This is a genomic window from Pannonibacter phragmitetus DSM 14782 (assembly GCF_000382365.1).
In the GTDB taxonomy this organism is placed as follows: Bacteria; Pseudomonadota; Alphaproteobacteria; order Rhizobiales; family Stappiaceae; genus Pannonibacter; species Pannonibacter phragmitetus.
This window is the reverse complement of the sequence record NZ_KB908230.1, coordinates 1-56,695: the sequence shown is the minus strand read 5'-3', so window position 1 is coordinate 56,695 and position 56,695 is coordinate 1. Positions and strand designations below refer to the sequence as shown.

Here is a 56,695-nt window from a genome sequence, read left to right as displayed (position 1 = left end):
CCGCAGTCGGACGGCCCCATCCAGAAGCCCCATTCGGCCCCGGCCTGATAGGCGCCAAGCCCGGCCCCATAGACAAAGACCACCGCCACGAGAAGCAGCAGCACCGTGGCAATGCCGGTACGGCGGGTCAGGAGAGCCAGCAGCGCCAGAACACCCAGCGGCAGCCCCACATAATAGGGCACGCGCTGCTCGAGGCACAGCTTGCAGGGCAGATATCCGCCGATCAGTTGGAAGCCCCAGGCCGCAGCAATGGCAGCCGTGCCCCCCAGAAGCAGAAGCAGATTGGCCGCCCTGGCCCGCTGAAGCGACGTCATTTCAGATCCTCACGCGATATCACAGCAGCTTGATAGCAGCGAAGCCGCCAACAAGCAGAATCACAAATACCGTGAACACGAGGCCAAGGCGCTTCTCGATGAAGTTGCGGATCGGTTCCCCGAAGAAATAGAGCAGCGCAGCAACCGCAAAGAAGCGCATGCCGCGTGACACGATGCTGGCGATGACAAAGACCGGCATGGATAGGCCCGTAACACCGGCAGCAATGGTGATGACCTTGTAGGGGAAGGGTGTCAGGCCTGCGATGAACACGAACCACCAGCCCCAAGCGTTGAAGATCTCGCTGAAGCGGTCAAACTTGTCCATGTAGCCGTAGAAGGACAGGATGGGCGCTGCAACCTGATGAAACAGGAAAGCACCGATCAGGTAGCCGAAGATGCCGCCCAGCACCGACATGACCGTGGCCAAGGCCGCGTAGAACCAGGCCTTGCGCCGGTTCGCGACCACCATGGGGATCAGCAGCAGATCCGGGGGAATCGGAAAGAACGAGCTTTCAATGAATGAGACCGCTCCCAGCGCGTGCGGTGCGCGCGGGCCAGAAGCGAGGGACAGTGTCCAGTCGTAAAGTTTTCTCAGCATAATGGCATTCTGCATAGCCGCCGCCGGAGCTTTTGTCATCGGGGGAACGGGGTGCCGCAGCGGATATTTTTGCGCTGCAGCAGGCAATTGCCAATTGGAGCGGGGAAAGCCCCGGACAGTGGATTGACGGCAAAGCCAGTCTGGATATAGTCGCGGCTCCAAGGACGCTGCCCCTGTGGCGGAACTGGTAGACGCGACGGATTCAAAATCCGTTTCCCGTGAGGGAGTGCCCGTTCGATTCGGGCCAGGGGCACCACACTTTCCAGCGCCATTTGCAGGCACGCTGCACCAGTTCAGCGCCCCCTTCGGCGCCCCCGCTTCAGTGCGTTGCCTTGCGCCCTTCCCCCTCATTTGCATCACCGGCCTTGAGCTTCAGGGATAAGTCTTTAATCTGCCGCTCGATTTACAGCCTGAAGCGAGAGGGAGACGCCGCGTGGGGCAGGCAAAACGCAAGAAGGACGCTGGCGCCCGCATATCCTGGTGCCGCACCTGCACCTATTGCTGCGAGCTTCCCGAAATCGGTCCACTGGACAAGCCGATGTACCGGCCCTGCGCCAGCATCAAGGACCATGGCTGCGCCATCTTCGGCCAGCCGGAGCGGCCCGCCGCCTGCCTTGCCTATCAATGCGCCTATCTCTCCGCCCGGCTGACGAACAGCCCGGACCGCAACCGCATTCCTCATCCGCTGGATGCCGGTGCCTATTTCCACCGCGACCCGATCGAGCGCATCTATGTGATGTTCGTCGATCCGGCGCGCCCGCTCGCCTGGAAAACCAGCGATATCGTGCCCTATCTGCGTACCCGCCTGCAGGAGGGCTTCGAGCTGCTGATCCTTGACCGGGGCAGACGGATGGCTGTCACCTCGGTTCTGCTCTTCGATGCCATCCTCGCCCGTGATATGGTCGCCTTTGCCGATCAGGAAGGCCGCCCGCATGATATTGAAAGCTGGCCCGGTGAGGCAGCCCGCTACCAGGCCAAGGCCTGATCAGCCGGTCACCGGCGGTTAACCGCATTTGCAAATTCCAGATGGCGCAGATCCGCGGTTAAACCACGATGCAATATGGCCGGTGGCATAAGATCAGCAACCGCAGGTGCCCGCAGACAAAGAGGCACCGCCGGGCAGGAGAAGGCTGGGCATCATGGCACTTATTGAAAACGGCAACATCGGCAAGCCGCAGGACGGGGAATCATCACCCCAGATGACGCAGACGGGCAGCTCGACGCCCGCCTTCCGCTATGCTGCCCTCAACACCGCCACCATGCGCAGCGCACCGATCCGCCCGGAGTGGATCATCGAGGGTACGCCGCAGGCCCGGCTCGCCAGCCTGTCGACCGGCACCAACGGCTGGTCCTCGACAGACCATTGGGAGTGCACCGCCGGCACGTTCCATTGGCACTTCTTCTGGGACGAAACGGTGCTGTTCCTTGAAGGCGAGGTGCACATCACAGACGAGGCCGGCAACACCTATGAAGGCCGCCCCGGCGTCAGCATGCTGTTTCCGGCAGGCACGCGCGCGGTCTGGCATGTGCCGGTCTATGTGCGCAAGATCGCCTTCAACCGGCGCCCCATGCCGTGGACTGTTTCCCTCCTGATGAAGGTGAGCGCCCGCATCGGCCGCCTGTTCGGGCGCGGCTGACCACGAAAGTCTCCGGAAATCATTCGACTCCAAACTGGCGGCAGGTTAGTAGTTTTGCCATGAGCACGCCGGACAGAGAAGTCGAACTCAAGCTGGAGCTTGAACCTTGCGCAGCGGAGGACCTGATGTTCTCCGGGGCCCTCACAGGTTTTTTCTCCGGCAAAACTTCAACGAAGCAACTCACGTCGATCTATTTCGACACGGCGGATCTCAGGCTGCACAAGGCCAGGATCGCCGCACGGGTGCGCAAGTCCGGGCGGCGCTGGATCCAGACCGTCAAGCTCGGCAAGCCGCTTTCCGGCGGCCTGTCCTCTCCGATCGAGATCGAGACAGATGTCAGCGGCCCGCAATTCCAGCTGGATCAGGTCGCCGATGAAGATATCCGCCGTCAGATTGCGGACTGCACCGGCGGTGCCGGACTCGTTCCCTGTTTCGAGACGGTGATGCAGCGCACCCAGCGCGACCTGACGCGGGAAGATGGAACCGTCATCGAGGCCGCGCTGGACATCGGCGAGATTGTTGCGGGAGACAAACGCCTGCCCCTGTGCGAGTTGGAGCTGGAGCTGAAGTCCGGAGGCATCGCGCCGCTTTATGAGGCAGCACTGGCACTGACGGGCGCCAATGCCTTCCGCTTTTCGCCGATGAGCAAGGCCGAGCGCGGCTACCGGCTGTTTCTCGGGCAGGATGAAGCCCCGTGCAACGCCGGCACCATCAGCCTCGACGCCACGATGCGCGTGGAAGACGCCTATCAGCACATCCTGCGCTCCTGCATCGATCAGATTTCCGCCGCCCGCATGGTCTGCCTCACCAGTGCGGACAATGAAGGCCCGCATCAGCTGCGCATCGGCTTCCGGCGGCTGCGCACAGCGTTCAAGCTGTTCCGCCCGGTTCTTGACCCGCGCCGCACCGGCACGCTGGACCAGCAGGCCAGCCGCTATGCCGCTGCAGCCGGAGCGCTGCGGGATCTCGATGTGCTGAGCGATGAAATCACCGCGCCTCTTGCATCCCACGCGCCGGAGGGCATCAACATTCCGCTGCTGCTGGAACAGCTCGGCAAGGACCGGCAGGCAGCACGGCAGGGCCTGAAGGGGGAACTGGCAAGCGCGGCCTTCAACGGCTTCCTGCTGGATCTTGCCGGCTACTGCGAGACTTCAGGCTGGCGCAAGGAAGAGGACGCGCGTCAGGCAGACCAGCTCGGCGAAGCCGTAACTTCCTTTGCCAGCGAAGCAATCGGCAAACGCTGGCGCAAGGTGCAGAGCTATGGCAGGCGGCTCGACACCCTGTCGCGGACCGAGCGCCACGACATGCGCAAGGCCCTGAAGAAATTCCGCTACGGGCTGGAGTTCTTCGCCAGCCTGTTCCCCGGCGAAGCGCGCAAGACCTTCCTCAAGCAGCTCAAGACTCTGCAGGATGTCTTTGGCTACCTCAATGACGTGGCCATGGCGGAAAGGCTGGCCACCCTGTCGCCTGGCCCAGTAAAGACGGCGGGCAAGACGATTCGGGCCGCCTCTCTTGCCGCGGCGTCCGGCTTCGTCCTGGGATGGCATGAAGCACAGGCCCGGACGGCCTGGCCGGAAGCCCGCAGCGGCTGGAAGGAAGCCAGCAAGGCAAAGCCCTGCTGGACCCGCAAGAAGAGCTGATCAGCTGCGCACCACCAGTTCCATCCGGTCTGCCGCAACGCGGCTGCGGGCGTATTGCACCGGACGGCCATCCGGGTCCTCGTTGATCACTTCCATCACCATCACAGGCGAGCCGAATTCAACTCCCAGCAACCGGGCATCCTCAACCGTGGCACGTTCAGCATAGATCCGCGTTTCGCGGCGGACATATCCTCCAAGCCCTGCCCTGGTGAAACACTGGGTGAAGGAGCCAGTTTCGGCAAAATCAGCGGCAAAGCCCGGAAAACGGATCAGCTCACACCAGCTTGTTCCAGCCAGAACCGGCGTGTCCCCTGACATCCGCAAAGTCTCTATCCGCTGCAGCGGTGTTCCGGCCGGCACCTCCAGCCGGGCGGCAAGGACTTCATTCGCCCCCTCGACGCCAGCTCCCGTCAGGCGCCCGCCTGGCGCATGGCCCTGCCCGGCCAGAATTTCAGAGAAGCGTGTCTGCCGCGAGATCGGATAGCTGACGGAACGCCCCGCAAAAAAGGTTCCCCGCCCCTGATCCGCACGCAGCAGCCCCTCGTGCGTCAGCACCGAGATAGCGCGGCGGACCGTATGCCGGTTCACGCCGAAGCGGGCCGCAAGCTCCATTTCCGGTGGCAGCTGCATGCCAGGCACGAACCGGCCGGCAGCTGCCTCGGAGCGGATCCACTCGGCTATCTGACGCCAGACGGCAATCCCTGTCCCCCGGTCCAGCGGTCCAAACCCGGTCATTCAGCGCCCCCTTGCCGCGGCGTTGCTTTGCCGCTCAGCTCAATGTATACAAGTAGACAAATTTAAGAAACACTCAGCAGCCCTCACCTCTCCGGCAGGGCATCGCAGTAATTACCTATGCCGCCATGAAAAGCAAGTTGATCCAAGACAACCATTGGAGCGATATTGTGAATATCTACGCGCATTGGCTGCAGACTCAAACAGGGAATTAATCCATGCCGATTCACGGCCTTTCCCACATGACTTTCATCTGCCGTGACATCACGCGAATGGCCAGAATTCTCACGGAGGTTCTTGGCCTCAATGAGGTTTACTGCAGCCGCGGTGCCGGATTTTCGTTATCTCCGGAGAAATTCTTTGTATCTGGAGATATCTGGATCGCCGTCATGCAGGGCGAAAGCCTGCCCGAGCGCAGCTACAATCACATCGCCTTCAAGGTGGATGATGCGGAGATCGAGCCTGCAATGGAGCGCATCCGCAGCCTTGGCCTGGAGGTAAGGCCGCCCCGGCCCCGCATTGCCGGTGAGGGCCGGTCGGTGTACTTCTACGACGAAGACAACCATCTGTTCGAGCTCCACTCCGGCACATTGGAGGAGCGCCTTGCCGCCTATGCCCGCCACACCGGAGCTGAGGACGGAAACATCTCTGTCACATAGCCTACATGCGCCAGCCTTAGTTCTGGCCATTGCTTCTTTTATTCAGCCTTACGATTCTTGAGACAAGACGGCCTCCTCCGATGCGTTACGCTATCTATTACACCGCCCCCGCAGACAGTCCTCTGACCCGGCTCGGAGCCTCGTGGCTGGGACGCGACGCGGTGGACGGCGCAGCTCTGCCCCAGCCAAATGTACCGGGCCTTGCCGCTGAGGACATCGCCACCCTGACAACGGACCCGCGCCGCTATGGCTTCCACGGCACATTGAAAGCGCCGTTTTCCCTTGCAGGCGGACTTGATGAACGGGCGCTGCGCAATGCCTTCCGTGTCTTTTGCAGCCATGCAGCCCCCTTCACCATTCCCGGCCTCTCCGTCACCCGGCTTGGCCGCTTTCTGGCGCTGACCCCGCAGCCGGAAAGCGGGGATCTGAACGCCTTCGCAGGTGCCTGCGTCGAGGCCCTGGAGCCCTTCCGCGCGCCGCTGAGCGAAGCCGACATGGCCCGCCGCCTTGCCGCGAACCTCTCTCCCCGCCAGCAGGACCTCTTGCGGGCCTGGGGTTATCCTTATGTCTTCGAGGAATTCCGCTTCCACATGACCCTCTCGGTGAAGCTGGAAGACGACAGCACAATGGCCGCCCTTGAGGCGGCCGCCATGGCCCATTTTGCGCAAGTGACGGACCGTGCGCATCAGATCGCCAGCCTCGGCCTTTTTGCCGAGCCGGAACGCGGCGCGCCGTTCCGCGCCGTCGACATCCTGCCCCTCACGGGATCCACCGGCCCGCAGGACCCTGCCCTGCGCCTGATCCCCGTTTCTGCCGAAAGCCAGAGCCAATGACCCACATGACGCACAGCTTCACCAACGCCCGCCTCGTCCTGCCGGAAAATGTCTTCACCGGCAGTCTGGAGGTGAAGGGCGGCACGATCAGCGCCATCGATGAAGGCGGCATTCCGGCCCATGGCCATGATTGCGAGGGCGACTTCCTGATTCCGGGACTGGTCGAACTGCATACCGACCATCTGGAAATCCATTACTCCCCGCGCCCGAAGGTGCGCTGGAACCCGGTCTCCGCCGTGCAGGCCCATGACGCGCAGATCGCCTGCGCCGGCATCACCACCGTCTTTGATGCGCTGCGCGTCGGCATGGATGCGGAAGCGGAACTGAATGTGGACGACATGCGCGCGCTCGCCGGCGCCATCGAAAGCGCACAGGCCGAAAAGCGGCTGCGCGCCGAGCATTTCATCCATCTGCGCTGCGAGGTTTCCGCCCCGGACGTCATGAGCGCCTACGAGCATTTCAAGAACGATGCCCATGTGCGCCTGATGTCGCTGATGGATCACACGCCCGGCCAGCGCCAGTTTGTCTCCATTGAGATGTACCGGGTCTATTACCAGACCAAGAAGAATTTCACCGACGAGCAGATGGAAGCCTACATCGCCATGCGGCAGGCTGTTGCCGACAGCAATGCGCCGCAGCACCGCAAGCTGCTGGCCGAATCAGCCCGCGAGCGCGGCATTCTTCTGGCCAGCCATGACGATGCAACCGTGGCCCATGTGGACGAGGCGATCAGTCTCGGCACCGGCATTGCCGAATTCCCGACGACGCTGGAAGCGGCCCGCGCCTCGCATGCGGCCGGCATGGGGGTGCTGATGGGCGGGCCGAATGTGGTGCGCGGCGGCTCCCACTCCGGCAACATTTCCGCAAAGGCACTGGCCGAGGACGGCTGCCTCGACATCATCTCCTCCGACTATGTGCCGGTGTCCATGCTGCAGGCCGCGTTCCATCTCGCCGGTGACGTCGAGGGCGTTTCCCTGCCCAAGGCCATGGCGATGGTGACGGCCACCCCGGCGAAGATGGCAGGCCTTGCCGACCGCGGCCGTCTGGAGACAGGCCTCAGGGCCGATCTGGTGCAGGTGCGGCTGGTGGGCAATGTGCCGGTCGTGCGCGGTGTCTGGCGCGAGGGACGGCGCGTCGCGTGAACGGGCACATCACATACAGGCGGCACCTGTCACGGAGAGTGCAATGAACGGCGGGATTGAGGAACGCCAGACAAGCAGCGGCGCGGCCCTGCTCGGGCCTGGCAGGCTGGTGCTGGTGGTTGGCCCCAGCGGAGCGGGCAAGGACACGCTGATGAATGCCCTGCGTGACAGCCTTGAGGGCGATCCGGCCTATATCTTTGCCCGCCGCCTCATCACCCGGACAACGGACGGGGCGACGGAAGACCATGATGCCATCGGCCGGGCCGAATTTGACGGGCTCTGCAGCGAGGGCCGCGTGGCCCTTGCCTGGGAGGCGCATGGCCTTGGCTACATCCTGCCGGAGAGCATCGATGACGGCATCCGCGCCGGTCACACGGTGATCGCCAATGGCTCACGCCAGATCCTCAATCAGGCACGGCAGAAATATGCCTCACTGATCATCCTGCTGGTGACCGCACCCATTGATGTGCTGGCCGGACGGCTGGCAGCGCGTGGACGCGAAAGCCGGGAAGAGATCAGCCGGCGCCTCAGCCGGGCCGACATCGATATGCCCGACGTGCCCGGCGTCATCCGCATCGACAATTCCGGCAAGCTGGATGACAGCCTTGCCCGCATGCGCAAGGCCCTGGGCCTGCCTGCTGCCGCAAGCTGACGCCGGTTTCACCTCAAGGCTGGGGCTGGGATTCCGAACCCGGCTCCTCGGGCAGAACCTCCCGCCCCTCCGGCACACCCGGTCCGGATGAGCCCAGGAAGCCGGACGGCAGGCCAAAGCCCTGCTCCAGCGCCTTCAGCACGCTCTGGTCGCTGACTTCGCCGTCGAGAACCTTCTGCACATCGATCTGCACCTTGCCGCCGGTGGTCTGGCTGATCAGATCATTGGCCACGGCCCCGAGCGCCTCATCGGGCTTGACCTTGAGAAGCTGCACCAGTTCGCCGCCCACCTGCTGCAGCTGTTCATAAGCTGCCTGCGGGTTTTCCAGAATGCCCTGAATATCGGGATAGATCTGCGGCCGGTCCCAGGAGCCCCGGATGACGACCGGCACGCCGAGGGCCGCCATCGTCTTGGATTCGCCCTTGGCCCGCGGCGTCGGCGCAATGCCCTGCAGGCTGGGTACGATCTGCGGCTCCACCCGCCAGTCCAGCGTCCGGCCCGGCATGTCGGTGGTGCCGCTGCCCGTCATGCGGATCAGCGGACCGGCCAGCGCCAGATCCTGGTTGAGGGCAACACCATTGCTGATCTGGAAGGATGCACTCAAGGTGGTGAAATCCGTCCGCGCCTCGCTGGACTGCTGCCAGCCCAGCAGTGTGCGGGCCGCAACATTGCGCACCATATCCGGCAGGTTGACCCCGAGAATGGCGCCGTTGAGGACCTCAAGCTTCGCTTCGCCGCCGAGATTGCCGATCAGCTCCGCTTCACTGCTGCCACGCGTATTGACGTCATAGGAGAGCGAGCCCACGCCATCGAGCCAGGAAATGCCCGTGGCATCGCGCAAGAGATCCCGGGCCCCGACTTTGGCCAGGGTGAAGGCCGAGCGGATCTGCGGCTGGCGGTTGCCGCCTTCCACCGTCAGCGTGCCTTTGCCCTCGCCGCCATAAAGCGAGACCTGCTGCAGATCTGCGGTCAGAACCCCATCGGCAATCGCCACCTTGAGCGCGCTGTTGCCAAGCTTGATCCTGTCCCAGTTGATCGACTTGGCCGTCAGGGTCAGGTCCGCATCAAAAGCCGCAAGGCCGCCGAAATCGACCGGGGCATTGCTCCAGCCCTTCGCAGCTCTGGCGCCGCCAGAGGGGGCCGCAGCACCTGCGGCGGGCTTGGCACCGGCAGGCGCCCGCGCAGGGCCCGTGCCAAGATAGGGATCCAGCGGCAGGCTTTCGAGCACGAGCGACGCCGTCAGCTTCGGCACCCCGCCAAAAGCAAGCCTGCCCTCGCCGCTGCCGCTGATGCCATCCAGTGTGAAGGCCGTGTTGCGGAAGGAGACCGCATTGTCCCCGGCGGCAAACACACCCGCCACCCGGAACGGGCCAAGACCGGCGCCAGGCGCAAGCGGGCGGCCCAGCCAGGACAGCAGATTGCGCAGGCTCTTCGTCTCCACGAAGACCGAGCCATCCACCCCGCCGGACAAGGAGGCAGAGCCTTCAAACCCGGCGGCACCCTTGGCACCTTCAAGGCGGATATCGACGGGTGCCGGAAGACCAGCCAGCAGGATGGCCGGGGTAGCCGTTCCCTTCAGGGCGAAGGCTTCACCGCGCCAGCTCAGCCCGCCGGAGACGGTGACCGGCTTGTCCAGCCCGTCGAAACTCACCTTGGCATTGATGCCGCTGATCTGGTTGGCGCTTTCATCGCCGCCGGTGGCTGCGGCCAGGTCAAGGCCTGTCACCGTGCCGCCGGAGACCGAGACAAGGCCGGAGAGTTCCAGCGAGCCCAGCAGCGAGGGCGTATCCGCTCCTGCCGCCGCAAAGCGCAGATCCGTGCCAAACTCACCCGTGGCCGGGAAGGACAGGTTTGCCAGCCTCAGCGCATCCTGCAAGCTGCCGCCCGACGACTGGACACGGCCTTCAAGCTGCGGCGCCTTGCCAGTCAGGTCCGCATTGAGGGACAGCGCCAGCTTGAGCGCACCAAGGGCAGCCGTTCCATCCTGCAGGACAATCTGGCGCGCATCGCCGGCAATCCGGCCGGCAAGGGAGACTTCTCCGCTGTCCTGCGCGCCGTCAGCTCCCGCAAGCGCCATGATGGCAGCCAGAGACGCGGCCTTGCCGTCCACAGCCAGATCCACAGCCAGCGGCGACAGGCCAAGCCCACCCTCAACATTGACGGTGGCACCACCTGCTATGACCATCAGGTCGATGGCTGCCGTCTCTCCGGCGGCAAGTTTCAAGAGGCTCGTCACCTCCGCGTCAAACACAACGGACTGGCCCTTCCACACGGCACTGGCGTCAAGATCCGCCGTGCGGTCCAGTGCGGGCACAGTGAAGCGGCCATTGATATCGCTCAGTTCCTGCCGGGAACCGCTGCGCGCATCCGCAAAGGTGATGCGGCCACCGCGAACCTGGACATCATCAAAGCCGATCCGGGTCAGGGCGGACAGATCACGCGCTTCCTGCGGTGCCTCGGCCGGCAGCGTCTGTGCCGGCGATCCGGCCGCTGCAGGCTGCGCGTTGCCTTTGCCATCGAACTGGGTGAAAACGCCCTCAATCCGCTTCATCGGCTTGCGCGGCGCCCAGGAAGTGCGGCCTTCCGCGTCGATGAGCAGATCGAATTCCGGCTTGTCGAGGCCGATCCCCGTTACCTGAATGGCACCACCGAAAAGGGCGCCCCAGGCAAGCTCGAAAGAAATGGTGCCGGCACGGGCAAATTCGACACCCTGCGCCCCGGCCTCGCCCGACAGGCCCACATCCGTCGCACTGAGCTGAAATTGGGGGAGAAGAGAGATGGAAACAGGCCCGTCGATCCGCAGCCGCCAGCCGGTGGCCGCTTCCACTTCCTGCACGACGCGCGCCTTGATGGCGTCCTTCGGCAGCACCATGGGCACGATGACCACAGCAGAGGCCACGAGCACAGCCACAATGCCTGCCCCGATCACAAGCCGCTTCATCCCAGTCTCCCCGAATACCGAATCGGACCGAGTTTAGGACAAAGCGTGTCAACAGCGTGACCTTGAAACGCAGAACAGCGTAATTCTTACGATCCTCTGCGCATTCGGGCGCCCGCAGGCCACCCCCGGCTCCGGTACGCGCAGGCTCAGACCGTCAGATGGCGGCGGACTTCCGTTTCATCCAGCTCCGTCCGGAGCCCGGCCATCACCATCTCGCCCCGGTCCATCACGGCGAAGCGGTCGGCGAGATCGCGGGCGAATTCGAAATACTGCTCCACAAGAATGATCGCCATGGTGCCCTGATCGCGCAGCCACTCGATGGCCCGGCCAATGTCCTTGATGATCGACGGCTGAATGCCTTCCGTCGGCTCGTCCAGCACCAGAAGCTTCGGCCGCATGACGAGGGCACGGGCGATGGCAAGCTGCTGCTGCTGCCCGCCGGACAGATCACCGCCCCGGCGTGAGAGCATGTCCTTCAGCACCGGGAACAACTCGAAGATCGTGTCCGGAATGGTCCGGTCACGGCGGGCGAGCGGAGCATAGCCGGTTTCAAGATTCTCTTTCACGCTCAGAAGCGGAAAGATCTCGCGGCCCTGGGGCACGACGGCAATGCCAAGCCGTGCCCGGGCATGGGGCGCAAGGCGCGAGATATCCTGTCCCTGCCACAGGATGCGCCCACCGCTGACCGGCTGCTGGCCCGCGATGGCACGCAAGGTCGAGGTCTTGCCCACGCCGTTGCGGCCCATCAGGCACGTCACCTTGCCCGCCTCCGCCTCAATGGACACGCCCTTGAGCGCCTGAGCCGCGCCGTAGTGAAGATCGATCTTTTCAACGCTCAGCATGGTCTGCTCCATTTCACCCGGCACAAGGTGCCGGACTTTCATCGGGCTCAAGTTCCTCTCCCCTCGAGGAGAAGGAACGCACTCTCCTTTTGCCGCAGTGCCCCTCTCCCCCCTCGAGGGGGAGATGTCAGCGCAAGCTGACAGAGGGGGGTAGCAGCCCCTAGACACGGCATTGCCTCTCGTATGACTGGACAGTCCGTTACCCCCCTCTGCCCCCTGCCGGGGGCATCTCCCCCTCAAGGGGGGAGAGGAGTTGGAGCCTTGGTCAGGCCGGAGGAAACACAGCCCCCTCACCGCCCCAGATAAACTTCCACCACCCGCTCGTTCGAGGACACGTGGTCGATCGAGCCTTCGGCCAGAACGGAGCCTTCGTGCAGCACCGTCACCTTGACGCCCAGCGCACGGATGAAGCTCATGTCGTGCTCCACCACCACCACGGAACGGGTCTTGTTGATGTCCTTCAGCAGCTCTGCCGTTTCCGCCGTCTCGGCGTCGGTCATGCCGGCGGCAGGCTCATCGACCAGGAGAAGCTGCGGCTCCTGCGCCAGCAACATGCCGATTTCCAGCCACTGCTTCTGGCCATGGCTGAGATTGGCCGCCAGCTCGTTGCGGCGGCTGCCCAGCCGGATCAGTTCCAGCAGCTCTTCGATCCGGGCCTTTTCCTTGCGCGACAGCACGTGGAACAGCGTCGAGAACGGTCCGCGCGGAGCCTTCAGCGCCAGTTCCAGATTGTCCTGCACCGTATGGCTCTCGAAGACCGTCGGCTTCTGGAATTTCCGGCCGATGCCAAGCTCGGCGATGTCGGCCTCGTCCAGCTGGGTGAGGTCGGTCTCACCGCCAAAGAACACCTCGCCCGTATCGGGCCGGGTCTTGCCGGTGATCACATCCATCATTGTGGTCTTGCCCGCACCGTTGGGGCCAATGATGGCGCGCATCTCGCCCGGCGCGATGACGAAGGACAGGGAATTGAGGGCGCGGAAGCCATCGAAAGAGACGCTGACGCCATCCAGATAGAGAAGGCTCGACTGAAGGGTCATGGCTTCACTCCGCCGGTTGCGGCGCTTTGGCGCCAGAGGGTTGAGAGCCGGATGCGGGCATGTCCTGCGGCTTGCGGCGGCGGGCCGCCTTTTCCCGGATCTGCGCGGCAAGGCCGGTGATGCCCTTGGGCAGGAACAGCGTCACCACCACGAACAGCGCGCCGAGGGCAAAGAGCCAGATTTCCGGCAGAACGGCGGTGAACCAGGTCTTGCCGTAGTTGACCAGCACCGCGCCGATGATCGGCCCATAGAGCGTGCCGCGCCCGCCGACCGCCACCCAGATCACCACCTCGATGGAATTGGCCGGGGCAAATTCGCCCGGATTGATGATGCCCACCTGCGGCACGTAGAGCGCCCCGGCAAGGCCCGCCATCATGGCCGAAACAGTCCAGACGAAGAGCTTGTAGCGCTCCACCTTGTAGCCGAGGAAACGGGTGCGGCTTTCCGCATCGCGCACCGCCACCAGCACCTTGCCGAGCTTGGAGCGGGTGATGGAACGGGCGAGCAGGAAGGACACGAGCAGTGCCAGACCGGAAGCGAGGAACAGCCCGGCGCGGGTGGCATCGGCCTGCACGGAGAAGCCGAGGATGTCCTTGAAATCGGTCAGCCCGTTGTTGCCGCCAAAGCCCATGTCATTGCGGAAGAAGGCGAGCAGCAGCGCATAGGTGAGCGCCTGCGTGATGATCGACAGATAGACCCCAGATACCCGCGAGCGGAAGGCAAACCAGCCGAAGACAAAGGCGAGCACACCCGGCACCAGCAGCACCATCAGCATGGCAAAGGGAAAGCTGTCGAAGCCGTACCAGTACCAGGGCAGTTCCTTCCAGTTGAGGAACACCATGAAGTCCGGCAGCACCGGGTCGCCATAGACGCCGCGCGGACCGATCTGGCGCATCAGATACATGCCCATGGCATAGCCGCCGAGGGCGAAGAAGGCGCCATGACCCAGCGAGAGAATGCCGCAATAGCCCCAGACCAGATCCACCGACAGCGCCAGCAGCGCATAGGTGAGATACTTGCCCATCAGGCTTACCGCATAGGTGGGCACATGCAGCGGATGATCCGGCGGCAGCAGCAGGTTGAGCGCAGGCACTGCCAGAATGATGCCGCCTGCAATGAGGAGGAACAGCGTGGCCTGCCGGTCGAAGGCGCGGAGAAGGAAATGGGTGATCATGCGTCAACTGCCCGGCCCTTGAGGGCGAACAGCCCCCGTGGACGCTTCTGGATGAAGAGGATGATGAAGACGAGCACGAGGATCTTGCCAAGCACGGCCCCGGCATAGGGCTCCAGGAACTTGTTGACGACACCGAGCGTCAGCGCACCCACCAGCGTGCCCCACAGGTTGCCCACCCCGCCGAAGACGACGACCATGAAGCTGTCGATGATGTAGCCCTGCCCGAGGTTGGGTGACACATTGTCGATCTGCGACAGGGCGACACCGGCGATCCCGGCAATGCCGGAGCCAAGACCGAAGGTCAGCGCGTCGATCCAGGGCGTGCGGATGCCCATCGAGGCGGCCATGCGGCGGTTCTGCGTGACGGCGCGGGTGTAGAGGCCGAAGGGCGTCTTCTTCAGCACCAGCATCAGCCCGGCAAAGACCAGCATGGCGAAGACGACGATCCAGAGCCGGTTATAGGTGATGGTCATCTCACCCAGCTGGAAGGCGCCGGACATCCAGTCCGGATTGCCCACTTCCCGGTTGGTCGGCCCGAAGATCGAGCGCACCGCCTGCTGCAGCATCAGCGACAGGCCCCAGGTAGCCAGCAGCGTTTCCAGCGGCCGCCCGTAGAGGAAACGGATGATGCCGCGCTCGATGGCCATGCCGATCAGCCCCGTCACCAGAAAGGCGAGCGGCAGCGCAATGAAAAGCGACGCGCCGAACAGGCCGGGGAAACTGGTGCGGATCACCTCCTGCACCATGAAGGTGACATAGGCGCCGATCATCACCATTTCACCATGGGCCATGTTGATGACGCCCATGACGCCGAAGGTGATGGCAAGGCCGATGGCGGCCAGCAGCAGCACCGAGCCCAGCGACAGGCCGTACCAGATGTTCTGCGCGCCATCCCAGAGCGCCAGCGACTTTTCAATGCGGGTGAGGCCGGTCTGCGCCGCATCGCGCAGGGCCTGCGGCGCCCTGGCATCGCTGGCAATCGACGTCAGCACGGACAGGGCATCGCGCCCGCCCGCCGAGGCGATCAGATCCACAGCCGCCAGCTTGTCCGCCTCCGGCGCGTCACCGGCCAGCACAGTGGCCGCCCGGGCACGCTCCATCGCAGTCTTCACCCCCGCATCCGTCTCCCTGGCGATGGCTGCCTCGAGCTGAGGCAGCGTTTCCACATCGCGGGAGCGGAACATGGAATTGGCCGCAGCCAGACGAACGCGGGCATCAGCAGAGCCCAGCGTCAGGCTGCCCAGCGCGGCGCGGATCGACCGGCGCAATCCGTTGTTGACCTTGATCTTGGTCACTTCGCCCGTCGTGACCGTGCCCAGCGCCTCACCGGTGAGCGGATCGCTCAGCGCAAGGCCGGAGCCCGCCTTCGTGCCGATGACGGCCATGGCGTCGCTCTTGCGCACGTAGAGATCGCCGGACGACAAGGCCTCCAGCGCCGGAGCCACGGCGGGATCTCCGGTTGCCGCCAGCGCACCCACCTGCGCCTCGGTTTCCTTAAACCCGCCCTCGCCCAGCTTGTTCACCAAGGGGCGCAGCGCATCCGCGTCCTGCGCAAGGGCATGCTGCTGCACGGCAACGGACATCACCAGCATCAGCAGACAGATCATGAGGCGTTTCAGAGACATGGGCGTCACCTGGCTGGAAGCAATCATGGCAGCGGGAGGCTGTAGCTCCCGCAGCTACCCCCTCCCCCAAAGAGGGAGAGGAGCGTTAGCATCTTTTGAAACATGCGGACCTTGCTGCGTGAGAGCCGGTTTCCGGGGGCGTTTCAGCCCTCTCCTTTTGCCGCAGCGCCCCTCTCCCCCCTTGAGGGGGAGATGTCAGCGCAAGCTGACAGAGGGGGGTGGCAACGCTTCAGCACGGCGGAACCTCTCTTCAAAACGGAGAGTCAGTTACCCCCCTCTGCCCCCTGCCGGGGGCATCTCCCCCTCAAGGGGGGAGAGGAGTTGGAGCCTGACAGGCAGTCCGTTGCAAATGCTGTCCCACGCAGTGAGGGGTGAGGGGCGGCCCCGCCCCTCATTGAAAGCCGTCTCACATCAGCTGCCGGAGCCGCCGCACTTGCCGGTCTTCACGTTGAAGTTTCCGCAGGAGAGCGGGGCGCGCCAGTCGGCGATCAGGTCCATGGAGCCCTCCAGATAATCGGACCACTCGTCACCCACCACGAGGCCGGGGGTTTCCCACACGGTCTCAAACTGGCCATCGGCCTGGATTTCGCCGATGAGCACCGGCTTGGTGATGTGGTGGTTCGGCATCATGGCCGAATAGCCGCCGGAGAGGTTCGGCACGGAGACGCCGATCAGCGCGTCGATGACTGCATCCGTGTCGGTGGTGCCGGCCTTCTCGACGGCCTTCACCCACATGTTGAAGCCGATGTAATGGGCTTCCATCGGATCGTTGGTCACGCGCTTTTCGTTGCCGATGAAGGCGCGCCAGCTTTCGATGAACTCGGCATTGGCCGGGGTGTCGACGGACTGGAAATAGTTCCAGGCAGCCAGATGGCCGACGAGCGGGGCGGTGTCGAGACCGGCGAGCTCTTCCTCACCCACGGAGAAGGCGACGACCGGAATGTCTTCGGCCTTGATGCCGGCGTTGCCGAGTTCCTTGTAGAAGGGCACGTTGGCATCGCCGTTGATGGTGGAGACCACGGCAGTCTTCTTGCCGGTGGAGCCGAAGGCCTTGATGTCGGACACGATCGTCTGCCAGTCGGAATGACCGAACGGCGTGTAGTTGATCATGATGTCCTCTTCCTTGACGCCCTTGGACTTCAGGTAGGCTTCAAGGATCTTGTTCGTCGTGCGCGGATAGACATAGTCGGTGCCTGCCAGCACCCAGCGCTCCACGCCTTCCTCGTTCATGAGGTAGTCCACCGCCGGAATGGCCTGCTGGTTGGGGGCAGCGCCGGTGTAGAACACGTTGCGCTGGCTTTCCTCACCCTCGTACTGAACGGGGTAGAACAGGATCGAGTTCAGCTCCTCGAACACCGGCAGCACGGACTTGCGCGACACGGAGGTCCAGCAGCCGAAGACGGCCGAAACCTTGTTGACCGCGACAAGCTCGCGGGCCTTTTCGGCAAAGAGCGGCCAGTCGGATGCAGGGTCAACAACGACGGCTTCCAGCTTCTTGCCCAGCACGCCGCCCTTCTTGTTCTGCTCCTCGATGAGGAACAGCATGGTGTCCTTCAGCGTCGTTTCGGAAATCGCCATCGTGCCCGACAGCGAATGCAGGATGCCGATCTTGATCGTCTCCTCGGCCAGCGCGCCGCCGATCATGGTCGATGTCATCAGGCCCGCCACCACGAACCCTGCCATGCGGGAAGTCATCCTGGTCATCATCTGCTGTTCCCCTTGATTTTTGCCCGTCCCGGTCCGTTGCCGGGATCACCCCATCTGGAAGCGGTGCGCCGTCCGGATTGTCTCCGCTCATCCGGCTTGCCGCCCGCGGCCGCCGCTGGCTGCCGTCTGAAGGGGATCGTGCGGCCTCATGCGGCAGCGCAACATACGTCGATTGACGTAGCCCCCTGCGTCAGCCTTGCAGCCTGCCTTCCCGCTGGGCAGCGCCACGGGGAAAACCGGCATGATCCCTGCTAGGAACAAGTGAACTTGCAAGAAACGGGGCGGCATCCGGAGCTTTTTCGGGAATGCGGGACGGCAAACTGCCCAATGAATGGGCAGACGCCTAAATAGGGGGCGCCTGAATGACAGCGCGTCAGCGCATCCTGCCGGTGCGCCGGCATTACAATCAATGGGTCAACAACCAGACCCTGGAAGACTATGCGCTGCGCTTCACGGCCAAGAGCGCCCGGCGCTTTTCCAGCCGCGCCATTGCCCATACGGCAAGCGGAGCCATCTCGTTTCTGGCGCTGGAGGCAATCGGCGGTGCCATCACCCTGTCCTATGGCACAGCCAATGCCTTTGCCGCGATTCTGGCAGGCTGCGCGGTGCTGCTTTTCGTCGGCCTGCCTATCGCCCGCTATGCCACGCGTCACGGGGTGGATATCGACCTGCTGACGCGCGGTGCCGGTTTCGGCTACATCGGCTCAACCCTGACCTCGCTGATCTATGCCAGCTTCACCTTCATTCTCTTCGCCATCGAAGCCTCGATCATGTCGAGCGCCCTCGAATATGCCTTCGGCATACCGCTCTGGATCGGCTATATCCTCAGCGCCGTGGCAGTGATCCCGCTGGTCACCCATGGCATCACCCTGATCAGCCGCTTCCAGCTTCTGACCCAGCCCTTCTGGATCATCCTCAACATCCTGCCTTTCATTTTCATTGCGCTGACGGACTGGCAGGCGGTGGGCGTCTGGCTCGGCTTTGCCGGCATTGATCCCGCCTCCGGCGCGCCCCGGGAAGCCTATTCCAATCCGGTGGACCTGCTGCAATTCGGTGCCGCCGCTGCCGTGGTGCTGGCGCTGATGGCGCAGATCGGCGAGCAGGTGGACTTCCTGCGCTTCCTGCCGGCGAAGGAAAACCTGTCGCCGCTGCGCCGCTTTGCGCTGTTTCTGGCGGGTCCCGGCTGGGTGGTCATCGGCCTGCCGAAGCTGCTGGCCGGCTCTTTCCTTGCCGTGCTGGTGCTCTCGTCCGGCATTCCGGCAAGCGAGGCCGATCAGCCGTCACGCATGTATGCAGTCGCCTTCGGCTACATGCTGCCTTCCGAACAGGCCGCCATCATGCTGATGGCCGCCTTCGTGGTGGTGGCGCAGCTCAAGATCAACGTGATGAATGCCTATGCCGGGTCGCTGGCTTGGTCCAACTTCTTCTCCCGCCTCACCCACAGCCATCCGGGCCGGGTGGTTTGGGTTGTGTTCAATGTCGGAATCGCCCTGCTGCTGATGGAACTTGGCATCTACGAGCTTCTGGAGGAGACGCTGGGCGTCTTCTCCATCATCGCCATGGCCTGGCTTTCCTCGATTTCCGCCGATCTCTTCATCAACAAGCCGCTGGGCCTTGCCCCGCCGGGCATCGAGTTCAAACGTGCCCATCTCTATGACATCAACCCCGTGGGCACCGGCGCCATGGGCGGGGCGGCGCTGATTGCGCTGCTGGCGCATTACGGCATTTTCGGCGTCACGGCGGCAGCTCTCGCCACCTTCATCGCCTTCGTGCTGCCTTACGTCTTTGCCCCGCTCATCGCCTGGGGCACGAAGGGCAAATATTATCTGGCCCGCAAGCCGCGCCGCCACTGGCAATCCCGCACCACTATCACCTGCTCGGTCTGCGAAAACCCGTTCGAGCCGGAAGACATGGCCTATTGCCCGGCCTATCAGGTGCCGATCTGCTCGCTCTGCTGCACGCTGGATGCCCGTTGCGGCGACAGCTGCAAGCCGAAGGCGCGGCTCGCCTATCAAACGAAGACGGTCGCAGCTGCCGCCCTGCCCGCCTGGGCGATGGAAAAGCTCGGCACCCGGCTTGGCCGCTATCTCACCACCTCGGCGCTGGTGATCACCGGCATCGGCCTCATCCTCACCATCATCTACAACCAGTCCATGGTGCACAGCGTGGAGGAGAGCCTTGCACCGGGACAGATCATCGCGCTCATCTTCGTCGTCTTTGCCATCGCCGCTGGGATTGGCGTCTGGTTCCTCGTGCTCGCCCATGACACGCGCCGGGTAGCGGAAGAAGAGTCCGCCCGCCAGAACACGCTGCTGCTGCAGGAAATCGAAGCGCACCGCAAGACGGACGCCGCACTGCAACGGGCGAAGGAAGCGGCGGAAGCGGCCAACCACGCCAAGAGCCGCTATGTCATCGGCCTCAGCCACGAATTGCGCACCCCGCTCAATGCGGTTCTCGGCTATGCGCAAGTGCTGGAGCGGGACGAGGCCATCCCGCGTGAGCGCAAGGCCAGCATTCAGGTCATCCGCCGCAGCGCGGAGCATCTTTCCGGCCTGATCGACGGCCTTCTCGACATTTCCCGCATTGAGGCTGGCCGGCTTCAGGTCAGCACGGACACGGTCAACATCCACGAATTCCTCGACCAGATCGTCGCCATGGTGCGGCTGCAGGCGCAGGCGACGGGGCTCGGCTTCGAGTTTTCCCGTGCGCCGAACCTGCCCGCACTGGTGCGCACCGATGAAAAGCGCCTGCGCCAGATCCTCGTCAATCTCCTGTCCAATGCCATCAAGTTCACGGACAAGGGCCGGATCACGCTGGACGTTGCCTACCGCTCGCAGGTCGCCACCTTCCGCATCACCGATACGGGCCGCGGCATTGCGCCGGAAGATCTGGAGCGCATCTTCGAACCCTTCGGACGGGGCAGCAGTGAAGCTGTACACCGCACGCCGGGGCTTGGCCTCGGGCTGACCATCACCAAGCTTCTGGCACAGACGCTGGGCGGCTCCATTGACGTCACCAGCGAACAAGGCAAGGGCAGCACCTTCACCGTGCGGCTGATGCTGGCGGCGCTCAACGGCCCGGCTCCGGCCCTTGCCGCGGACCGGCTGGTGCGCGGCTATGAAGGGCCGCGCCGCTCCATCCTCGTCATCGACGACAATGGCGACCACCGCGCCCTCATGCGCGAGATGCTGGCGCCACTCGGCTTCATCGTGCTGACGGCGGAAAACGGGCAGGAAGGCATAGATCTCACGCTGGAGCTTGCGCCGAATCTGGTGCTGGCCGATATTTCCATGCCCGGCCTCAACGGCTGGGAAGTGGCAGCCGCCCTGCGCCATCGCGGCTACAAGGGCCGCATCGTCATGCTCTCAGCCAATATCGGCGACACGGCCCTGCGCCCCACCGGCGAGCCTGCCCATGACGACACGCTGGCCAAGCCCGTGGACATGGCCCAGCTTCTCGACCGTCTCGGCCGCCTGCCCGGCCTCGTCTGGCGTTATGGCGCACCGGCCGCACCTGCACCGGAGCCGCAGGCCGCCCCTTCCCTGCCGATCATCCTGCTTCAGGCAGAGCCGCAGCGGGAGACGCCGCACGCAATTTACGCCAATCCCGGCCCCGGTCACTTGCGTGACCTGATGGATCTTGGAGATATCGGCTATGTGCATGGCATCGAGGCAAAGCTGAGCGAGCTGGACCGGGAAGCGGGCAACGGCCCTCTTGTTACGGCCCTGCGCGAGCGGCTGGAGCAGTTCGATTTTGCCGGTTACAGGACAATCCTGGAAGAGGTCCAGCCCCATGACTGAGAGCATGACTGAAGCACCCGGCCAGCGCGACATCGTCCTTGTGGTGGATGACTCCCCCGAAACCCTCGGCTTCCTGACGAAGGCGCTGGAGGCCTCGGGCGTGACTGTTCTGGTCGCCACCTCCGGCACGGCAGCGCTCACCATTGCCGGGCGCATCACACCCGACATGGTGCTGATGGACGCGGTGATGCCGCAACCGGACGGCTTCGAGACCTGCCGCCAGCTGAAGGCCATGCCGGAGCTGGCGCATGTGCCGGTGATCTTCATGACCGGCCTCAGCGAGACCGAGCATGTGGTGCATGCGCTGGAGAGCGGCGGCGTCGATTTTCTGACCAAACCGATCAATCTCGATGAGCTGCAGGCCCGCATCCGCGTGCATCTGGCCAATGCCCGTCAGGTGCAAAGTGCCCGCATCGCGCTGGATGCCGCCGGGCGGCACCTGATGGCGGTCACTTCCACCGGCAGCGTGAAATGGGCCACGCCGCAGGCCCGCACGGCGCTGAGCCATTTCGCCGGCCGTGTTGGCAGCGATGTACTCCCGCTCATCAGCCAGCACCTGGGCGCCTGGCTTGGAAGCCCCAGTCAGATGGCAGGTCAGGTTGGCGGCAGCCGCACCACCTCCTTCATGGGGGCGCCGGGGCAGAAGCTTGATTTCACCTATCTGGGCGCCGTCGGCCCGGATGAATATCTCTTCCGCCTGACGGGCGGGGACGAGGCAGGCCAGACCGACGGCCTGCGCACCCGCTTCGGCCTCACCGCCCGCGAGGCGGAGGTGCTGCTGTGGATCGCCCGTGGCAAGGCGAACAAGGACATCGGCGAAATCCTCGGCCTGTCACCGCGCACGGTCAACAAGCATCTGGAGCAGATCTATGTGAAGCTCGGCGTCGAAAACCGTGCCTCCGCCGCCGTGAAGGCCGCCGAAGCGATGAGCGAGCTGTAGCGGCGCGATTGCACCCGGGGACCGATCTGGACTAGAGAAGCTTCGATTGCAGGCGGCTTTTCGTCCCGGCAAGAAGAAGGTAACCGGCTCATGATGTTCGACAAGGCCCCCGAAACGCTGCTCAACGTGCTGATGGTGCTCGATTATGTGGGCGTTGCCGTCTTTGCCGTGACCGGCGCCATCGTCGCCTCGCGCAAGGGCATGGACTTCATCGCCTTCCTGTTTTTCGCCACCATGACCGGTGTCGGCGGCGGCACCCTGCGCGATCTCATCCTCGGCGTGCCCGTGTTCTGGACCAAGTCGGAAGGCTATCTGCTGGTCTGCTTTGGCGTCAGCGTGCTGATGTGGTTCGGCGCGCATATCGTCGAAGGCTGGGGCAAGCCGCTGCGCTGGGCCGATGCCATCGGCCTTGCCGCCTATTGCGTGATGGGTGCAGCCAAGTCCATGGCGGTCGATCACATGCCGGTCGTGGCCGTTCTGCTGGGTGCTTCAACCGCCACTTTCGGCGGCATCCTGCGCGATGTGGTGGCCGGAGATCCGACAGCAATCGCCAAGCCGGAGATCTACGTCACCGCCGCCTTCACGGGCGCAGCCGTCTTCGTGGTGCTGACGCTCGTCGGCTTCTCGCTGTGGCCCGCCGCCCTCATCGGCGCACTGGCGGCCTTCATCATCCGGGGCGGCGCCATTCTCAGGGGCTGGACGCTGCCGGGCTACTCCGCACCGAAATCCTGACCTTTTGCGCAGGCCTCAGGCGGCGCGGCTGTCCGGACCGGGAAGAGCGCGGGACGGAGAGGACTGCTCAACCTCGGCCCGCAGCTTGTCGGCTTCCTTGTGCCACTTGTCAGCCTCGGAGCGCTTGACGCGTGCCTCGCGGCGCCAGCGGCCCTGCTTTGCCCAGGCCCCGAGCCCGCCGATGACGATGCCCACCAGAATGGCGGCAAAAATCACCCAGAACAGCGGCACGCCGGTCAGCGTCAGGCGCGGGTCCTGCGGATCAAAGGGATTGAGCGAAAGATCGACCCCGTGCCGGTTGGCCACCGACAGCGGCACCACCACAAGGGCGATGGCAACGAGGATCAGGTTCTTGAAAAACCGGGTCACGGTCCCTGCCTTCTTCGGGAGCATCTGCGGCGCAAACGGCTTTGCCTGCAACGCTCCAGATGTTCAACTTCATGCTGTACCCGCTTAAGGCCTTGCATCCGGCCTCACTGGAGCCGCCTGCGCGGCGGAGCGGTCAGTCTTCGTCGTCGTCACCGTCTTCGCCGTGATCGACACCGTCATTCAGGCGCTCACGCATTTCCTTGCCGGTCTTGAAGAAGGGGACGTATTTCTCGTCCACCTCGACCTTCTGCCCCGTGCGCGGATTGCGGCCGACGCGGGCCGGGCGGTTCTTGACGGAAAAGGCGCCGAAGCCGCGCAATTCCACACGGTCACCGCGCATCAGCGCTTCGGTGATCTCGTCAAGGATCGCGTTGACGATGTTCTCGACGTCGCGCTGATAGAGATGCGGGTTCTGCTCCGCGATGCGCTGCACTAGCTCGGATTTGATCATTCCCCGCTCCCTTGTTCCTGACCACCCGGCACACCCCCGGGAGCGTGCCAAACAGAGACGAGCCCGTCAAGCGTAAGGCTCGGAGAAATCAATCCCTTAGCCTCTGAAACGCCCTCAATCAGCGCCTTGGCGGCTCCTTCACCAATCCCCTGAGACATCCGTGCCGCAAACGGCAGGCGGTTGCGCTCATCCGGCACCTTCCAGGTGACGACCGGAAGATCCTTTGCAACACCCTTTTCCTTCTCCAGCCAGGCAATGGCCGCATCTTCGCCGCCGATCGCATCCACCAGCTTGCGCTCCTGCGCGCGGAAGCCTGTGACAATGCTGCCGTCGGCGACGGCGCGAGCCTCTTCCGGGCTCAGCTTGCGCCGCTCAGCCACCAGCTTGACGAACCAGTCGTAGCTGTCGCCCACCAGAAGCGCCAGCATGTCACGGGTCTCGGGCGAGGGATCGGAATAGAAATCGGGCTCGGCCTTCATCGGCGCGCTTTTCACCGCATCCATCTTCACGCCGACCATGTCCATCAGCTTTTCGGCATTGCCGAACTGGAAGAGAACACCGATGGAGCCGGTGATGGAATTGTAGCGGGCGACGATGTGGTCGCTCGACAGCGCCACCATGTAGCCTGCAGAGGCACCGACGGTGCGTATCTCCGCGACAACGGGCTTCTTTGCAGAAAGCTCGCGCAGGGCCTGATACAGCGCCTCACCGCCCGTGGTGCTGCCGCCGGGTGAGTTGATGGAGACGATCACGCCGGCAACATGCTTGCTTTCACCCATTTCGCGGATGAGCTTCAACTGGTCCCGGTCTTCCAGGATCACGCCTTCGATGGGAATGCGCGCAATATGCGGGCTGCTGCGCTCCGCATTGAAACCGCCGCCAAGGGCGATGAGACCTGAGATGAGACCAACGGCCAGAATGAGAAAGGCTGCAACGCGCCAGAACACGAGCTTGCGGCGGAGCCTCCGGCGGTCGGTTATGGCTTCGGCATCCAGGGACATCTGTCACGCTCCACAGTCAACGGCCTTCATGGCTACACAGCCAGAGCCGTGATGAAAAGCCCAAATAGGCTGCAAGGTCAAATCATTGGCTGCAGAACACAGGCGTCTGCCCGTCTTGTTCCTGCCCGCTGCCCCAATGCGGAAGGCCGGGGACAGCCAGCCCCCGGCCTTGAGTTAGGATTCCTGCCTTGCTTGAGGCTGACGGTGGCGCACGGCTTCAACCGGCTGCATGAGCGGCAATACGGCGCAGACGGCGCAGGATCATGACGAAAGGCACCATGGAGACGGCCATCACCGTAGACCCCGTCATCGCCAGCAACAGGTTGCCATCCTCGATCGCAATCGCAACGCCGGGGATCATCAGCCACATGCCAATGGTCGCCGCGACAAAATGCAGCCGCGCCAGCCGGGAATGGGCCGCCTGCGGCACGGCATTGTAGTAGAGCCCGAAGAGCGTCATCGTCAGAAAGCCCAGAAGGGTCAGCTGCACATTGGCGGTGGCAAAGCCTGCCCCCTGACCTGCGGACATCTGAATGCCGAAAATGATGCTGCCCACGCCATAGAACATGGCGGAAATGAAGAACCAGAAGGAAATGCCTCGCATGGGTCCGTTCCTTGATCCAAAGCCGCTCCAGCGCCATCATGGCCCTGCAGCACGCCCCCATGGCTATGGCATGCGCCTGTTGCGCGACCAAAACCGTGGTCTGCATCACATTCCGGCCGATTGGCTTGCGCTATGAAACCCTGCCGCCTGAAGCCTGCGGAGGGTCACATCCGGTCACAACCGCGTGGGACTGCCCGGAGAAACGGCATTTGATGCCCTCTTTCCCTTGACGAACCGGGGGAAACAAAGGCAAGCCAGCTCATTCGAAAGGCAGGAGCCAACACGAATCATCCGCCTTTCGGTTTCACCCATCACACATGCCCGGCACCTGTGCCGCCGGGTCATCCGGGAGTGCCCGCCATGCGCAAGCTGCTTTGCGCTCTTGCCCTTTCCCTGACTGCATCCCTCGCCCCCGCCCTGACGGCCACATCCGCTCAGGCTGCCGCCTGCGGCAATGATGCTTCCGGCTTTGATGCCTGGATTGCCAGCTTCAAACAGGAGGCACCCGGCCAGTACGGGCTGAAGTCCTATACGGTTGCCAATGCCCTTGAGGGCGTGACCTATGATCCGCAGGTGATCAAACTCGACCGCGGCCAGAAGTCTTTCAAGCTGAGCTTCGATGAATTCTACAAGCGGCGCGTCAACAAGGCGCTGATTGACCGCGGCCGCCTGATGCATGCCCAGTATGCCGGGATGTTCGAGCGCATCCAGCAGGATTTCGGCGTGCCGCCGCAGATCATCATCGCCATCTGGGGCCTGGAAACGGGCTATGGCGCCAACTCGGGCAAGATGGATGTGGTGCGCTCGCTCGCGACCCTGTCCTACGACTGCCGCCGCTCGGAATTCTTCACCCGCGAACTGGTCTCGGCCCTGAAGATCATCGAGAACGGCGACAAGGTGCGCGAAGACATGCGCGGCGCCTGGGCAGGCGAGCTGGGCCAGACCCAGTTCCTCGCCAGTTCCTATCTCAACTACGCCGTCGACTATGACCGGGACGGCAAGCGCGACCTGATCCGCTCCATCCCGGACGTCATGGCTTCCACCGCCAACTACCTGAAGCAGAAGGGCTGGCGCGCCGGTGAAAGCTGGGCGCCCGGCACCCCGAACCACGAGGTTCTGCGGGAGTGGAACAAGGCTGAGGTCTATGTCCAGACCATCGGCGTGATGGCCGAACAGCTGATGGAATGAAAAGAAGGGCGCGCCGGATGGGTGCGCCCTGAGGTCGACGACCAAGCAAGCATTCTCCTCTTTCGTCATGGCCGGGCTTGTCCCAGCCATCTGCAAGCCATTGATTTGGTTAGATCCTCGGCACAAGGCCGAGGATGACGATGGAGAGGCCGAAGGTTTGTCAGCAGTCTGAGGGCGCGCCAGGTGGGCGCGCCCTTTGTGTTTCACAGAGCATCTTCCGTCATGCCATGACTTGATCATGGCATCCATGCCCCTGCATCTCCCAATGTTGGAGCAGCGACAGGACACGAGCATTCAGAGCGGCTGCACGGTCACGGAATGGATGCCATGGTCGAGCCATGGCAAGACGAAAATAACGAGGTCCCCGTTGAAAAAGGGATCTCCGAAGCAGAACAAGCGCAGCTACGGTTCCCTGATCAAGAGGCCCCTCCATCAGCTGCACTTGCAAATGAATGATCGTTCATTTATTTTCTTCTGCAGGAGGAAACAGGCATGGCACGCACGGTGGGCGCCAGAGGAGAGGAAACGGCAGAGCGCGTGCGCGAGGCGGCGCTGCGGCTGTTTGCGCGCGAGGGCTACGCCGCCGTTTCCATGCGCCAGATTGCCACCGCTGTCGGCGTCCAGCCCGGTGCGCTCTACAATCATTTCCCCACCAAGCAGGACATCCTGCGCGACCTGATGGTCAGCCACATGCAGGCGCTGCTGGATGCCTGGGGCGCGAACTGCGCCGCCGCAGACCCCGGCGAAGGCCCGGACGCGGCGCTGGAGCGCTTCACCCGGTTTCACATCCGCTATCATCTGGCGCGCACCGATGCGGTGTTTGTCTCCTACATGGAGCTGCGCAATCTGGAGCCGGAGAATTTTCAGGCCGTCGAGCATCTGCGCCAGCGGTATGAGGCAATCCTGACGGACATCCTGAAGCGCGGCGCGCAGGCGGGCAGCTTTGCCGTCAGCGAGCCGCAGGTGGCCACCCGCGCCATCATCGCCATGCTGACCGGCCTTGGCACCTGGTACCGGGAGGGCGGCAGGCTCTCCAAGGCCGATATCGAAACCATCTATCTGGACATGGTGACCGCAAGCGTCACCGGAGGGAGAGGAGCCGGGAGACAATGGGCATCCTGAAATCGAACGCGGCCACGCGCGGCGAGGTTTTCGAGAAGAACCGCAAGGCGCATGAAGCGGCCCTAGAAGAGGTGCGCCGGGCGGCGGAAGCGGCCTTTGAAGGCGGCGGAGCTGAAGCCCGCGCCCGCCATGCCTCACGCGGCAAGATCCTGCCGCGCGAGCGCGTCTCGCGCCTGCTCGACCCCGGCTCGCCCTTTCTGGAAGTCGGCCTCTTCGCCGCCCATGGGCTCTATGACAACGCCTCCCCTTCGGCGGGCGTCATCGCCGGCATTGGCCGTGTCGAGGGCCGGGAAGTGATGATCGTCGCCAATGACGCGACGGTGAAGGGCGGCACCTACTACCCCATGACGGTGAAGAAGCACCTGCGGGCGCAGGAGATTGCCGCCGAGAACAATCTGCCTTGCGTCTATCTGGTGGATTCGGGCGGCGCCAACCTGCCGAACCAGGACGAGGTGTTCCCGGACCGCGACCATTTCGGCCGCATCTTCTTCAATCAGGCCAACATGTCCGCACGCGGCATCGCCCAGATCGCCGTGGTGATGGGCTCCTGCACCGCAGGCGGGGCCTATGTTCCGGCCATGAGCGATGAAACCATCATCGTGCGCAATCAGGGCACCATCTTCCTCGCAGGCCCGCCGCTGGTGAAGGCGGCGACGGGTGAGGAGGTGAGCGCGGAAGACCTTGGCGGCGGCGATGTGCACACGCGCCTCTCCGGTGTCGCCGATCACCTCGCCCGGGACGATGCCCATGCGCTGGCCCTTGCGCGCCGGGCGGTGGCCAATCTCAACCGCACCAAGCAGGTGCATCTCGACCTGCAAAGCCCGGAAGACCCGCTTTATGATCCGGAGGAAATCTTCGGCGTGGTTCCGGCGGATCTGAAGACGCCCTATGACATCCGCGAGGTGATCGCCCGCATCACCGACGGCTCGCGCTTTGACGAGTTCAAGGCCCGCTACGGCACCACGCTGGTCTGCGGCTTTGCCCATATCTACGGCATGCCCGTGGGCATCATCGCCAACAATGGCGTGCTTTTCTCCGAAAGCGCGGTCAAGGGCGCACACTTCGTCGAGCTTTGCTCCCAGCGCAAGATCCCGCTCGTGTTCCTGCAGAACATCACCGGCTTCATGGTTGGGCGGAAGTATGAAAGCGGCGGCATCGCCAAGGATGGCGCCAAGCTGGTGACGGCTGTGGCCACCACCTCCGTGCCGAAGATCACCATGCTGGTCGGCGGCTCCTTCGGCGCGGGCAATTACGGCATGTGCGGGCGCGCCTATTCGCCCCGCTTCCTGTGGACCTGGCCCAACTCCCGCATTTCGGTGATGGGCGGCGAACAGGCCGCCGGTGTGCTGGCCACCGTCCGGCGCGAGGGCATCGAGCGCAAGGGCGGCAGCTGGTCAATAGACGAGGAAAAGGCCTTCAAGCAGCCGGTCATCGACCAGTTCGAGGCGCAAGGCCACCCGCTCTATGCTTCGGCGCGGCTGTGGGACGACGGCATCATCGATCCGCGCAAGACCCGCGAGATCCTCGCCCTCTCCCTCTCCGCCGCCCTCAACGCCCCGATCGAAGACACCCGCTTCGGCCTGTTCCGGATGTGAGGGAGGAAATCATGTTCAGAAAAATCCTCATCGCCAACCGCGGTGAAATTGCCTGCCGGGTGATCAAGACGGCGCGCAGGCTTGGTGTCCGCACTGTAGCGGTCTATTCGGATGCGGATGCGGGCGCGCAGCATGTGGCCATGGCAGACGAGGCCTGGCGGCTGGGTCCGGCACCGGTGGCCGAAAGCTATCTCAAGGCCGAACGCATCATCGAGATCTGCCGCCAGTCGGGCGCGGAGGCGGTGCATCCGGGCTATGGCTTCCTGTCGGAGAACCCGGATTTCGTCGAGGCGCTGGAAGCGGCCGGCATTGCCTTTATCGGCCCCAGCGCCAGCGCCATCCGCGCCATGGGGCTGAAGGATGCCGCCAAGGCGCTGATGGAAAAGGCCGGGGTGCCGGTGGTGCCGGGTTATCACGGCGACAATCAGGATGCGGATTTCCTTCAGGAGCGCGCTGATGAAATCGGCTATCCCGTGCTGATCAAGGCCCGTGCAGGCGGCGGCGGCAAGGGCATGCGCCGGGTGGACCGGCGCGAGGACTTCCGCGCCGCACTGGAAGGCGCGCAGCGCGAGGGCGCGGCGAGCTTCGGCGATCCGCGCGTGCTGATCGAGAAATATCTGACCAAGCCCCGCCACATCGAAATTCAGGTCTTCGGCGACAGCAAGGGCAATGTGGTGCATCTGTTCGAGCGGGACTGCTCGCTGCAGCGCCGCCACCAGAAGGTGATCGAGGAAGCCCCTGCCCCCGGCATGCCGGAGGCGATGCGCGCCGCCATGGGCGCTGCCGCCGTCAAGGCCGCACAGGCCATCGGCTATTGCGGGGCGGGTACGATCGAGTTCATCGCCGATGTGTCGGAAGGCCTGTCGCAGGACCGGTTCTACTTCATGGAGATGAACACCCGCCTGCAGGTGGAGCATCCGGTGACGGAATACATCACCGGGCAGGATCTGGTGGAATGGCAGCTGAAAGTGGCGAATGGCGAGCCCCTGCCCCTGACGCAGGACCAGCTGGCCATCAACGGCTGGGCCTTCGAGGCGCGGCTTTATGCCGAGGATGCGGAACGCGGCTTCCTGCCGGCCACCGGCACGCTGACCCATCTGCGCCTGCCGGAAGACATGGCCCGCGTTGATTCCGGCGTGCGGCAGGGCGACACGATCACCCCATGGTATGATCCGATGATCGCCAAGATCATCGTCCACGGCCCGGACCGCAAGACGGCGCTGGCCCGGCTGCTGGCAGCGCTTGAGGCAACGGAAGTGGCGGGCTCGGTCACCAACGCCGCCTTCCTCGCCGCCCTGTGCCGTCACGAGGGCTTTGCCGCCGGAGACGTGGACACCGGCCTCATTGGCCGCGATCAGGAGGCGCTGACCGCAAGGCCCGGCACCCCGCCGGTGGTGCTGGCGCTTGCCGCCCTCACCAGCCTTGGCCTGACGCGCCCAGCCACCGGGCAGGACCCATGGGAGCGGCTGAGCGGCTGGCGGGCCTGGAGCGCGGCGCGGCAGTTTGCCGTGCTCGACCACAAGGGCACGCGGCTTGAAGTCGAGGTGCACAGCCTTGGCCGCAGCCGTTTTTCCGCCCATGTGGCGGACAGCGTTCTGGAGGTCGAGATCACCCATGTGGAAGACGGCACCATCCGCTTCGACATGGGCGGCCACCGGGACAAGGCGCGCATTGCCGACATGGGCGCGGCCATCTCCGTCTTCCACGGCGGCGAGGCCTTCGAATTCACCCGCGCCGACATGCTGTCCGGCGAGGATGAGGGCGATGCTGCCGGTGACCGGCTGATTGCTCCGATGCCGGGGCTGGTGAAGGTGCTGACCGCCGCCAAGGGGCAGGCCGTGACACGCGGCGAACCTCTGCTGATCCTGGAAGCCATGAAGATGGAGCACACGCTCACCGCCCCGCGTGACGGGGTGATCGGCGATGTCTTCGTCAGCGAAGGCGAGCAGGTGACCGATGGCACGCTGCTGCTGGCCCTTGCACAGGAGAGCGCCGATGCTGCCTGAAGCTGACAGCTATGCGGCGATGCGGGCGGCCTTCCGCTGGCAGATCCCCGATCGCTTCAACATCGGCACCGCCATCTGTGACCGCTGGGCAGACGCAGAACCGGACCGCGAAGCCATCACCTATGTGGCCGAAGACGGCACCGCCACCCGTGTCAGCTATGGCGAGCTGAAGGCCCTGTCCAACCGCTTGGCCAACCTGTTCCGCGCCCGTGGCCTTGAGCGCGGCGACCGGGTGGGCGTGCTGCTGCCGCAGAGCATCGAGACCGCCGCCGCCCATATCGCCGCGCTGAAATGCGGGGCGGTCACCATTCCGCTCTTCACCCTCTTCGGCGAAGAGGCGCTGGAATACCGGCTGGGCAATGCGGGGGTGAAGATCCTCGTCACCGATGCAGGCGGCGCAGCCAAACTGGAGCACCTGCGGGACAAGCTTCCCGCCCTCACCACCGTGTTCTGCATCGACGGCGCCCATCACGTTGCGGAAGATCTGGCACACTCCCTGACCGGCCACGAGACGGCTTTCACCCCGGTGGACACCGCCGCCGAAGATCCGGCCATCATCATCTACACCTCCGGCACAACCGGCCAGCCCAAGGGCGCGCTGCATGGGCACCGAGTGCTGCTGGGCCATCTGCCGGGTGTGGAAATGAGCCACGACTTCCTGCCCCGCCCCGGCGACAGGTTCTGGACCCCGGCGGACTGGGCCTGGATCGGCGGGCTTCTCGATGTGCTGATGCCCGCGCTCTACCACGGCATCCCTGTGGTCGCCTGCCGATTTCGCAAGTTCACCGGGGAAGCGGCCTTCGAGCTGATGGAAAAACAGAACATCCGCAACGCCTTCCTGCCGCCCACCGCGCTGAAGATGATGCGGCAGGTGGAAAGCCCGCAGACCCGCTACAAACTGGCCCTGCGCTCCGTCGCATCGGGCGGCGAGACGCTGGGGGCCGAGCTCATCGCCTGGGGCCGCAAGGTCTTCGGCCTGACCATCAACGAGTTCTACGGCCAGACCGAGTGCAACATGATCGTGTCGAGCTGCGCCGCCGTCATGGAGGCGCGCCCCGGCATCATGGGCCGCGCCGTACCCGGCCATGATGTGGATGTGGTGACGGAGAAAGGCGAACTTGCCGCCGATGGCGAGCAAGGGCTGATCGCTGTGCGCGGGCCCGATCCGGTGATGTTCCTTGGCTACTGGAACAACGAGGCCGCCACCCGCGCCAAGTTCCTCAACGGCTGGATGCTGACCGGCGACACGGGCGTGCGTGATGCGGACGGCTGGCTGCGCTTCGTCGGCCGGGATGATGACGTGATCACCTCCTCCGGTTACCGCATCGGGCCGGGCGAGATCGAGGATTGCCTGCTGCGCCATCCCGCCGTCGCCATGGCCGGCGTTGTCGGCAAGCCGGACGCCCAGCGCACGGAAATCGTCAAGGCTTACGTCGTGCTGAAAGCCGGGGTGGAACCCCGCGACAGCCTCGCCGGTGACATCGCCCAATTCGTCAAGACCCGCCTTGCCGCCCACGAATACCCGCGCGAGGTGGAATTTGTCGATGCCCTGCCCATGACCACCACCGGCAAGGTGATCCGCCGCGAACTGCGCCAGCGCGCAAGCAACGAACACTCCGGAGAAGCGTTATGACCGGTTTCGTCACCCTGTTCGAAATGGGCCCCCGCGACGGGCTGCAGAACGAGAAGGCGCAGATCGCCACCGCAGACAAGATCCGCCTTGTCGATATGCTGAGCGCCTGCGGCTTTGCCAAGATCGAGGTCACCAGCTTCGTCAGCCCCAAATGGGTGCCGCAGATGGCCGATGCCGCCGATGTGCTGGCGGGCATCCACCGCCGGCCGCAGACCGCCTATACGGCCCTCACCCCCAACGTGAAGGGCTACGAGGCCGCCCGCGCGGCCGGGGCGGATGAGGTGGCCGTGTTCGGCTCGGCCTCGGAAGGCTTTTCGCGCAAGAACATCAATTGCTCCATCGCAGAGAGTCTGGAGCGCTTCCGCCCGCTGGTGGACAAGGCGCTGGAGGACGGCATCCCGGTGCGCGGCTACATCTCCTGCATCACCGACTGCCCCTATGACGGCCCCACCCCGCCGGAAAACGTGGCTGATGTCGCCGCCAAGCTGCTGGCCATGGGCTGCTACGAGATTTCCCTCGGCGACACCATTGGCACAGGCACGCCGGAGACCATCGGCCGGATGCTGGATGCGGTGCTGGCACAGGTGCCCGCGCAAAAACTCGCCGGGCATTATCACGACACCAAGGGACTGGCACTCGCCAATGTCGAGGTGAGCCTTGAAAAGGGCTTGCGTGTCTTTGACGCCGCCGTGGGCGGGCTCGGCGGCTGCCCCTATGCCCCCGGCGCGAAGGGCAATGTGGCGACGGAAGCAGTTGCCGCCCTGCTGGCGGACAAGGGTTTCGAGACCGGACTGGACAAGGAAAGGCTGGCGGAAGCCGGCGCCTTCGCCCGCACGCTCAGGAAGGACACATAAAATGAGCGAGACATTCGAGACCATCCGCCTTGAAACGGACGCCCGCGGCGTCGCCACGCTGACGCTCGCCCGCCCGGACAAGCACAACGCCCTGTCGGCGCAGATGATTGCCGAACTCACGAGGGCCGCCGCCCGGCTTGCCGCAGACAGCGCCGTGCGCGTGGTGATCCTCACCGGCGAGGGCGCGAGCTTTTGCGCGGGCGGTGATCTGGACTGGATGCGCGAGCAATTTACCGCTGAGCGCGCCACCCGCATGGCCGAGGCACGCAAGCTGGCGCTGATGCTGAAGGCGCTGAACGAGTTGCCGAACCCCCTCATTGGCCGTGTGCAAGGTCAGGCCTTTGGCGGCGGCATCGGCATGATGAGTGTCTGCGACGTGGCCATTGCAGCAGAAGGCGCGAAATTCGGCCTGACCGAGACCCGCCTTGGCCTGATCCCGGCCACCATCAGCCCCTATGTTCTGGCCCGCATGGGCGAGGGCAAGGCGCGGCGCGTGTTCATGTCCGCCCGTCTGTTCGATGCGCAGGAGGCCGTGGCACTGGACCTTGCCGCCCGGGCCGTTGCACCTGAGGATCTGGACGCTGCCATCGAGCGGGAGGTGAAGCCCTATCTCTCCGCTGCGCCCGGCGCCGTTGCCCGCGCCAAGCGCCTCGCCCGCTCGCTCAGCACGCCCATCACCGATGCGGTGATCGAAGACACCATCCGCCAGCTCGCCGATTGCTGGGAAGACCCGGAAGCCCACGAGGGCATTTCCGCCTTCTTCGAGAAGCGCAAGCCCGCGTGGGTGTGATCCGTCCCGCGCCTGCCCTCAGAACGGGAAGAACAGCGGGATGGCCACAACGGCGACAACGGCAAAGATGATGTTCAGCGGCAGGCCGGCGACGATGAAGTCGCGGAACTTGTAGCCGCCGGCGCTGTAGACGAAGGTGTTCGTCTGGTAGCCGATGGGCGTGGCGAAGCTGGCGCTGGCGGCAAACATCACCGCCATGATGAAGGGCCGGGGATCAAGCCCCAGTTGCTGCGCCAGCGAAATGGCCAGCGGCCCGACCAGCACCGCCACTGCATTGTTGCTGACCATCTCCGTCAGCGCCGAGGTCAGCACATAGACCATGGCCAGAATGACGATCGGATTGGCATGCCCGAGCACATGCATCACCCCATCCACCACCAGCTGCACTGCCCCGGTCTTTTCCATGCCGATGCTGAAGCCGAGCATGCCGTAGATGAGGAAGAGGATGTTCCAATCGATGGAATCAAAGGCATCCTGCGGCTCGATGCAGCGCGTCATCATGACAATGACAGCCCCGATCAGCGCCAGCCCCTCGATGGGCATGACATTGAGCGCCGCCAGAACCATGACACCCAGAATGGCAGCGATGGCGATGGGGGCCTTCTGACGGCGGATCGGGCTTTCCTGCGGGGCAGAGAGGTTGATCAGGCCTTCGCTCTGGGCCAGCCGCTGCAGGCCCTCGGCGGGGCCTTCCAGCAGCAGCGTGTCGGCGAAATGCAGGCGGAGCGTGTTGATCTCCTTGGAGATATTGCGGTCCTGCCGGTGCACGGCCATCACATAGACGCCATAGGTGCGGCGCAGGTCCAGCGAATTGAGCAGCCGCCCGATCAGGCGCGAATTGGGGCCGACACTGGCCTCCAGCGTGATACTCTGATCGGCGGCGACCGGCTCGAAGCCCTGATCGGACACATCGCGGAACTCGATCTGCCCGTCTTCCTTCAGCGCCAGAATCTCGCCCGTGCCGGTCTTCACCACGATCCGGTCACCGGCCTGCAGGGTGATGCCGTCCAGCCTGTTGCGCAGGGACTGTTCGCCGCGCAGCACGTCCACCACCCGGCTCTGACTGTTGGTGAAAGGCAGTTCACTCAGCGTCTTGCCCACATAGCGTGAGCCCGCCGGCACCAGCAGCCGTGCCATGAAGCGGCGCGAGCCGCCCTGCCCCAGGACGCCTGCCATGGACTGGCGCTCGGGCAGCAGGTAGCGCACAGCAAAGAGCATGTAGACAAGGCCGACAGCCGCGAAGACAAGACCGACGCCCGTCATCTCGAACATGCCGAGGGCCGGCAGCCCGGCCTTTGTCGTGATGCCGCTCATCAGAATGTTGGTGGAGGTGCCGACCAGCGTCAGCGTGCCGCCGAGAATGGCCGCATAGGACAGCGGAATAAGAAATTTCGACGGGGCAGACCCCAGCTGCGCCGAAACCGCGATCATCACCGGCGCCAGCAGAATGACCACCGGCGTGTTGTTCATGAAGGCCGAGGCGATGATCGCCATGACCATCATGATGAAGACGGCCCTGAGATAGGAGCCCTTGGCGGAGGCCCCCAGCCACTCCCCCAGCACCTGCAGCACGCCGGTTCGCTCCAGAGCTGCACTGAGGATGAACATCATGGCGATGGTGATCGGCGCGCCGGAACTGAAGACCGACAGAAACTCCTTGGTATCGATGATGCCGACCGCCAGAAGCACGGCCGTGCCTGCCAGGGCGGTCACCTCCGGCGGATATATTTCCTTGAAAAAGCTGAAGAAAACGAGGCCAAGAAGGGCGAAGACAATAAACTGGTCAAGTGTCATGTTCGGACAACGCGCCTTTCAGAGCCGCAGGTTCGACGGCGGAGCCTAGCATTGACAGGGGTTGCAATGAAGCAACCGCCGGACAACTGTTTCACAGGAACAGCAACGCCATGCCACGGCAGCCGGTTCCCGGAGAATGCAGTTCTCCGCAAGGAAAGCACAGGGCCGGCCAGCGTCAAAGCCCCGCCCGCGCACGGGACTGGCCTTGCAGGCCGGAGGCGCCGCTCTGCTGCAAGGCGCGCTGCTGGGCCCTCTGGCGGGCCAAAAGCTCCAGCCCCTCACGCACGGTCCGCGGCATGTCCGGCGGCAGCGGCATGAAGCTTTCCTGCGGCGCCACCTTGCCATAGCGCTTTTCGCGCACCCGCCGGATGCGCCGCTTGCCGCGCTCGGACAGGCCCGCAGGCAGGTCAATGCCGGCACGGTCCATGTCGATGAAGATGCGCTCCAGATCCGGGATTGCCTCGGTGGAGATGATGAAGGTGGACCCGTCCTTGCGGCGGAAGGTCAGCGCCGTGGATGCGCCGGAGCCGCCCAGCAGCACCACGGCCTTTTCGGCCCCCAGCATGGCCGCCGCCCAGTCCAGCGTGCCGCGCACGTTGCGCAGCTTCAGCTCGACACGGGCAAGATCCGTGTAACGCACCCGGATGACACGGCCGAGTTCCGTCACCTCGAAGCCATTGCCGAAGAAGCGGATCCAGGAGGTTTCCTGCCTCACCGCAATCATGAAGACCGGGATCGACAGACCGGCGGGCAGAAGCAGCAGCAGAAACCACAGCCCCGCGCTGCCGGGCATCAGCCCCGCACCGGCAAAAGCCGCCGTGAACAGGGGAATGCCGACAGAAAACCCAATGAGATCAGAGGTGAAGATCGAAGGGCGCCAGCGCGGCTGCACCGCCCCCGTGGGCGGCTTGCGGCGCGGCAGCGACGTGTAGAGCCCGACTGCCCCGCCAAGGCAGACAAGCACCGTGAAGGCACTGAACACGGTCAGCCCCCCGGCAAGCCCCAGAACCGCCAGCCCCATGGCCCCCGCACGCCGCGCAAGCTCAATGGTTCCCGTCTCGCCCAAACACCCCTCCGCCCGGCAGCCCCGAAAGCCCTGCCGAATCACACCCCACACACAGGCGTTAACCATGGCCTTGTCAAGGCAGCAAGGTCAAGATTGCGGCGCAAATGGGCGGTGGTGTTTGGCGGGATAGGGGATGACGCTTCCCCCAAAGGTCAATCAGATATCCCGGCCCGGAGCAGGAGGAAGCGTCAGCTCGGCCTTCTCCCGCATCGGCAACCCCATCCTTCACGAAACCCTGTTGTTTCCGTCTTGCCATGGCTCGACCATGGCATGACGGAAGGAGGCTTATGAGACACGAAGAAAGCAACCATCCGGAGTGATCCTCTGTCATTGGCTGGGGCGGATAGCCCAAAACGGGTAGCCAGACCGCATAAGCCTTTTGCGTGATCGAGTGAACGACTGGCAAATCCTCAGGGTTCGCTGCTCTAATCTCGATCATTAATTTCGTGTAGCGATAGCGGCGGCGGCCCCGCCCAGAGCGATGGCTCCAATCCGATTGGCAATCCGTGTGGCACGAGGGGTTCGCAATAGAAGCCGCGCCTTATGGGCGAGGAAGGTCCAGGTCAGATCAATTGCAGCCAGCGTCATCAGCGTGACAGCGGCGAGGATCGCCCATTCCCGAACTCCCGTCACCGAAAGATCGATCAGGGACGGCAGAAGGGCAAGGTAGAACACCATAATCTTCGGGTTGCCCAAGGTGAGCGCCATACCCGCACCGAACATGGACAAGGGCGAAGCCCGCCGAGGAAGATCGTCAGCAGCCTCGCCCACCGGCTTCTGCCACATCTTGAACGCCAGCCAGCAGAGATAGGCAACGCCGAGCCACTTCAGGATATGAAAGCCGAATTGGAATGTCTGTGCCAGCGCGGTGAGGCCAGCCATTGCCATAGTGAGCCAGATAACCTCACCAATCCACATAGCCGCGACGAAGGGTACAACGTCCCGCCAACCGCTGGTGATCACCCGCGATACAAGTGCAGCGATGCTTGGACCGGGGGTTCCCGCATTCAGAAGCAGGGCACCTGCGAAGATAGCAACAGACAATAGTTCCATGGGTTTCCTCGGGTGGTCATTTTATCGACATTCAGATCGTGTCGCCACCGCGTCAAACCGGACATTCGCGCGCATAGCACGATACTTCCGCTCCGAGCCCAGAGTGCCGAATGCTGCAATGCGTTTAAAGGGCAGCTATTTCGTCAAGACGAATTGGGTCATCCCGGCACCCAACTGGCCGGTAGGTCGCTCCTGAAAGCCAAAATGCTGGTAGAATGTTTCTTTACCCTTCGCAGACATCAAACCAATCGTTGCGCCCGTCGCGGCGCGTGCCAAGGCCTCTTCGAGAAGCTTTGAAACAATCTGTCGCCCGATTGAGCGGTTCTGATGGCTTGGTCGCACAATGATGTCTTGCAGGTAGAAATACAGCACCCCATCCCCGACCACACGACCCATACCAATGAGATGTTCACCTTCAAAACAGGTCAGATCGATGACACTTCGCTCTAACGCTCTTTTTGCAGTGTCGAGACCGATCTCGCCCCATCCGCAATCAGAACGCAGCTCTATGAAATCTTCTGGTTTTGGTGGGGCAAATAGGTATGAAATTTGATGATTTGGCAAAGCTGGGACCCTCTGCTGTAAGCTGACATTCCCAAAGTGGCGTCCCGCTAGACGTAGTGGTCGCACGAACCTGGCCGCTGGACAAGTGCTCTTTGCGCCGAGCGGCGTCTTCGGTCGCGCGGGCTCTTGGACATGGCAGATCCGGCGGTGAAGCCGCCCCGTTCTCGCCCAGCGATATTGTTTTTTTAGCGCAGCGGGCAGGGCTGTCCTGCCGCTTTCGTTCATTGTGGGTCTGGATTACGGTCATCCGCATAGCGGAGGTTCTCGAAACCGGCGGATGGCGGCGAGGATGGCGCGCACCATCGGGCCGGTGACGGCGACCTCGACCAGCTGGAAGGTGATGGCGCGGGCGTGACGCACGACACGCGCCCCGATCTTGATCAGCTTCAGTTGCAGGCTGCTCAACGACCAGTCGGCCATGGCCCCGGGCAACTCGATACAGCGCAAGAAGTGGCCAAGTTGCAGGCTGGCGCGTGCAGTTGCAGCCCTACCTCGTTGTCGCGGAGCCTCCGGCATGACAGCCGCGTCCAGCGAAAGGCATACTTGCCTTCCTTGATGTGCTGCTCGGCTGTGCCGCGCTGGTTATAGAACCGCCAGCCCCATCGCCCCCGCACGCCGCGCAAGCTCAATGGTCCCCGTCTCGCCCAAACACCCCTCCGCCCGGCAGCCCGAAAGCCCCGCCGAATCACACCCCGCACACAGGCGTTAACCATGGCCTTGTCAAGGCAGCAAGGTCAAGATTGCGGCGCAAATGGGCGGTGGTGTTTGGGGGATGGGGGATGACGCTTCCCCCAAAGGTCAATCAGATATCCCGGCCCGGAGCAGGATGAAGCGTCAGCTCCGCCTTCTCCCGCATCGGCGCTCCCTTCCTCACGGCACCCCGTTGCTTCCGTCTTGCCATGGCTCGACCATGGCATCCATGCCCTTACATATCCCTGTGCCGGAGCGGTAACGGGGGACGTGTCTTCACAGAGACTGAGCGTGCAGCACGGTCACGGAATGGATGCCATGATCAAGTCATGGCATGACGGAAGGAAGTTTGTGGAGCACGAAGAGGGCTACAGTCCCGCACAGGCCTGGCTTTTTTGAAGAATAGGCGCCACCGGCACCAGCCGTAAGAACGGCCGCCTATTTGCCTGCCGCGCTGATCTCGTCATATTGAGCGAGAGGGCCGAACTTTAAGAAGAGCGGGACTACGTTCTAACTTGTAAGAATCCCTTACAAATTGCGCTCTCTGCCGGATCACCCGCTTCAAAGACGCTGCGAATCTGCTGTATGACCGCCTGCCTGCAACCTCAAAACAAGAGCGGACTCAAATTCACAATAATGATCAAGCAGTGAGAAACTGGTGCCGCTTGCAGGACTCGAACCTGCGACCCCATCATTACGAATGATGTGCTCTACCAACTGAGCTAAAGCGGCTTATCCGGCTGGAGCCTTGAAGCTCTTGCGGATGGTGTCCGGCGCAATGCGCGGAGACCGGCACCGCTTGGTGCGGTGGTGCGCGCTTGATAGCGGAGGCGGGGCGGGGATGCAAGAGCCTTTCTTGCAAGATTGTCACCGCCCTTCCCGCCTGTGGATGCTTCAGCATCCGCACGGCTCCGGGCGGCGTTTGACGGCCTGCTGGAGGCGGCAGCCGGGAAACGCGAAGGCTTTTGCCTCCCTTACAGGTCCCGGCCCAGAGGACAGCAGGGGGGCCGGGACGGCGCGGTGGGGAGGCGTTGCGCGTCTTCCGGCTGTCCGGGGCGGTGCTGCTGCCCCAGGACAGTCCCCGCCTCAGTTCACGAACTTCGGCTTGGGCAGAGGCACGTCGTCGGCGGCCTCCGGGCCCGGATCGTCCGGCAGGCGGGGGAAGGGATAGGCGGCGGCGTGGCGGACGGGGCTGCCCGCATTGTCCGGCGCCGGTGCATCCACCGGCTGGCTTGCCGCCGGGTTGATCACATCAACCGGCGCCACGGCTGCAGCAGAAGCCGGGGCGGAGGCAGGCTTGCCCGGCTGGGGAGCAGCAGCGCCGTTGACGGTTGCCGCAGCAGCCCCGGCAGGCTTTTCACCGGGCGTTTCCGCCAGTGTTGCGGCAGGCGTCGCAGCAGGCTCTGGCGTCAGGTCCATCACCGGCTCGCCTCCGGCTTCCGGCTTGGGCGAACGCACGGGCATATCGAAGGGGCCACTGGGACGCGCCGCCTCTGCGGCTGCCTCCTGCGGCGCGGCAAGGCCGGGGCGGTCGAACAGGGCCTCATCGGGCAGATCCAGCGCCAGCGCACCGGAGGGCGCGGGCGGCGTGTCCCAGACGAAGGCATCGAGCCGACCCGTGACCGGCGAAACCGGCGACCAGACGGAGGAAACCACGCCATCGGCAATCCATGCCTTGTCGAGGGGCGCGCGCACGGCGCGGGCCAGCCACTCGCGCATGCGGCCCTTGTCGCCGCTTTCGGCTTCTTCCAGATCCGCCATCAGCAGGAAGGCATTGCGGGTGGGCTCGGAGCGCAGCACCTTTTTCAGCTGGGCGCGGGCTTCGGCGAATTCGCGGGCATCCAGCGCCACACGGGCGATGGCAAGCGCGCCCTCCGCCGTGTTGGGGCGCAGCGCGGCCAGCGTCTTCACCCGCTTCAGCCGGTCGGCAGCGGCATCACCAATGCGGGCATGGGCATAGGCCTCGGCCAAGTCGGGATGCGGCGACAGGCGCCAGGTGGCTTCCAGCACCTTGGCCGCCTTGCGCACATCGCCCTTGCGGGTGGCAAGACGGGCGGTGACGGCTGCGGCAGGCACCAGATCTCCGGCCAGCCCATGCGCCTCACGGGCGAGCTGCATGGCCTGATCGGGATCGCTGTCCTCCAGCTCCAGTGCCCTTGCGGTCAGCAGCACGGCGCGCTGGCGCCGGTAGGCCGGCTTGCCGATGAGGCGGGCGGTGTAGTTCTTTTCCAGCGTGGCGATGGCAGCTTCCCAATCGGAAGCGACCGCCTGATAGCCCAGCACGGCCTTGCCGGCCCAGTCGAGGCTGGGCTGCGCCTTCAGCGCCTCTTCAGCATAATGGCGGGCCGCGGCAGGTGCGCCCTCACGCTCGGCCTCGATGAACAGGCCATGCAGGCCGAGAACGCGGGTGCGCGGATCTTCCAGCATGGTTTCAAAGCGGCGGCGCGCCTCATCCCGGTCACCGGACATCTGCGCGGCCTGCGCGATCAGCAATTGGGCGGCCGGTTCGCCGGGCAGCAGCTTGCAGGCCTCCAGGCCATGTTTGCGCGCCAGCTTCGCATTGCCCGTGCCCAGCGCCAGCAGGCCGGAGGACAGAGCCTGATAGCCCCTGTCACGGCGGCGGCGGCGGAAGAAGCGGCTGGCGATCTTCGGCGAGCGCAGCACGGTGAGCGCAAGCCAGACCGCCCCGAGGAACAATGCCAGCCCCACGATGACAACCACGGCCACGGTGGCCGGCGGCTGCTCCCAGATGTAGCCATTCCAGGTGACGGAGACCATGCCCGGAAGATCGGCGAGCCAGGCGAACCCGAGCGCGGCGGCGAACAGGGCGGCGAAGAAGACGAATACGCGGATCATGCCAGTCCTCCGGGCTGCGGGTCGGATCAGCTGCCCTTGCGGGCGAGGCTGGAGAGAACGTCCTTCGAAGTCTTTTCCGTAAGCACATCAACGGCCACACGGGCGCGGGCAGAAGCTGCCCAGTCCGCACCGGCCGTCTTTCCCGCCTCCGGCAGTTCGTCATAAGCGGCCAGCGCGGCAGGCAGATCCCCGGCAGAGACGGCATTTTCCATGCGCCGCAGGGAAGCTTCCGGCCCCTGCCCGCTGGCATCGCCCGGTCCGCGCACGGTGAAGATGGAGGCGGCGCTGGAGGTCAGGCTGCCAAGAATCGACCCGTCTTCGGCTGGCTTGGCAAAGGTGGCGTGGATTGCGCGGGCCACGGGCGCGAAGTCCGCCATCAGCTTCTGCTGCGGGGCAATGCCCTGTGCCGCATGGCTCTCCAGCAGGGCAATGTCCGTGCCTTCCGGCAGGCTGGCGCGCAGGGCGGCCAGTTCCGTCTCGAAGGGTTTGCCCGCATCCACCGCTGTCTTGAGCGCGGAAACGGCCACGGCGCGCGCTGCCATTTCACGGGCGGTGGCATCGCCCATGGTGGTTTCCACAGCGGCAAGGCGCTGGGTCAGCTCCCCGGCTTCGGCTTTCAGCGCATCCAGGGACCTGCGGCTCTCTTCCGTTGCCGCCGTCAGATCGGCAGACAGACTGGTCAGCGTGCCGGCATTGCGCCCCTGCGCATCCGAAACGGTGCGGATTGCCGCTTCGGTGCTGGTGGCCGCCGATTGCAGCGCGGCCAGAGAGGCTGACAGACTGTCGATGGCTTTCTGCATGCCGTCCAGACGGGCCATCAGCTGCGCATCAGGGGCCGGGGAGGAAGACGCGGGAGCTGGCTCGCCGCCTTCGGCAGGCGCTGCACCAGCCATGCCGTCCATCCTGCCACGCAGGGAATCAAGCTGGCTGGTCAAATCGGCAAGACGGGAAGATGTGTCACCGCGCAGGGCGTCAATGGTCTGGGTCAGGCGCGTGTCGAGGCTCGCCAGTTCCTCCGGGACGGGAGGCTGGGCATCGCCCTGTGCCTGACCTTCAGCCGGAGCCGCAGCCTGTAATTCGGCCAGGCGGCGCTCCAGCGTGTCGAGACGGGTGGCGTCCAGCGCCGCCTGTTCGGCAACCTCGGCACTGAGCCCGGCGCGCAGCGGCAGATAGCCTGCCAGATTGAGCCCGTAGCCGGCGCCGAACACGGCGGCGCTGACAAGCAGCGAAGCCGCCAGCGCACCACCGAAGCCGATGGAGGCAGCCGCCGGGCGGCGCGGCTGCGATGAGGACGGCGCCCGCTCGGCCTGAGCCGTGGCAGAAGACGAGGCGGATGAAGCGGCAGGCTCAGCGCCTTGCCCGGAAGCGCTGGGGCCTGCAGCATTCTGCGAAGCTGCGGAAGCAGCGGACGGCTTGGCGGCACCGGCCGCGCTCTGGCTGGCAGCAGCCGGGCTCGCCTGCGGCGTAGAGGCTGCGGATGCAGACTTGGCAGCCGCTGCCTCCTGAGCCGCCTTGGGGCTTGCAGAGGCGCCTGCCTGCGGAGCTGCGGCAGCGGTCCCGGCTTTCGGTGCTGACGGCTTTGCCGCGGCAGCCGGTTCGGCAACCGGCGCTTTTGCGTCACCCTTGGGGGTATCCACCTTGGGGGTATCCGCCTTGGGAGCCTCGCCCTTTGCGTCCACCTTCTCCGGCACCAGATCGATGGTCACCGGGCGGCGGGAGCCGCCTGCCGCGCTGGATGAAGATGCGCCGGTTGCAGATTCGGAGCCTTTGGCGCCCTGACCGGGCTTGTCCTTTTCGGAAACCATGACCTCTTCCTCCTGTGGCATGACCGGCTTCAGGGTCATCAACTATACACGATACCGGCAGGGCAGGAACCGCTGACCCGGCGTGACATGATGTCTGGCCGGGGGGGGAGCAGGCCACCCAGCCGGTTAACAGCGGTTTAAGGCGCGCAGGAACAGAGCCTCCTCGTCCGGCGTCTCCGCCCATTCCACAGGCCCCAGCGCCGTCAGCGGCGCCCCGGCCTTGGCCGACAGCGCCACCATGCGCGGCAGCATGGCGGGCGCAAGGCCGCGCAGCAGATTGGCACAGACCTCGGCGGAACGGGTGGAATAGGCGAGCAGAATGTCGATCTCGCCCTTTACCAGCGCCTCATTGACCTCATGTGGCCAGCTGGCGACCGGATCGGCCTGATAGACCTCGATCAGGCGGCAGCCGATCCCGGCGGCAGCAAGGTGCTTTTCCAGATCCCCCGAGCGGTCCCGCGCGCCAAAATAGAGAATGTCGCCACTTCCGTGGCAGGCCTCGATCAGGCGCGACAGGTCTTCCGCATCCCCATCGGCGCTCAGCACCGAGGTGAAGCCGAGCTCCCGCGCCGCTGCCGCCGTGCGTGCACCCACCGTATAGACGGCAAGGCGCGCCAGTTCCGGCAGCTGGCGGTGACCCACCAGCGCGCCGATGGCCTGCGAGCTGGTGATGGCCAGCGCATCGACTCCGTCGAGGTCGATCTCGTCCGGCGCACGGCGCACGATATCCAGCGCTGGCGCCTCGATCACCTCATGCCCCATGTCGCGCAGGCGCGCGGCGGTTCGGGCACAATGGGGATAGGGCCGGGTGACGAGAATGCGCATGAGGAACCTCAGTACCGGAAGAAGGCAGGACCACCGAGAGACTGCAGGATCTGACCCGCCTCGCAGCCAAGCTCGAAGGCATCATCAAGTCCGCCCTCGCGGGTGACGGCATGGTGCTCGCTTCCATCCGGGCGCAGGATAATGCCCCGGAAGCGCAGTCGGTTCCCGTCCACTTCCGCCAGCCCGCCAATCGGCGTGCGGCAGGACCCATCCAGCACCGCCAGGAAAGCGCGCTCGGCAGTGAGCCGGATTTCCGTGTCACGGTCATGAATGGGCGCGAGCAGCTTCAGCGTCGCCTCGTCATCGATGCGGCTTTCGATGCCGATGGCGCCCTGTCCGACTGCGGGAAGGAAGTCTTCCGTGTCGAGCAGGCTGGTGATGATATGCGCAAGGCCAAGGCGGCGCAGGCCGGCATGGGCCAGAAGCGTGGCATCCACCTGCCCCTCCTCCAGGCGCTTCAGCCGCGTCTGCACGTTGCCCCGGTACATCACCACCTCGATGTCCGGGCGCAGGCGCTTGATCATCGCCTGACGGCGCAGGGAGGACGAGCCCACCACCGCGCCCTGCGGCAGATCCATGAGGTGCTTGGCCTTGGGCGAGATGAAGGCATCGCGCACGTCCTCGCGCGGCAGAAAGGCCGTCAGCGCCAGCCCCTGCGGCAGAACGGTCGGCATGTCCTTGGAGGAATGCACGGCCAGATCGATGCGCTGCTCGATCAGGGCCTCTTCGATTTCCTTGGTGAACAGGCCCTTGCCGCCCGCTTCCGAGAGCGGCCGGTCCTGAATCTGGTCGCCCGAGGTCTTGATCACGACAATCTCGAAGTCGTCCTCCTTGAGGCCATGGGCGGCGGCGAGCCGGTCACGGGTTTCATGGGCCTGGGCGAGTGCGAGGGCACTGCCACGCGTTCCGATGCGCAAAGGTTTCGATTGCAAGACGAAGGATCCGGGTGCTAGGGGCTGACCATTGAATTCATGATGACAATAGGTTCTCTAGCGCCATTGTCCAAGGCGGCACAATCCCGGATTATACGGGATGGGCCGGATTAGGGCACCGGAGCACCTTTTGAGACACCGGCAACCCCGTGAAACCACGGCAGCCGCGACGGCGGGCAGGACCCAATGCTGACAGTTCTTGGCATCGAAACCAGCTGCGACGAAACCGCCGCTTCCGTGGTGCGCGGGCCGCAGGCGCCGGAAATCCTCTCCAACGTCATCCGCTCGCAGATTGACGAGCACACCGAATTCGGCGGCGTGGTGCCGGAAATCGCTGCCCGTGCCCATATCGCCGTGCTGGACCGGATCGTGGCCGAGGCCATGTCGGAAGCTGGCGTCAGCTTCGATGACATCGACGCAGTAGCAGCCACCGCAGGCCCCGGCCTCATCGGCGGGGTTATCGTCGGGCTGATGACGGCCAAGTCCATTGCCATGGCAGCCGGAAAACCGCTCATCGCCGTCAACCATCTGGAGGGGCATGCGCTGACAGCGCGCCTCACCGACCAGCTGGACTTCCCCTATCTGCTGCTGCTTGTTTCGGGCGGGCATACCCAGTTCCTGCTGGTCACCGGCATCGGCGCCTATGAGCGGCTGGGCAGCACCATTGATGATGCCATCGGCGAGGCCTTCGACAAGACCGCCAAGCTGCTCGGCCTGCCTTATCCGGGCGGCCCGGCGGTGGAGCGGATGGCCCTGCGCGGCGATGCCAGCCGCTTTGCCCTGCCCCGCCCGCTGATGGACCGGCCCGGCCTCGACATGTCCTTTGCCGGACTGAAGACGGCGCTGCGCACCACGGCGCAAAAGCTGCAGCCGGTGGACGAGCAGACCGTCTGTGATCTGTGTGCCGGGTTCCAGAAGGCGGTTGCCGATGTGCTCGCCATCCGCACCCGCGCAGCCCTTGCCCTGTTCCGCCAGCGTTTTGCCGGGGTTGAGCCTGTAATCGTCGTGGCAGGCGGTGTTGCCGCCAATGGCGAAATCCGCCGTGCGCTGACATCCGCCGCCGATGAAGCCGGAGCCCGCTTCATCGCCCCCCCTGCCCGCCTGTGCACGGACAATGCCGCCATGATCGCCTGGGCCGGGATCGAGCACATGGTGGAAGCCCGCCGCACGGGCGCTGCCCTTGACGGCATGTCCTTTTTCCCCCGCCCCCGCTGGCCTCTCGACGAGACCTCCGCCGGGCTGCTCGGCGCGGGAAAAAAGGGCGCGAAGGTGTGAAATACCCAGCGCTTGATGAAGCCCCGGAATGAGCGCAATATATCTGGGCTCGGAACGAGGTGCAGAATGGCAAAGGCGCAGGGCAGAACATCTGGAAGCAGCAAGGACGCTGCCAGCAATCGCATTGTAAGCGGCACGCGAAAGATTGTTCTTGGCACCGCCGGAGACAAGCCATTGCGTCAGGTCCTGCGCAAACTCCGCAACCTCAGAAGCGCACGGAAGGTCATTCTTATTGCCACGGATACGTCTTCCGATGCGTCCGTTGTTGAAGGCATTGATCTTGAGCGCAGAGACATTCTCGCCCGCATCGAAAGATGGGCCGGCGGAAAGGCAGAAGCTCTCCACTGGTACTGTTCACATCCCATTCCCGCCTTCGGTGACCGGACAGCGGAATCGCTCGTGAAAGCAGGACAGGCTACCGCCGTGCGGGACTATCTCGACAGCGTCGCCACCGGCTCATTTTCATAAGCCGTGCGGGTTCAGAGGGCATTCTTTCGAGGACATGACCCACGATGGGCATGGGCGCCCCTGTCTGGAGAAGGTGCAAAGCTTCATGGCGGACGCTGGAATGCTCCCGGCGTGCCAGCCCTATATCTCGCCTCGTCACTAGAAGGCGTCATCTGCGAGATGGCGCATGGCTTTTCGCACCGGATGGAACCTCTCACGCTCGTCCAGTATGATGTGGACTGTGAAGATATTCTGGACCTTCGAGATCCTGAAACGCAGAAGGCCCTTGGCATTCCGCTGGCGGATATGAGCGGGGCATGGATGCCGCCTCACGGCCAGAATTCCATTGCTCCCACATGGGACATTGCCGATGCGCTGATCGAGACTGGAACGGCAGGAATTCTCGTTCCCTCTTTTGCTCCGGGAGCGAAGCTGGAGCACTTCAACCTTGTGTTATGGCAATGGAGTGACACCCTGCCACACAAGGTCACTGTCTACGACCCACAGCGGAAACTGCCCATAGATCAGCAATCCTGGCGTCAGGATTGACCGTTTCCGGCCAACCGGCACATGCAGCACCCCGAAACCCGGTTCCCTTCGCGCACCGGACTTGCTAGGCAGGGGCGGTTTCGAAGGATGGATGCTGCCATGCAAGTGCGCCACAAGGCTTATGTCTACCTCACCTGCGGGCGCAAGCTGCTGGTATTTGCCCAGCCGGATCAGCCGGAAATCGGCCTTCAGGTGCCCGGCGGCACGCTGGATCCGGGCGAGAGCCACCTCATCGGCGCAAGACGCGAGTTCTTCGAGGAAACGGGGCTGACGCTGGACGGCGTTCTTGATCACCTCACGGACCAGGACCACGTGTTCGACAATGGCCGGGGGCGCGATCTGCACAAGCGCCGCCATTTTCACGCCACGCTGCCGGTGATTCTCAAGGACGAGTGGGAACACTACGAAATGACGCCGAGCGGCGGCGGCGATCCGATACGCTTCCGCCTGTTCTGGCAGGACCTGTTCACCGAGGTGGACCCTGCCGTGTTCTACGAGGGCTTCGGCGCACAAATCGGCCTGCTGCGGCAGCGCCTGCAAGGGAGATAGACATGGCCGGGATCGAGACCATTGCCGTTCTGGGTGGCGGTGCCTGGGGCACGGCGCTGGCGCTTTCGGCAGCCCGTGCGGGCCGGTCCGTCCTGCTGTGGGCCCGCGATCCCGCCCTTGTATCAGAAATCCGCGCCCGCCAGACCAACAGCGCCTATCTGCCGGGCGTCACCTTCGACGAGCCGCTGACGGCCACCGGCGATATCACCGAAGCGGCAAAGGCCGATGCCATCCTGCTGGTGACACCGGCGCAGACCACCCGCGCCGTGCTGACGCCGCTGGCTGGGCTTTTGCGCCCAGGCACGCCAGTGGTGCTCTGCTCCAAAGGCATCGAAAAGGGCACCGGCAACCTTCTCACCGACACGCTGGCCGAAGTGCTGCCGCAGGCTCATCCGGCCGTGCTGTCCGGCCCGAGCTTTGCCGCCGATGTGGCGCGCGGCCTGCCGACGGCCGTAACGGTTGCCGCCCGTGACGGCGCAATGGCTGATGCATTGGCGCTGGCGCTCGCCTCCGCCAGCTTCCGGCCCTATGCCTCGAGTGACCTCATCGGAACGCAGGTGGGCGGAGCGTTGAAGAACGTTCTGGCCATCGCCTGCGGTGCAGTGGCCGGGCGCAAGCTCGGCGCCTCGGCGCAGGCCGCTCTCACCGCACGCGGCTTTGCCGAACTGACGCGCCTGGGCCTTGCCATGGGTGCAAGACCGGAAACACTGACGGGCCTTTCAGGCCTTGGCGATCTGGTGCTCAGCTGCTCCTCCACACAGTCCCGCAACTTCAGCTTCGGCTACAAGCTGGGCGAGGGCCGCACGGCAGAAGAGCTGCTGAATGCGGGCGAGAAGCTGGCCGAAGGCGTATTCTCGGCTGAAATCGCCGTGGAACTGGGCGAGCGGCACGGGGTCGATCTGCCGGTCTGCAAGGTGGTGGCCGATGTGATCGCCGCCCGGCTGACCATTGACGAGGCGCTGAACCGGCTGATGAGCCGCCCGCTGCGGCGCGAGGCCGGAGCCTGACGCAGGCTGCCGCAAGATTTGCGTGAGCCCCGGCGATTTTGCCGCTTCATTCCACCGTCAAATGTTCTAACCTGCGGCACAAACAGGAGGTTCTTCCATGCTTTATGCCCTGATCTGCACCGACAAGCCCGGCGCCCTGCAGACGCGCCTCGACAACCGCCCGGCGCATGTGGAATTTCTCAAGGCCATGGGCAGCCGCCTGAAGGCGGCCGGTCCCTTTCTCGATGACGCCGGCAACATGACCGGCAGCCTCGTCATCATCGAAGCGGAGAACCGGGACGAAGCCCTCGCCGTTTCGCAGGAAGACCCCTATGCCCGCGCCGGCCTGTTTGCCTCCGTCGAAATCCGCCCGTGGAACTGGGTGATCAAGAACCCGGAGGCGCAGTGACCGTGAAATACTGGCTGATCAAGTCCGAGCCGGACGTCTGGTCCTGGGAGCAGCAGAAAGCCAAGGGCGCTGCGGGCGAGGAATGGACGGGCGTACGCAATTATCTGGCCCGCAACAACATGCGCGCCATGTCGCTGGGCGACCGGGCCTTCTTCTACCATTCCAACATCGGCAAGGAGATTGTCGGCGTGGCGGAAGTGTGCAGCGGCACCGCGCAGGACAGCACGACGGATGACCCGCGCTGGGATTGCGTGCATTTCCGCGCCGTCTGCGATGTGCCCAAGCCCGTCACCCTGGCCGCCGTCAAGGCCGAGCCGCGCCTTGCCCAGATGGCCCTCGTCACCTCCATGCGCCTGTCGGTGCAGCCGGTGACGGAAGAAGAATGGAAAGTGGTGTGCGAGATGGGCGGGCTCGATCCGAACGTCTGATTCCCTTTTCCCGCAGTTCAGGAGACCGGATTGACCGGCATTGCAGACCCGAAGCACTTCATCGAGACGAACACGGAAGTGCTCGCCGTCCCGCATGCCAGCGAAATCCGGCTCCACCTCGCCAGCGAAGCCATGGACCTGTGGCAGAAGACCGAGGATGAACTGGGCGAAATCGGCCTGCCGCCACCGTTCTGGGCCTTTGCCTGGGCAGGCGGACAGGCGCTGGCGCGCTATCTCCTCGACAATCCGGATCTGGTGCGGGGCAAGACGGTGACGGATTTTGCCGCCGGCTCCGGCATTGTCGGCATTGCTGCAATGCTGGCAGGCGCGGCATCGGTAACAGCCGTTGAAATCGACCGCTTTGCCATCGAGGCCATCCGCCTCAATGCGGCGCTCAACGGCGTCACGCTGGCCACGGAACTGGGTGACATCACCGGCACTCCGCCGCCGCAGACGGACCTGATGATCTGCGGCGATGTGTTCTACGAGCTGCCCATGTCGCGCAAGCTGATTGCCTGGCTCGACCAGCTGGACGAGGCCCGCACACTGATTCTCGTTGGCGATCCGGGCCGGTCCTATCTGCCGAAGGAAAGGCTGGAGCATCTGGCCACCTATACGGTGCCGGTGATCCGCAGCCTTGAGGATTCGGAAGTGAAGAAAACCAGCGTCTACCGCTTCCGGCCAGCGTTGGGAGCCTGATACAAAGGCGCCTGCGAACAGCCTCTGCTGCAACGCCGCATAAAGCAGCTTGCGCTTTTTGCAGGCAACCCCTCCTATAGAGATCCCTTTCCGCCAGACCATTCTGGCAAGAACACCTGCTTTGCCGGCCAGACCCGGCCGTACCTAGTCCCCCGAGGAGCCTTCCATGCCGGTCGTCAACCGTATTGCCGATCTTGCCGATGAAATCGCCAGCTGGCGCCGTGATTTCCATGAGAACCCGGAGATCATGTACGAGACAGTCCGCACGGCCGCCAAGGTGGCTGACCTGCTGCGCAGCTTCGGGCTGGACGAGGTGGTGACCGGCATTGGCAGGACCGGCGTTGTCGGCGTGATCCGGGGCAAGAACGGCGGCGCTGGCCGGGTGATTGGCCTGCGCGCCGACATGGACGCCCTGCCCATCGCGGAGATGACCGGCCTGCCCTATGCGTCGAAAACGCCGGGCAAGATGCATGCCTGCGGCCATGACGGCCACACCTCCATGCTGCTGGGCGCCGCGAAATACCTCGCCGAAACCCGCAACTTCAACGGCACGGCGGTGGTCATCTTCCAGCCGGCCGAAGAGGGCGGCGCAGGCGCCAAGGCGATGATCGACGACGGGCTGATGACCCGATGGTCCATTGACGAGGTCTACAGCCTGCACAATCTGCCCGGCCTGCCGGTGGGCGAGTTTGCCATCCGCAAGGGGCCAATCATGGCTGCAACCGATGAGTTCCGCATCACCATCACCGGGCGCGGCGGCCATGCGGCCAAGCCGCATGAGACGGTTGATCCGATCATCGTTGGCACCCAGATCGTCAGCGCCCTGCAGACCATCGCCAGCCGCGCGGTCAATCCGCTCGATTCGGTGGTCGTCTCCGTCACGATCTTCGAGGCAGGCACAGCCTTCAACGTCATTCCCGAAACGGCAACCCTGCGCGGCACCATCCGCAGCCTGACTGATGCCACACGCGATCTGGCGGAGAAGCGCCTGAACGAGATCGTCAACGCCCTGTGCACCGCCTATGGCGCAACGGCCGAGATCGAGTTCCGCCGCGGCTATCCGGTCACCGCCAACCACGATGACCAGACGGACTTTGCCGTCAGCGTGGCCGAGGAGATTGCCGGGCCTGACCGTGTGCAGAAGGAGACCGAGCCGATGATGGGCGGCGAGGACTTCTCCTACATGCTGCTGGAGCGGCCGGGCGCCTACATCTTCGCAGGCAATGGCGACAGCGCCAGCCTGCATCACCCGCGCTACAACTTCAATGACGGGCTGATCCCGTCAGGAAGCTCCTATTTCGTGCGGCTGGTGGAAAAGGCTCTCGCCGCCTGATCCTGCCGCGCATCTGACATCGCTTGCACAGGCTCCGGAAGCGCCGGAGCCTGTAGGTGGCCGTGGACGAAGCAGGGTCGGCAGGCTGACGGCTCATGCCGCTTCTTCGGAAAGCTTCTGAAAAGCTTCCCCTGTCATCCTTATGGATCATGCTGTCATTCTCTTCTGGCAGGCAGCCAAAGAGTTTTTTATGGTGGCGGAAGATAATGGAACACCGGGGCCCATCATGCTCGTGACTGCTGCAGCCATTGAGGCTGCCTATGATCGAATTACGCCCCATATCCGCGTCACGCCAGCTCTGCAGCTCAGATCCGGAGATCTCGGCCTTCCGGCGGGCGTTTCCCTGAAGCTCGAATCCCTGCAGCACAGCGGTTCCTTCAAGGCGCGCGGAGCTTTCAACACGCTGCTGAGCACGGACATTCCGGCGGCCGGCATTGCTGCCGCGTCGGGCGGCAATCATGGTGCGGCAGTTGCCTATGCCGCCCGCAGCCTCGGTATTCCTGCGCGGATTTTCGTGCCGGAGCTCGCAACCCCTTTCAAAAAAGCCAAGATCCGCAGCTACGGCGCAGGCCTGGAGATCACCGGGTCCACCTATGCCGAAGCGCGGGAAGCCTGCAGCGCCTATGAAACCCGTACAGGGGCGATGGACATTCACGCCTATGCCGCTGCGGAGACCATCATCGGACAGGGTACTGCAGCTCTGGAATGGGACGGGCAGACCAAAGGGCTCGACACGCTGCTCATTGCAGTGGGCGGTGGCGGCCTGATCGCCGGCATGGCCACATGGTTTGCCGGAAAGACCCGCATCATCGGCGTGGAAACCGAAGGCTGCCAGACCATGAAGGCCGCGCTTGAGGCTGGGGAGCCGGTTGACGTGCCGGTCTCCGGCAGTGCGGTGGACAGCCTCGGCGCACGCCGCGCGGGGGATCTCACCTATGCCATTTGTGCGCGCTGCGTCGAGCGGGTCGTCACCGTCAGCGACGAAGAGGTGATGGCCGCACAGCAGCGGCTCTGGCTGGGGCTGCAGCTGGTGGCAGAACCGGGCGGCGCAGCAGCCTTCGCAGCGCTGCTGTGTGGTGCCTATGTGCCCCAGCGGGGCGAGCGCACCGGCATCCTGCTGTGCGGCGGCAACATGGATCCTGCGGGACTGACCGCCCACTGACGCGCATGCCGCCTCTCACTTGATCAAAAGCTCAGCCTCGCTTGAACTCTTGCCGCGCGCCTTCGCCTTGAAAAGGCAGCCTCAAGCCGCTAACCCAAGGGCCAGAGCAATTTTCAAAAACGGGATGGACACCCATGGCAACTCACAAGCTTCTTCTTCTGCCCGGCGACGGCATCGGCCCGGAAATCATGCCCGAGGTGAAGAAGATCATCGCCTGGTTCAACGCACGCGGCACGGACACGTTTGAGACCGAGGAAGGCCTCGTCGGCGGCTGCGCCTATGATGCGCATGGCCAGTCCATTTCCGAAGGCGACATGGCCAAGGCCATGGCTGCCGATGCCGTGATCTTTGGCGCCGTCGGCGGCCCGAAGTGGGACAAGGTGCCTTACGAAGTGCGCCCGGAAGCAGGCCTTCTGCGCCTGCGCAAGGACATGCAGCTTTTCGCCAACCTGCGTCCGGCCATCTGCTATCCGGCGCTGGCTGGCGCTTCCTCGCTGAAGCGCGATGTGATCGAGGGTCTCGACATCCTGATCCTGCGCGAGCTGACGGGCGGCGTCTATTTCGGCGAGCCGAAGACCATCACCGACCTTGGCAACGGCCAGAAGCGCGCCATCGACACGCAGGTCTATGACACCTACGAAATCGAGCGCATCGCCAAGGCCGCCTTCGAGCTGGCCCGCACCCGCAAGGGCAAGGTCACCTCAATGGAAAAGCGCAACGTCATGAAGTCGGGCGTGCTCTGGAACGAAGTGGTCACCGCCACCCACAAGAACGGCTATGAGGACGTGCAGCTGGAGCACATGCTTGCAGACGCCGGCGGCATGCAGCTCGTGCGCTGGCCGAAGCAGTTCGACGTCATCGTCACCGACAACCTGTTCGGCGACATGCTGTCCGACGTGGCCGCCATGCTGACCGGCTCGCTCGGCATGCTGCCGTCCGCCTCGCTCGGCGCTCCCGATGCCGCCACCGGCAAGCGCAAGGCGCTGTATGAGCCGGTGCACGGCTCCGCCCCGGACATCGCCGGCACGGGCGCTGCCAACCCGATCGCCATGATCGCCTCCTTCGCCATGGCCCTGCGCTACTCCTTCGAGAAGGTTGCGGAAGCGGACATGCTGGACAAGGCCATCGCCAATGCGCTGGACAAGGGCCTGCGCACCCGCGACATCGCCTCGGAAGGCACCACCGTCATCGGCACGTCCGCCATGGGCGATGCCATCGTGGCCGAGCTGAACGCGCTCAGCGCCTGATCTGAATACCAACCGGTCATAAGGCCGCCGCTTGCCATGCGCAGGCGGCGGCCTTATGCATTGCGCCCCAACCAGAGGCACACTCCAGTCGAAAGGCACGGCAACATGGCCAAGGAAAAACCGTTTCTCGGCACCTGGATCCTCGATGTGGAGGAAAGCGACTTCGAGCAGGGCGAGCCGCCGCGCTCGGCCACCTTGCGCATCGAAGACGATTTCGGCGTGCTGACCTTCACGATGAACACCGTGTCGGCCAATGGCGAAGTCACCAACGACAGCTTCACCGCCATGCCGGACGGCCCGCCGATCCGCCTTGGCAAGAGCGGACTGGCCGATTCCATGCGTCTCGGATTTGCGACCGAGCGCAATCTCGTCTCCGAAGCCAAGCGCGACGGCGTCACGCTGATGAAGGCGGAGCGCGAACTTTCGGAAGACGGCCGCACGCTGACCGTCACTCAGACTGTCCTGCTGCCCGGCGCCGTCACCAGCCGTAACATCTCCGTCTACCGCCGCTCGCAGTAAAGCCACCCCTCAATGAGCCTCATACCAAGGCTTTCGATGCTGACGCATCACGCCTTGAAAATGCTCAAGCGCCGCACGGGCTTAACCAATGCTCGATGAGTCAAGCTCATCGAGCATTGGTTTCACTCATTGAGGGGTGTTAAAGCCAGCGCAACTCAGAACAAAAAGTGAAAATCCGGTCAAGCAGCCGCTTGACTGGATCAAACTCTTCTGGAATCAATAGGAACATAGGAAGAACAAAATCTAGACGACGAGCCGGAACGCCAACCGGCCCATTCAGCGCCAGTCTGGAGGGAGGCTCCCTATCCGCACATGGTTTGCGCCCGGCACACAGCCGGGCACAGTCAGGCATTCTGGCAGGATCCCCGCCTGCACGAGTGCCGCAGGCCATGCCGCACCTGCCCGCAGACGCAGCAGGCAACAGCGCCCGCATCCTGCCCCGGGTGCCTTGGCGCTCGCCTTCTGCTCCGCCTTTCCGCCCAGCGCCTCGGGCCGGAAAGGCGGGCGGCCGGGCATTCCAGAAATTCGCTATGAACGCATGCGCTATGGGCAGGCGGCGGCCAGCCCGTGCAAGCGTCTCACCAGCGGCATGGTCCAGTGATAACGGGTCGTGTGCGTCAAGTTCTGCAATTTGGGCGGCCATGAATCTGGTCATGCTGCTTTTCGGAGTTGGAGCTTTTTGTGCTCCTTGAGATCGTCCATGTTGATGTAGCGGTTGGCCTCCATCCAGTTTTCGTTGGTTTCGACAGCTAGGGCCCTGACGAGGCGCAGGCAGCTTTCGGTGTTGGGGAAGATGCGCACGACATAGGTTCGGCGTCTTATCTCCTCGTTGAGGCGCTCGAGCATGTTGGTCGACTTCAGATGCTTGTGGTGCTGGCGCGGCAGCCGG

Annotated in this window: 51 protein-coding genes, 2 tRNA genes and 1 pseudogene (1 of these 54 cut by a window edge); 30 read left to right on the top strand and 24 right to left on the bottom strand. The window is 64.3% G+C overall.

Translation table 11 applies throughout. The annotated features are described in order from the left end of the window. On the bottom strand, positions 1 to 314 hold the 5' portion of the coding sequence (locus tag H163_RS0118115; protein WP_019966034.1) for a disulfide bond formation protein B. The gene continues 187 nt to the left of window position 1, outside the view; only the first 314 of its 501 coding nucleotides appear in the window; its start codon is at positions 312 to 314; its stop codon lies off the left edge, out of view. Positions 315 to 333: 19 nt separating this feature from the next. After that, positions 334 to 912, bottom strand: coding sequence for a YqaA family protein (locus H163_RS0118110; RefSeq protein ID WP_026356024.1), 579 nt, complete (start codon positions 910 to 912; stop codon positions 334 to 336). Positions 913 to 1,081: 169 nt separating this feature from the next. Here H163_RS0118110 and H163_RS0118105 point away from each other — a divergent pair. The 4 genes from H163_RS0118105 to H163_RS0118085 all read left to right on the top strand — a co-directional run bounded on the left by H163_RS0118105 (position 1,082) and on the right by H163_RS0118085 (position 4,189). Further along, positions 1,082 to 1,168: transfer RNA gene (locus H163_RS0118105), tRNA-Leu, on the top strand. A gap of 177 nt (positions 1,169 to 1,345) precedes the next feature. Continuing rightward, positions 1,346 to 1,897 carry a hypothetical protein gene (locus H163_RS23170; protein ID WP_040679190.1) on the top strand — a complete coding sequence of 184 codons (552 nt, stop codon included), beginning with the start codon at positions 1,346 to 1,348 and terminating at the stop codon, positions 1,895 to 1,897. A 154-nt stretch (positions 1,898 to 2,051) separates the two neighbouring features. Then, positions 2,052 to 2,549: a cupin domain-containing protein gene (locus H163_RS23165; protein ID WP_019966031.1), complete on the top strand. Its 498-nt coding sequence runs from the start codon at positions 2,052 to 2,054 to the stop codon at positions 2,547 to 2,549. Positions 2,550 to 2,608: 59 nt separating this feature from the next. Beyond that, positions 2,609 to 4,189, top strand: a complete 1,581-nt coding sequence (locus H163_RS0118085) for a CYTH and CHAD domain-containing protein (RefSeq protein ID WP_019966030.1) — start codon at positions 2,609 to 2,611, stop codon at positions 4,187 to 4,189. On the opposite strand, the gene phnF is transcribed toward H163_RS0118085, so the two are convergent. Then, the gene (phnF, locus tag H163_RS0118080) at positions 4,190 to 4,924 is read right to left on the bottom strand and encodes a phosphonate metabolism transcriptional regulator PhnF (protein WP_019966029.1); all 735 of its coding nucleotides are present in this window, start codon (positions 4,922 to 4,924) and stop codon (positions 4,190 to 4,192) included. A gap of 215 nt (positions 4,925 to 5,139) precedes the next feature. Here phnF and fosX point away from each other — a divergent pair, with 215 nt between their 5' ends. From fosX to phnN, 4 genes are all read left to right on the top strand, one after another. After that, a complete protein-coding gene (fosX, locus tag H163_RS0118075; protein ID WP_019966028.1) occupies positions 5,140 to 5,580 on the top strand; it encodes a FosX/FosE/FosI family fosfomycin resistance hydrolase in 441 nt (146 codons plus the stop codon). Positions 5,581 to 5,660: 80 nt separating this feature from the next. Then, positions 5,661 to 6,413 (top strand): DUF1045 domain-containing protein, encoded by a 753-nt coding sequence (locus tag H163_RS0118070; RefSeq protein WP_019966027.1) that lies wholly within the window; start codon positions 5,661 to 5,663, stop codon positions 6,411 to 6,413. Further along, on the top strand, positions 6,410 to 7,555 hold the full coding sequence (locus H163_RS0118065) for an alpha-D-ribose 1-methylphosphonate 5-triphosphate diphosphatase (RefSeq protein WP_019966026.1): 1,146 nt from the start codon (positions 6,410 to 6,412) through the stop codon (positions 7,553 to 7,555). Before H163_RS0118070 ends, H163_RS0118065 begins: the two co-directional genes overlap by 4 nt. 43 nt (positions 7,556 to 7,598) lie before the next feature. Continuing rightward, positions 7,599 to 8,207, top strand: coding sequence for a phosphonate metabolism protein/1,5-bisphosphokinase (PRPP-forming) PhnN (gene phnN / locus H163_RS23160; RefSeq protein WP_019966025.1), 609 nt, complete (start codon positions 7,599 to 7,601; stop codon positions 8,205 to 8,207). 13 nt (positions 8,208 to 8,220) lie between these two features. On the opposite strand, the gene H163_RS23155 is transcribed toward phnN, so the two are convergent. The 6 genes from H163_RS23155 to urtA all read right to left on the bottom strand — a co-directional run bounded on the left by H163_RS23155 (position 8,221) and on the right by urtA (position 17,521). Further along, a complete protein-coding gene (locus tag H163_RS23155) occupies positions 8,221 to 11,148 on the bottom strand; it encodes an AsmA family protein (protein WP_019966024.1) in 2,928 nt (975 codons plus the stop codon). Positions 11,149 to 11,294: 146 nt separating this feature from the next. Continuing rightward, positions 11,295 to 11,990: an urea ABC transporter ATP-binding subunit UrtE gene (gene urtE / locus H163_RS0118050; protein ID WP_026356023.1), complete on the bottom strand. Its 696-nt coding sequence runs from the start codon at positions 11,988 to 11,990 to the stop codon at positions 11,295 to 11,297. Between the two features lie 290 nt (positions 11,991 to 12,280). Further along, complete coding sequence (gene urtD, locus H163_RS0118045; RefSeq protein WP_019966022.1) at positions 12,281 to 13,027, bottom strand: urea ABC transporter ATP-binding protein UrtD; 747 nt, start codon at positions 13,025 to 13,027, stop codon at positions 12,281 to 12,283. A 4-nt stretch (positions 13,028 to 13,031) separates the two neighbouring features. Then, positions 13,032 to 14,201, bottom strand: coding sequence for an urea ABC transporter permease subunit UrtC (urtC, locus tag H163_RS0118040; RefSeq protein WP_019966021.1), 1,170 nt, complete (start codon positions 14,199 to 14,201; stop codon positions 13,032 to 13,034). Then, the gene (gene urtB / locus H163_RS0118035) at positions 14,198 to 15,826 is read right to left on the bottom strand and encodes an urea ABC transporter permease subunit UrtB (protein ID WP_026356022.1); all 1,629 of its coding nucleotides are present in this window, start codon (positions 15,824 to 15,826) and stop codon (positions 14,198 to 14,200) included. The genes urtC and urtB overlap by 4 nt, the downstream gene beginning before the upstream one ends. Positions 15,827 to 16,237: 411 nt before the next feature. Then, on the bottom strand, positions 16,238 to 17,521 hold the full coding sequence (urtA, locus tag H163_RS0118030) for an urea ABC transporter substrate-binding protein (RefSeq protein ID WP_425298543.1): 1,284 nt from the start codon (positions 17,519 to 17,521) through the stop codon (positions 16,238 to 16,240). A gap of 374 nt (positions 17,522 to 17,895) precedes the next feature. Here urtA and H163_RS0118025 point away from each other — a divergent pair, with 374 nt between their 5' ends. The 3 genes from H163_RS0118025 to H163_RS0118015 all read left to right on the top strand — a co-directional run bounded on the left by H163_RS0118025 (position 17,896) and on the right by H163_RS0118015 (position 23,005). Then, positions 17,896 to 21,333 carry a hybrid sensor histidine kinase/response regulator gene (locus H163_RS0118025; protein WP_019966017.1) on the top strand — a complete coding sequence of 1,146 codons (3,438 nt, stop codon included), beginning with the start codon at positions 17,896 to 17,898 and terminating at the stop codon, positions 21,331 to 21,333. A gap of 4 nt (positions 21,334 to 21,337) precedes the next feature. After that, positions 21,338 to 22,273 (top strand): response regulator, encoded by a 936-nt coding sequence (locus tag H163_RS0118020; protein ID WP_026356020.1) that lies wholly within the window; start codon positions 21,338 to 21,340, stop codon positions 22,271 to 22,273. A gap of 90 nt (positions 22,274 to 22,363) precedes the next feature. After that, positions 22,364 to 23,005, top strand: a complete 642-nt coding sequence (locus H163_RS0118015; protein ID WP_019966015.1) for a trimeric intracellular cation channel family protein — start codon at positions 22,364 to 22,366, stop codon at positions 23,003 to 23,005. Between the two features lie 15 nt (positions 23,006 to 23,020). Here the strand turns inward: H163_RS0118015 and H163_RS0118010 are convergent, their stop codons facing one another. The 4 genes from H163_RS0118010 to H163_RS0117995 all read right to left on the bottom strand — a co-directional run bounded on the left by H163_RS0118010 (position 23,021) and on the right by H163_RS0117995 (position 25,430). After that, positions 23,021 to 23,374 (bottom strand): LapA family protein, encoded by a 354-nt coding sequence (locus tag H163_RS0118010; RefSeq protein WP_026356018.1) that lies wholly within the window; start codon positions 23,372 to 23,374, stop codon positions 23,021 to 23,023. A 133-nt stretch (positions 23,375 to 23,507) separates the two neighbouring features. Then, positions 23,508 to 23,825, bottom strand: coding sequence for an integration host factor subunit beta (locus tag H163_RS0118005; RefSeq protein ID WP_019966013.1), 318 nt, complete (start codon positions 23,823 to 23,825; stop codon positions 23,508 to 23,510). Continuing rightward, complete coding sequence (gene sppA / locus H163_RS0118000) at positions 23,822 to 24,826, bottom strand: signal peptide peptidase SppA (RefSeq protein WP_019966012.1); 1,005 nt, start codon at positions 24,824 to 24,826, stop codon at positions 23,822 to 23,824. The genes H163_RS0118005 and sppA overlap by 4 nt, the downstream gene beginning before the upstream one ends. A gap of 217 nt (positions 24,827 to 25,043) precedes the next feature. After that, complete coding sequence (locus H163_RS0117995; RefSeq protein ID WP_019966011.1) at positions 25,044 to 25,430, bottom strand: hypothetical protein; 387 nt, start codon at positions 25,428 to 25,430, stop codon at positions 25,044 to 25,046. A gap of 360 nt (positions 25,431 to 25,790) precedes the next feature. Between H163_RS0117995 and H163_RS0117990 the strand changes: the two genes are divergently transcribed. The 7 genes from H163_RS0117990 (at position 25,791) to H163_RS0117960 (ending at position 34,618) form a co-directional block, all read left to right on the top strand. Then, complete coding sequence (locus H163_RS0117990) at positions 25,791 to 26,618, top strand: lytic murein transglycosylase (RefSeq protein ID WP_019966010.1); 828 nt, start codon at positions 25,791 to 25,793, stop codon at positions 26,616 to 26,618. 492 nt (positions 26,619 to 27,110) lie between these two features. Continuing rightward, positions 27,111 to 27,740, top strand: a complete 630-nt coding sequence (locus H163_RS0117985; RefSeq protein ID WP_019966008.1) for a TetR/AcrR family transcriptional regulator — start codon at positions 27,111 to 27,113, stop codon at positions 27,738 to 27,740. Next, positions 27,728 to 29,335 carry a carboxyl transferase domain-containing protein gene (locus tag H163_RS0117980; protein ID WP_019966007.1) on the top strand — a complete coding sequence of 536 codons (1,608 nt, stop codon included), beginning with the start codon at positions 27,728 to 27,730 and terminating at the stop codon, positions 29,333 to 29,335. The genes H163_RS0117985 and H163_RS0117980 overlap by 13 nt, the downstream gene beginning before the upstream one ends. An 11-nt stretch (positions 29,336 to 29,346) precedes the next feature. Further along, the gene (locus H163_RS0117975) at positions 29,347 to 31,341 is read left to right on the top strand and encodes an acetyl/propionyl/methylcrotonyl-CoA carboxylase subunit alpha (RefSeq protein ID WP_019966006.1); all 1,995 of its coding nucleotides are present in this window, start codon (positions 29,347 to 29,349) and stop codon (positions 31,339 to 31,341) included. Continuing rightward, positions 31,331 to 32,974, top strand: coding sequence for an acyl-CoA synthetase (locus H163_RS0117970; protein ID WP_019966005.1), 1,644 nt, complete (start codon positions 31,331 to 31,333; stop codon positions 32,972 to 32,974). Before H163_RS0117975 ends, H163_RS0117970 begins: the two co-directional genes overlap by 11 nt. Continuing rightward, positions 32,971 to 33,828 (top strand): hydroxymethylglutaryl-CoA lyase, encoded by an 858-nt coding sequence (locus H163_RS0117965; RefSeq protein ID WP_019966004.1) that lies wholly within the window; start codon positions 32,971 to 32,973, stop codon positions 33,826 to 33,828. Before H163_RS0117970 ends, H163_RS0117965 begins: the two co-directional genes overlap by 4 nt. A gap of 1 nt (position 33,829) precedes the next feature. Then, positions 33,830 to 34,618 carry a crotonase/enoyl-CoA hydratase family protein gene (locus H163_RS0117960; RefSeq protein ID WP_019966003.1) on the top strand — a complete coding sequence of 263 codons (789 nt, stop codon included), beginning with the start codon at positions 33,830 to 33,832 and terminating at the stop codon, positions 34,616 to 34,618. Positions 34,619 to 34,636: 18 nt separating this feature from the next. Here H163_RS0117960 and H163_RS0117955 read toward each other — a convergent pair whose 3' ends face one another. The 10 genes and pseudogenes from H163_RS0117955 to hemC form a co-directional block, all read right to left on the bottom strand. Continuing rightward, entirely contained in the window at positions 34,637 to 36,412 is a 1,776-nt protein-coding gene (locus H163_RS0117955; RefSeq protein ID WP_019966002.1) for an SLC13 family permease, read from the bottom strand. Between the two features lie 175 nt (positions 36,413 to 36,587). Continuing rightward, a complete protein-coding gene (locus H163_RS0117950) occupies positions 36,588 to 37,478 on the bottom strand; it encodes a hypothetical protein (RefSeq protein WP_176581974.1) in 891 nt (296 codons plus the stop codon). Between the two features lie 438 nt (positions 37,479 to 37,916). Beyond that, positions 37,917 to 38,531: a LysE family translocator gene (locus H163_RS0117945; RefSeq protein WP_019966000.1), complete on the bottom strand. Its 615-nt coding sequence runs from the start codon at positions 38,529 to 38,531 to the stop codon at positions 37,917 to 37,919. A gap of 135 nt (positions 38,532 to 38,666) precedes the next feature. Then, complete coding sequence (locus H163_RS24060) at positions 38,667 to 39,095, bottom strand: GNAT family N-acetyltransferase (protein WP_040679188.1); 429 nt, start codon at positions 39,093 to 39,095, stop codon at positions 38,667 to 38,669. 243 nt (positions 39,096 to 39,338) lie between these two features. Continuing rightward, positions 39,339 to 39,808: pseudogene (locus H163_RS0117935) on the bottom strand (transposase). A 633-nt stretch (positions 39,809 to 40,441) separates the two neighbouring features. Next, positions 40,442 to 40,517 (bottom strand) — tRNA-Thr (locus H163_RS0117930). 354 nt (positions 40,518 to 40,871) lie between these two features. Continuing rightward, a complete protein-coding gene (locus H163_RS0117925) occupies positions 40,872 to 42,641 on the bottom strand; it encodes a heme biosynthesis protein HemY (protein WP_019965996.1) in 1,770 nt (589 codons plus the stop codon). 26 nt (positions 42,642 to 42,667) lie between these two features. Beyond that, entirely contained in the window at positions 42,668 to 44,446 is a 1,779-nt protein-coding gene (locus H163_RS23780) for a COG4223 family protein (protein ID WP_160118281.1), read from the bottom strand. 126 nt (positions 44,447 to 44,572) lie between these two features. Next, positions 44,573 to 45,271, bottom strand: coding sequence for a uroporphyrinogen-III synthase (locus tag H163_RS23775; RefSeq protein WP_019965994.1), 699 nt, complete (start codon positions 45,269 to 45,271; stop codon positions 44,573 to 44,575). A gap of 8 nt (positions 45,272 to 45,279) precedes the next feature. Beyond that, the gene (gene hemC / locus H163_RS0117910) at positions 45,280 to 46,203 is read right to left on the bottom strand and encodes a hydroxymethylbilane synthase (protein ID WP_026356015.1); all 924 of its coding nucleotides are present in this window, start codon (positions 46,201 to 46,203) and stop codon (positions 45,280 to 45,282) included. A gap of 186 nt (positions 46,204 to 46,389) precedes the next feature. On the opposite strand from hemC, the gene tsaD reads away from it, so the two are divergent. From tsaD to H163_RS0117850, 12 genes are all read left to right on the top strand, one after another. Further along, positions 46,390 to 47,478: a tRNA (adenosine(37)-N6)-threonylcarbamoyltransferase complex transferase subunit TsaD gene (tsaD, locus tag H163_RS0117905; RefSeq protein ID WP_019965992.1), complete on the top strand. Its 1,089-nt coding sequence runs from the start codon at positions 46,390 to 46,392 to the stop codon at positions 47,476 to 47,478. A 66-nt stretch (positions 47,479 to 47,544) separates the two neighbouring features. Then, on the top strand, positions 47,545 to 47,946 hold the full coding sequence (locus tag H163_RS24055) for an antitoxin Xre/MbcA/ParS toxin-binding domain-containing protein (RefSeq protein WP_019965991.1): 402 nt from the start codon (positions 47,545 to 47,547) through the stop codon (positions 47,944 to 47,946). 3 nt (positions 47,947 to 47,949) lie between these two features. Continuing rightward, on the top strand, positions 47,950 to 48,474 hold the full coding sequence (locus H163_RS0117895) for an RES family NAD+ phosphorylase (RefSeq protein ID WP_026356012.1): 525 nt from the start codon (positions 47,950 to 47,952) through the stop codon (positions 48,472 to 48,474). Between the two features lie 99 nt (positions 48,475 to 48,573). Further along, positions 48,574 to 49,023: an NUDIX hydrolase gene (locus H163_RS23140; RefSeq protein ID WP_040679195.1), complete on the top strand. Its 450-nt coding sequence runs from the start codon at positions 48,574 to 48,576 to the stop codon at positions 49,021 to 49,023. Positions 49,024 to 49,025: 2 nt separating this feature from the next. Next, positions 49,026 to 50,030, top strand: coding sequence for an NAD(P)H-dependent glycerol-3-phosphate dehydrogenase (locus tag H163_RS0117885; protein ID WP_019965988.1), 1,005 nt, complete (start codon positions 49,026 to 49,028; stop codon positions 50,028 to 50,030). Between the two features lie 97 nt (positions 50,031 to 50,127). Beyond that, entirely contained in the window at positions 50,128 to 50,418 is a 291-nt protein-coding gene (locus H163_RS0117880; RefSeq protein ID WP_019965987.1) for a YciI family protein, read from the top strand. A gap of 2 nt (positions 50,419 to 50,420) precedes the next feature. Further along, on the top strand, positions 50,421 to 50,846 hold the full coding sequence (locus tag H163_RS0117875) for an EVE domain-containing protein (protein ID WP_026356011.1): 426 nt from the start codon (positions 50,421 to 50,423) through the stop codon (positions 50,844 to 50,846). A 30-nt stretch (positions 50,847 to 50,876) separates the two neighbouring features. Continuing rightward, positions 50,877 to 51,545 carry a class I SAM-dependent methyltransferase gene (locus tag H163_RS0117870; RefSeq protein WP_019965985.1) on the top strand — a complete coding sequence of 223 codons (669 nt, stop codon included), beginning with the start codon at positions 50,877 to 50,879 and terminating at the stop codon, positions 51,543 to 51,545. 166 nt (positions 51,546 to 51,711) lie between these two features. Next, a complete protein-coding gene (locus H163_RS0117865; RefSeq protein WP_019965984.1) occupies positions 51,712 to 52,878 on the top strand; it encodes a M20 aminoacylase family protein in 1,167 nt (388 codons plus the stop codon). Positions 52,879 to 53,104: 226 nt separating this feature from the next. Then, the gene (locus tag H163_RS0117860) at positions 53,105 to 54,040 is read left to right on the top strand and encodes a threonine/serine dehydratase (RefSeq protein WP_026356010.1); all 936 of its coding nucleotides are present in this window, start codon (positions 53,105 to 53,107) and stop codon (positions 54,038 to 54,040) included. Between the two features lie 134 nt (positions 54,041 to 54,174). Beyond that, on the top strand, positions 54,175 to 55,287 hold the full coding sequence (leuB, locus tag H163_RS0117855; RefSeq protein WP_019965982.1) for a 3-isopropylmalate dehydrogenase: 1,113 nt from the start codon (positions 54,175 to 54,177) through the stop codon (positions 55,285 to 55,287). A gap of 105 nt (positions 55,288 to 55,392) precedes the next feature. Next, positions 55,393 to 55,806 (top strand): hypothetical protein, encoded by a 414-nt coding sequence (locus H163_RS0117850; protein WP_019965981.1) that lies wholly within the window; start codon positions 55,393 to 55,395, stop codon positions 55,804 to 55,806. Positions 55,807 to 56,457: 651 nt separating this feature from the next. Here the strand turns inward: H163_RS0117850 and H163_RS23135 are convergent. After that, the coding region (locus H163_RS23135) for an IS256 family transposase (protein ID WP_026355861.1) at positions 56,458 to 56,695 on the bottom strand (238 nt) is incomplete at its 5' end.

What these genes read in the sequence shown, in the direction of transcription:
- H163_RS23780 (WP_160118281.1), bottom strand. Translation starts at nt 44,446, where the DNA reads ATGGTTTCCGAAAAGGACAAGCCCGGTCAGGGCGCCAAAGGCTCCGAA.
- H163_RS0117980 (WP_019966007.1), top strand. Translation starts at nt 27,728, where the DNA reads ATGGGCATCCTGAAATCGAACGCGGCCACGCGCGGCGAGGTTTTCGAG.
- sppA (WP_019966012.1), bottom strand. Translation starts at nt 24,826, where the DNA reads ATGTCCCTGGATGCCGAAGCCATAACCGACCGCCGGAGGCTCCGCCGC.
- H163_RS24055 (WP_019965991.1), top strand. Translation starts at nt 47,545, where the DNA reads ATGGCAAAGGCGCAGGGCAGAACATCTGGAAGCAGCAAGGACGCTGCC.
- H163_RS23165 (WP_019966031.1), top strand. Translation starts at nt 2,052, where the DNA reads ATGGCACTTATTGAAAACGGCAACATCGGCAAGCCGCAGGACGGGGAA.
- urtB (WP_026356022.1), bottom strand. Translation starts at nt 15,826, where the DNA reads ATGTCTCTGAAACGCCTCATGATCTGTCTGCTGATGCTGGTGATGTCC.
- H163_RS0117925 (WP_019965996.1), bottom strand. Translation starts at nt 42,641, where the DNA reads ATGATCCGCGTATTCGTCTTCTTCGCCGCCCTGTTCGCCGCCGCGCTC.
- H163_RS0117995 (WP_019966011.1), bottom strand. Translation starts at nt 25,430, where the DNA reads ATGCGAGGCATTTCCTTCTGGTTCTTCATTTCCGCCATGTTCTATGGC.
- leuB (WP_019965982.1), top strand. Translation starts at nt 54,175, where the DNA reads ATGGCAACTCACAAGCTTCTTCTTCTGCCCGGCGACGGCATCGGCCCG.
- H163_RS0117945 (WP_019966000.1), bottom strand. Translation starts at nt 38,531, where the DNA reads ATGGAACTATTGTCTGTTGCTATCTTCGCAGGTGCCCTGCTTCTGAAT.
- H163_RS0117865 (WP_019965984.1), top strand. Translation starts at nt 51,712, where the DNA reads ATGCCGGTCGTCAACCGTATTGCCGATCTTGCCGATGAAATCGCCAGC.
- H163_RS0118005 (WP_019966013.1), bottom strand. Translation starts at nt 23,825, where the DNA reads ATGATCAAATCCGAGCTAGTGCAGCGCATCGCGGAGCAGAACCCGCAT.
- H163_RS0117970 (WP_019966005.1), top strand. Translation starts at nt 31,331, where the DNA reads ATGCTGCCTGAAGCTGACAGCTATGCGGCGATGCGGGCGGCCTTCCGC.
- urtA (WP_425298543.1), bottom strand. Translation starts at nt 17,521, where the DNA reads ATGACTTCCCGCATGGCAGGGTTCGTGGTGGCGGGCCTGATGACATCG.
- fosX (WP_019966028.1), top strand. Translation starts at nt 5,140, where the DNA reads ATGCCGATTCACGGCCTTTCCCACATGACTTTCATCTGCCGTGACATC.
- H163_RS0117960 (WP_019966003.1), top strand. Translation starts at nt 33,830, where the DNA reads ATGAGCGAGACATTCGAGACCATCCGCCTTGAAACGGACGCCCGCGGC.
- H163_RS23140 (WP_040679195.1), top strand. Translation starts at nt 48,574, where the DNA reads ATGCAAGTGCGCCACAAGGCTTATGTCTACCTCACCTGCGGGCGCAAG.
- H163_RS0118025 (WP_019966017.1), top strand. Translation starts at nt 17,896, where the DNA reads ATGACAGCGCGTCAGCGCATCCTGCCGGTGCGCCGGCATTACAATCAA.
- H163_RS0117975 (WP_019966006.1), top strand. Translation starts at nt 29,347, where the DNA reads ATGTTCAGAAAAATCCTCATCGCCAACCGCGGTGAAATTGCCTGCCGG.
- phnN (WP_019966025.1), top strand. Translation starts at nt 7,599, where the DNA reads ATGAACGGCGGGATTGAGGAACGCCAGACAAGCAGCGGCGCGGCCCTG.
- urtC (WP_019966021.1), bottom strand. Translation starts at nt 14,201, where the DNA reads ATGATCACCCATTTCCTTCTCCGCGCCTTCGACCGGCAGGCCACGCTG.
- H163_RS0118020 (WP_026356020.1), top strand. Translation starts at nt 21,338, where the DNA reads ATGACTGAAGCACCCGGCCAGCGCGACATCGTCCTTGTGGTGGATGAC.
- H163_RS23775 (WP_019965994.1), bottom strand. Translation starts at nt 45,271, where the DNA reads ATGCGCATTCTCGTCACCCGGCCCTATCCCCATTGTGCCCGAACCGCC.
- H163_RS0117850 (WP_019965981.1), top strand. Translation starts at nt 55,393, where the DNA reads ATGGCCAAGGAAAAACCGTTTCTCGGCACCTGGATCCTCGATGTGGAG.
- H163_RS0118070 (WP_019966027.1), top strand. Translation starts at nt 5,661, where the DNA reads ATGCGTTACGCTATCTATTACACCGCCCCCGCAGACAGTCCTCTGACC.
- H163_RS0117955 (WP_019966002.1), bottom strand. Translation starts at nt 36,412, where the DNA reads ATGACACTTGACCAGTTTATTGTCTTCGCCCTTCTTGGCCTCGTTTTC.
- H163_RS0118085 (WP_019966030.1), top strand. Translation starts at nt 2,609, where the DNA reads ATGAGCACGCCGGACAGAGAAGTCGAACTCAAGCTGGAGCTTGAACCT.
- H163_RS0118110 (WP_026356024.1), bottom strand. Translation starts at nt 912, where the DNA reads ATGCTGAGAAAACTTTACGACTGGACACTGTCCCTCGCTTCTGGCCCG.
- urtD (WP_019966022.1), bottom strand. Translation starts at nt 13,027, where the DNA reads ATGACCCTTCAGTCGAGCCTTCTCTATCTGGATGGCGTCAGCGTCTCT.
- H163_RS0118015 (WP_019966015.1), top strand. Translation starts at nt 22,364, where the DNA reads ATGATGTTCGACAAGGCCCCCGAAACGCTGCTCAACGTGCTGATGGTG.
- H163_RS0117965 (WP_019966004.1), top strand. Translation starts at nt 32,971, where the DNA reads ATGACCGGTTTCGTCACCCTGTTCGAAATGGGCCCCCGCGACGGGCTG.
- tsaD (WP_019965992.1), top strand. Translation starts at nt 46,390, where the DNA reads ATGCTGACAGTTCTTGGCATCGAAACCAGCTGCGACGAAACCGCCGCT.
- H163_RS23155 (WP_019966024.1), bottom strand. Translation starts at nt 11,148, where the DNA reads ATGAAGCGGCTTGTGATCGGGGCAGGCATTGTGGCTGTGCTCGTGGCC.
- urtE (WP_026356023.1), bottom strand. Translation starts at nt 11,990, where the DNA reads ATGCTGAGCGTTGAAAAGATCGATCTTCACTACGGCGCGGCTCAGGCG.
- H163_RS0117985 (WP_019966008.1), top strand. Translation starts at nt 27,111, where the DNA reads ATGGCACGCACGGTGGGCGCCAGAGGAGAGGAAACGGCAGAGCGCGTG.
- H163_RS0117880 (WP_019965987.1), top strand. Translation starts at nt 50,128, where the DNA reads ATGCTTTATGCCCTGATCTGCACCGACAAGCCCGGCGCCCTGCAGACG.
- phnF (WP_019966029.1), bottom strand. Translation starts at nt 4,924, where the DNA reads ATGACCGGGTTTGGACCGCTGGACCGGGGGACAGGGATTGCCGTCTGG.
- H163_RS0117860 (WP_026356010.1), top strand. Translation starts at nt 53,105, where the DNA reads ATGCTCGTGACTGCTGCAGCCATTGAGGCTGCCTATGATCGAATTACG.
- H163_RS0118065 (WP_019966026.1), top strand. Translation starts at nt 6,410, where the DNA reads ATGACCCACATGACGCACAGCTTCACCAACGCCCGCCTCGTCCTGCCG.
- H163_RS0117990 (WP_019966010.1), top strand. Translation starts at nt 25,791, where the DNA reads ATGCGCAAGCTGCTTTGCGCTCTTGCCCTTTCCCTGACTGCATCCCTC.
- H163_RS0117885 (WP_019965988.1), top strand. Translation starts at nt 49,026, where the DNA reads ATGGCCGGGATCGAGACCATTGCCGTTCTGGGTGGCGGTGCCTGGGGC.